This is a genomic window from Kitasatospora sp. NPDC029367, assembly GCF_055569135.1.
On record NZ_JBVHYH010000067.1, the window covers coordinates 1 to 51,765 of the forward strand.

At 72.3% G+C, this 51,765-nt stretch carries 42 protein-coding genes and 4 tRNA genes; 26 read left to right on the forward strand and 20 right to left on the reverse strand.

Annotation, left to right across the window (positions count from 1 at the left end; all coding sequences use genetic code 11):
- Positions 1 to 103 precede the first annotated feature (103 nt).
- From ACZ4W5_RS29030 to rpmH, 9 genes are all read right to left on the reverse strand, one after another.
- Complete coding sequence (locus tag ACZ4W5_RS29030) at positions 104 to 721, reverse strand: GNAT family N-acetyltransferase (RefSeq protein ID WP_360242915.1); 618 nt, start codon at positions 719 to 721, stop codon at positions 104 to 106.
- A gap of 133 nt (positions 722 to 854) precedes the next feature.
- Positions 855 to 1,931: a ParB/RepB/Spo0J family partition protein gene (locus ACZ4W5_RS29035; protein ID WP_360242810.1), complete on the reverse strand. Its 1,077-nt coding sequence runs from the start codon at positions 1,929 to 1,931 to the stop codon at positions 855 to 857.
- Positions 1,928 to 2,905 carry a ParA family protein gene (locus ACZ4W5_RS29040; protein ID WP_360242813.1) on the reverse strand — a complete coding sequence of 326 codons (978 nt, stop codon included), beginning with the start codon at positions 2,903 to 2,905 and terminating at the stop codon, positions 1,928 to 1,930. Before ACZ4W5_RS29040 ends, ACZ4W5_RS29035 begins: the two co-directional genes overlap by 4 nt.
- 262 nt (positions 2,906 to 3,167) lie before the next feature.
- Complete coding sequence (rsmG, locus tag ACZ4W5_RS29045) at positions 3,168 to 3,995, reverse strand: 16S rRNA (guanine(527)-N(7))-methyltransferase RsmG (RefSeq protein WP_360242817.1); 828 nt, start codon at positions 3,993 to 3,995, stop codon at positions 3,168 to 3,170.
- 159 nt (positions 3,996 to 4,154) lie between these two features.
- Positions 4,155 to 4,685, reverse strand: a complete 531-nt coding sequence (locus ACZ4W5_RS29050; RefSeq protein WP_465657844.1) for a Jag family protein — start codon at positions 4,683 to 4,685, stop codon at positions 4,155 to 4,157.
- A 67-nt stretch (positions 4,686 to 4,752) separates the two neighbouring features.
- Positions 4,753 to 5,907 (reverse strand): membrane protein insertase YidC, encoded by a 1,155-nt coding sequence (gene yidC / locus ACZ4W5_RS29055; RefSeq protein ID WP_360242821.1) that lies wholly within the window; start codon positions 5,905 to 5,907, stop codon positions 4,753 to 4,755.
- Positions 5,908 to 5,910: 3 nt separating this feature from the next.
- Complete coding sequence (yidD, locus tag ACZ4W5_RS29060; protein ID WP_316522234.1) at positions 5,911 to 6,225, reverse strand: membrane protein insertion efficiency factor YidD; 315 nt, start codon at positions 6,223 to 6,225, stop codon at positions 5,911 to 5,913.
- Complete coding sequence (gene rnpA, locus ACZ4W5_RS29065; protein WP_360242825.1) at positions 6,222 to 6,650, reverse strand: ribonuclease P protein component; 429 nt, start codon at positions 6,648 to 6,650, stop codon at positions 6,222 to 6,224. The genes yidD and rnpA overlap by 4 nt, the downstream gene beginning before the upstream one ends.
- A gap of 18 nt (positions 6,651 to 6,668) precedes the next feature.
- The gene (gene rpmH, locus ACZ4W5_RS29070) at positions 6,669 to 6,806 is read right to left on the reverse strand and encodes a 50S ribosomal protein L34 (RefSeq protein ID WP_030059672.1); all 138 of its coding nucleotides are present in this window, start codon (positions 6,804 to 6,806) and stop codon (positions 6,669 to 6,671) included.
- A 355-nt stretch (positions 6,807 to 7,161) separates the two neighbouring features.
- Here rpmH and dnaA point away from each other — a divergent pair, with 355 nt between their 5' ends.
- The 13 genes from dnaA to ACZ4W5_RS29135 all read left to right on the forward strand — a co-directional run bounded on the left by dnaA (position 7,162) and on the right by ACZ4W5_RS29135 (position 22,439).
- On the forward strand, positions 7,162 to 8,961 hold the full coding sequence (gene dnaA / locus ACZ4W5_RS29075; protein WP_360242828.1) for a chromosomal replication initiator protein DnaA: 1,800 nt from the start codon (positions 7,162 to 7,164) through the stop codon (positions 8,959 to 8,961).
- A gap of 953 nt (positions 8,962 to 9,914) precedes the next feature.
- Positions 9,915 to 11,045, forward strand: coding sequence for a DNA polymerase III subunit beta (gene dnaN / locus ACZ4W5_RS29080; protein WP_360242831.1), 1,131 nt, complete (start codon positions 9,915 to 9,917; stop codon positions 11,043 to 11,045).
- A 212-nt stretch (positions 11,046 to 11,257) separates the two neighbouring features.
- The gene (gene gnd, locus ACZ4W5_RS29085) at positions 11,258 to 12,133 is read left to right on the forward strand and encodes a phosphogluconate dehydrogenase (NAD(+)-dependent, decarboxylating) (protein ID WP_360242834.1); all 876 of its coding nucleotides are present in this window, start codon (positions 11,258 to 11,260) and stop codon (positions 12,131 to 12,133) included.
- 89 nt (positions 12,134 to 12,222) lie between these two features.
- The gene (gene recF / locus ACZ4W5_RS29090; protein WP_465657846.1) at positions 12,223 to 13,356 is read left to right on the forward strand and encodes a DNA replication/repair protein RecF; all 1,134 of its coding nucleotides are present in this window, start codon (positions 12,223 to 12,225) and stop codon (positions 13,354 to 13,356) included.
- A gap of 164 nt (positions 13,357 to 13,520) precedes the next feature.
- The gene (locus ACZ4W5_RS29095; RefSeq protein ID WP_465657847.1) at positions 13,521 to 14,060 is read left to right on the forward strand and encodes a DciA family protein; all 540 of its coding nucleotides are present in this window, start codon (positions 13,521 to 13,523) and stop codon (positions 14,058 to 14,060) included.
- A gap of 259 nt (positions 14,061 to 14,319) precedes the next feature.
- The gene (gene gyrB / locus ACZ4W5_RS29100) at positions 14,320 to 16,344 is read left to right on the forward strand and encodes a DNA topoisomerase (ATP-hydrolyzing) subunit B (protein WP_402485201.1); all 2,025 of its coding nucleotides are present in this window, start codon (positions 14,320 to 14,322) and stop codon (positions 16,342 to 16,344) included.
- A 137-nt stretch (positions 16,345 to 16,481) separates the two neighbouring features.
- On the forward strand, positions 16,482 to 19,019 hold the full coding sequence (gyrA, locus tag ACZ4W5_RS29105; protein WP_465657872.1) for a DNA gyrase subunit A: 2,538 nt from the start codon (positions 16,482 to 16,484) through the stop codon (positions 19,017 to 19,019).
- 147 nt (positions 19,020 to 19,166) lie between these two features.
- Positions 19,167 to 19,862, forward strand: coding sequence for a DUF3566 domain-containing protein (locus tag ACZ4W5_RS29110; RefSeq protein ID WP_402485202.1), 696 nt, complete (start codon positions 19,167 to 19,169; stop codon positions 19,860 to 19,862).
- Between the two features lie 257 nt (positions 19,863 to 20,119).
- The gene (locus tag ACZ4W5_RS29115; protein ID WP_360242852.1) at positions 20,120 to 21,493 is read left to right on the forward strand and encodes a cyclopropane-fatty-acyl-phospholipid synthase family protein; all 1,374 of its coding nucleotides are present in this window, start codon (positions 20,120 to 20,122) and stop codon (positions 21,491 to 21,493) included.
- 16 nt (positions 21,494 to 21,509) lie between these two features.
- Positions 21,510 to 21,586 (forward strand) — tRNA-Ile (locus tag ACZ4W5_RS29120).
- An 84-nt stretch (positions 21,587 to 21,670) separates the two neighbouring features.
- A tRNA-Ile gene (locus tag ACZ4W5_RS29125) sits at positions 21,671 to 21,744 on the forward strand.
- A gap of 324 nt (positions 21,745 to 22,068) precedes the next feature.
- The gene (locus tag ACZ4W5_RS29130; protein ID WP_014137031.1) at positions 22,069 to 22,197 is read left to right on the forward strand and encodes a DLW-39 family protein; all 129 of its coding nucleotides are present in this window, start codon (positions 22,069 to 22,071) and stop codon (positions 22,195 to 22,197) included.
- A gap of 169 nt (positions 22,198 to 22,366) precedes the next feature.
- Positions 22,367 to 22,439, forward strand: a tRNA-Ala gene (locus tag ACZ4W5_RS29135).
- A 59-nt stretch (positions 22,440 to 22,498) separates the two neighbouring features.
- On the opposite strand, the gene ACZ4W5_RS29140 is transcribed toward ACZ4W5_RS29135, so the two are convergent.
- Complete coding sequence (locus ACZ4W5_RS29140) at positions 22,499 to 23,206, reverse strand: DUF5324 family protein (RefSeq protein ID WP_465657849.1); 708 nt, start codon at positions 23,204 to 23,206, stop codon at positions 22,499 to 22,501.
- Positions 23,207 to 23,398: 192 nt separating this feature from the next.
- Between ACZ4W5_RS29140 and ACZ4W5_RS29145 the strand changes: the two genes are divergently transcribed.
- A complete protein-coding gene (locus ACZ4W5_RS29145) occupies positions 23,399 to 24,292 on the forward strand; it encodes a rhomboid family intramembrane serine protease (protein WP_465657850.1) in 894 nt (297 codons plus the stop codon).
- A gap of 349 nt (positions 24,293 to 24,641) precedes the next feature.
- On the opposite strand, the gene crgA is transcribed toward ACZ4W5_RS29145, so the two are convergent.
- Positions 24,642 to 24,890, reverse strand: coding sequence for a cell division protein CrgA (gene crgA / locus ACZ4W5_RS29150; protein ID WP_360242861.1), 249 nt, complete (start codon positions 24,888 to 24,890; stop codon positions 24,642 to 24,644).
- Between the two features lie 173 nt (positions 24,891 to 25,063).
- Here crgA and ACZ4W5_RS29155 point away from each other — a divergent pair, with 173 nt between their 5' ends.
- From ACZ4W5_RS29155 to ACZ4W5_RS29175, 5 genes are all read left to right on the forward strand, one after another.
- Positions 25,064 to 25,822, forward strand: a complete 759-nt coding sequence (locus tag ACZ4W5_RS29155) for a DUF881 domain-containing protein (RefSeq protein WP_465657874.1) — start codon at positions 25,064 to 25,066, stop codon at positions 25,820 to 25,822.
- Between the two features lie 88 nt (positions 25,823 to 25,910).
- Positions 25,911 to 26,090 (forward strand): hypothetical protein, encoded by a 180-nt coding sequence (locus ACZ4W5_RS29160; protein ID WP_360242867.1) that lies wholly within the window; start codon positions 25,911 to 25,913, stop codon positions 26,088 to 26,090.
- Positions 26,091 to 26,145: 55 nt separating this feature from the next.
- Complete coding sequence (locus tag ACZ4W5_RS29165) at positions 26,146 to 26,808, forward strand: aminodeoxychorismate/anthranilate synthase component II (protein ID WP_360242870.1); 663 nt, start codon at positions 26,146 to 26,148, stop codon at positions 26,806 to 26,808.
- Between the two features lie 5 nt (positions 26,809 to 26,813).
- A complete protein-coding gene (locus ACZ4W5_RS29170) occupies positions 26,814 to 27,941 on the forward strand; it encodes a class E sortase (protein WP_465657853.1) in 1,128 nt (375 codons plus the stop codon).
- A 37-nt stretch (positions 27,942 to 27,978) separates the two neighbouring features.
- Positions 27,979 to 28,779: a class E sortase gene (locus ACZ4W5_RS29175; RefSeq protein ID WP_465657855.1), complete on the forward strand. Its 801-nt coding sequence runs from the start codon at positions 27,979 to 27,981 to the stop codon at positions 28,777 to 28,779.
- A 144-nt stretch (positions 28,780 to 28,923) separates the two neighbouring features.
- Here ACZ4W5_RS29175 and pknB read toward each other — a convergent pair whose 3' ends face one another.
- From pknB to ACZ4W5_RS29205, 6 genes are all read right to left on the reverse strand, one after another.
- Positions 28,924 to 31,023, reverse strand: a complete 2,100-nt coding sequence (pknB, locus tag ACZ4W5_RS29180; RefSeq protein ID WP_360242879.1) for a Stk1 family PASTA domain-containing Ser/Thr kinase — start codon at positions 31,021 to 31,023, stop codon at positions 28,924 to 28,926.
- A gap of 252 nt (positions 31,024 to 31,275) precedes the next feature.
- Positions 31,276 to 32,733 carry a peptidoglycan D,D-transpeptidase FtsI family protein gene (locus tag ACZ4W5_RS29185; RefSeq protein ID WP_360242882.1) on the reverse strand — a complete coding sequence of 486 codons (1,458 nt, stop codon included), beginning with the start codon at positions 32,731 to 32,733 and terminating at the stop codon, positions 31,276 to 31,278.
- Positions 32,730 to 34,133 carry an FtsW/RodA/SpoVE family cell cycle protein gene (locus ACZ4W5_RS29190; RefSeq protein WP_360242921.1) on the reverse strand — a complete coding sequence of 468 codons (1,404 nt, stop codon included), beginning with the start codon at positions 34,131 to 34,133 and terminating at the stop codon, positions 32,730 to 32,732. The genes ACZ4W5_RS29185 and ACZ4W5_RS29190 overlap by 4 nt, the downstream gene beginning before the upstream one ends.
- A 136-nt stretch (positions 34,134 to 34,269) precedes the next feature.
- The gene (locus tag ACZ4W5_RS29195; RefSeq protein WP_465657857.1) at positions 34,270 to 35,910 is read right to left on the reverse strand and encodes a PP2C family protein-serine/threonine phosphatase; all 1,641 of its coding nucleotides are present in this window, start codon (positions 35,908 to 35,910) and stop codon (positions 34,270 to 34,272) included.
- Between the two features lie 53 nt (positions 35,911 to 35,963).
- A complete protein-coding gene (locus ACZ4W5_RS29200; RefSeq protein ID WP_465657859.1) occupies positions 35,964 to 36,521 on the reverse strand; it encodes an FHA domain-containing protein FhaB/FipA in 558 nt (185 codons plus the stop codon).
- 46 nt (positions 36,522 to 36,567) lie between these two features.
- On the reverse strand, positions 36,568 to 37,419 hold the full coding sequence (locus ACZ4W5_RS29205) for a DUF3662 and FHA domain-containing protein (RefSeq protein ID WP_360242891.1): 852 nt from the start codon (positions 37,417 to 37,419) through the stop codon (positions 36,568 to 36,570).
- A 433-nt stretch (positions 37,420 to 37,852) separates the two neighbouring features.
- Here ACZ4W5_RS29205 and ACZ4W5_RS29210 point away from each other — a divergent pair.
- Positions 37,853 to 37,936: transfer RNA gene (locus ACZ4W5_RS29210), tRNA-Leu, on the forward strand.
- 111 nt (positions 37,937 to 38,047) lie between these two features.
- Here ACZ4W5_RS29210 and ACZ4W5_RS29215 read toward each other — a convergent pair.
- Positions 38,048 to 39,196 (reverse strand): sensor histidine kinase, encoded by a 1,149-nt coding sequence (locus ACZ4W5_RS29215; RefSeq protein ID WP_465657860.1) that lies wholly within the window; start codon positions 39,194 to 39,196, stop codon positions 38,048 to 38,050.
- Positions 39,193 to 39,843, reverse strand: coding sequence for a response regulator (locus tag ACZ4W5_RS29220; protein ID WP_229928260.1), 651 nt, complete (start codon positions 39,841 to 39,843; stop codon positions 39,193 to 39,195). The genes ACZ4W5_RS29215 and ACZ4W5_RS29220 overlap by 4 nt, the downstream gene beginning before the upstream one ends.
- A gap of 343 nt (positions 39,844 to 40,186) precedes the next feature.
- On the opposite strand from ACZ4W5_RS29220, the gene ACZ4W5_RS29225 reads away from it, so the two are divergent.
- Both ACZ4W5_RS29225 and ACZ4W5_RS29230 read left to right on the forward strand, forming a co-directional pair.
- Positions 40,187 to 42,016 (forward strand): phosphatidylglycerol lysyltransferase domain-containing protein, encoded by a 1,830-nt coding sequence (locus ACZ4W5_RS29225; protein WP_465657862.1) that lies wholly within the window; start codon positions 40,187 to 40,189, stop codon positions 42,014 to 42,016.
- 268 nt (positions 42,017 to 42,284) lie between these two features.
- Positions 42,285 to 43,001, forward strand: a complete 717-nt coding sequence (locus ACZ4W5_RS29230) for a hypothetical protein (protein WP_360242900.1) — start codon at positions 42,285 to 42,287, stop codon at positions 42,999 to 43,001.
- Between the two features lie 55 nt (positions 43,002 to 43,056).
- Here the strand turns inward: ACZ4W5_RS29230 and ACZ4W5_RS29235 are convergent, their stop codons facing one another.
- The gene (locus ACZ4W5_RS29235; RefSeq protein WP_465657864.1) at positions 43,057 to 45,858 is read right to left on the reverse strand and encodes a SpoIIE family protein phosphatase; all 2,802 of its coding nucleotides are present in this window, start codon (positions 45,856 to 45,858) and stop codon (positions 43,057 to 43,059) included.
- A 279-nt stretch (positions 45,859 to 46,137) separates the two neighbouring features.
- Here ACZ4W5_RS29235 and ACZ4W5_RS29240 point away from each other — a divergent pair, with 279 nt between their 5' ends.
- The 4 genes from ACZ4W5_RS29240 to ACZ4W5_RS29255 all read left to right on the forward strand — a co-directional run bounded on the left by ACZ4W5_RS29240 (position 46,138) and on the right by ACZ4W5_RS29255 (position 51,666).
- Positions 46,138 to 47,367 carry a rhodanese-like domain-containing protein gene (locus tag ACZ4W5_RS29240; RefSeq protein WP_465657866.1) on the forward strand — a complete coding sequence of 410 codons (1,230 nt, stop codon included), beginning with the start codon at positions 46,138 to 46,140 and terminating at the stop codon, positions 47,365 to 47,367.
- Positions 47,368 to 47,523: 156 nt separating this feature from the next.
- Positions 47,524 to 48,183: a DUF5819 family protein gene (locus ACZ4W5_RS29245; protein ID WP_360242909.1), complete on the forward strand. Its 660-nt coding sequence runs from the start codon at positions 47,524 to 47,526 to the stop codon at positions 48,181 to 48,183.
- 20 nt (positions 48,184 to 48,203) lie between these two features.
- The gene (locus ACZ4W5_RS29250; RefSeq protein ID WP_465657868.1) at positions 48,204 to 49,475 is read left to right on the forward strand and encodes an HTTM domain-containing protein; all 1,272 of its coding nucleotides are present in this window, start codon (positions 48,204 to 48,206) and stop codon (positions 49,473 to 49,475) included.
- 31 nt (positions 49,476 to 49,506) lie between these two features.
- Entirely contained in the window at positions 49,507 to 51,666 is a 2,160-nt protein-coding gene (locus ACZ4W5_RS29255) for an FUSC family protein (RefSeq protein ID WP_465657870.1), read from the forward strand.
- Positions 51,667 to 51,765: the final 99 nt, after the last annotated feature.

Genomic DNA, 51,765 nt, shown 5'->3' on the forward strand with positions numbered 1-51,765 from the left:
CCCCCCCCCCCCCCCCCCCCCCCCCCCCCCCCCCCCCCCCCCCCCCCCCCCCCCCCCCCCCCCCCCCCCCCCCCCCCCCCCCCCCCCCCCGCCGTCGTACCGCTCAGAACGGCCGCAGCGCCGGCTCCTTCCGCGCACCGCCGAGCAGCCGCTCCAGCGCCCCCTCCACGTCGCCGCGCCAGGAGAGCGTGGTGCGCGCCTCCAGCCGCAGCCTCGGGTAGCGCGGGTGCGGCCGTACGGTCTTGAAGCCGACCGCGAGCAGGTGGTCGGCCGGCAGCACGCAGCTGGTGGGCACCCGGCCCGCCCAGCCGAAGGCCTCGATCGCCCGTACCCCGCGCCCCAGCAGGTCCTTGGCGACGGTCTGCACCAGCACCCGGCCCAGCCCCTGGCGCTGGTAGCCCGGCAGCACCCGGCTGACCATCAGCTGAACGGCGTCCGGCGCGACCGGGCTGGTCGGGAAGGACTGCGAGCGGGGGACGTACGCGGGCGGCGCGTAGAGCACGAAGCCGGCCGGCCGGTCGTCCACGTAGACGATCCGACCGCAGGACCCCCACTCCAGCAGCACCGCGGAGATCCACCCCTCCTTCTCCAGCTCCGGCTTCCCCGACTCCACCGCCTCCTTCGCGCTGACCGGGTCCAGCTCCCAGAACACGCAGGAACGGCAGCCCGTCGGCAGGTCCGCGAGGTTGTCCAGCGTCAGCGGAGCGATCCGGCGTCCCATGGCCCGCACCTCCTCCTCCCTTTCACGGTCGAGCATGCCCCCACCAACGCCGATGGGTGCATGTTTCACGTGAAACAGCGCTCACGTGGCACATGCACCCATCGGGTCGTCGCCCCCGGTCCGGCCGACCGGCTCAGCCCTGCGACAGCCGCAGACCGTCCTCGCCCGGGGCCATGCTGTCCAGGATCCGGTTCAGGTCCTCGACCGAACCGAACTCCAGCACCACCTTGCCCTTGCCCAGCTTCCCGCCACGCTGCGACACCTCGACCTTGACCCGGGTGTCGAAGCGGTCCGACAGCCGGCTCGCCAGGTCGTTGAACGCCGGGGAGATGATCCTGCCCGCCTTCGGCGCCTGGCGCTTCTCCCCCTTCGGCTCCTCCGAGCGCAGCAGGACGACGAGCTCCTCGACGTTGCGCACCGTGAGGCCCTCGGCGATGATCCGCGCGGCCAGCTTCTCCTGCGCCTCGGGATCCGTCAGCGGCAGCAGCGCCCGGGCGTGCCCGGCCGTCAGCGTGCCGGCCGCCAGCCGGCGCTGGACGGACGCCGGGAGCCTCAGCAGCCGCAGGGTGTTGGAGACGTGCGGACGCGAGCGGCCGATCCGGTCGGCCAGCTCCTCGTGGGTGCAGGAGAAGTCCCGCATCAGCTGGTCGTAGGCGGCCGCCTCCTCCAGCGGGTTCAGCTCGGCCCGGTGGAGGTTCTCCAGGAGGGCGTCCAGCAGCAGCTTGTCGTCCTCGGTGGCCCGGACGATCGCCGGGATCCGCTCCAGCCCCGCCTCGCGGGAAGCGCGCCAGCGGCGCTCGCCCATGATCAGCTCGTAGCGCTCGGCCGCGACCTGGCGCACCACGATCGGCTGGAGCAGGCCGACCTCCTTGATGGAGGCCACCAGCTCGGCCAGCTTGTCCTCGTCGAACACTTCGCGCGGCTGGCGCGGGTTGGGGGTGATCGCGTCCAGCGGAAGCTCGGCGAAGGAGGCACCGGGCACCGGCGCCGGCACCGGCTGCTCCGCCTGCCGTCCGACGGCCGCGCGGGCCGCCACCGTGGCGCGGCCGCCCGACAGCACCGGCACCGAGGCCGGTGACGTCGTGCCGGTCGCCACCACCGAGGTCGGCGCGGACGTGGCGGCGGCGGGCTGCGCCGCCCCGCCGTCGGCCGGTACTGCGGGGCCGATCAGCGCCCCGAGCCCTCGTCCCAGACCCCTGCGACCACTCACTGATGACCCTCCGTCGTACCGTGCTGTGCCATCGGGGCGCCGTGCCCCGTACCGCTGCCGTCCCGCTGCTGACCGACCGACGAGCCGCCGCCCTGGCCCACCGCGCGCAGCGCGAGCTCGCGGGCGGCCTCCAGGTACGAGAGCGCCCCGGTGGAGCCCGGGTCGTAGGTCAGCACCGTCTGCCCGTAGCTGGGCGCCTCCGAGATGCGGACCGAGCGCGGGATCGCCGTGCTCAGCACCTCGGCCTGGAAGTGGGTCCGGACCTCCTCGGCCACCTGGGCGGCCAGCCTGGTCCGGGCGTCGTACATGGTGAGCAGGATGGTCGAGACGTGCAGCGTGGGGTTGAGGTGGGCGCGCACCAGCTCGACGTTGCGCAGCAGCTGGCCGAGGCCCTCCAGCGCGTAGTACTCGCACTGGATCGGGATCAGCACCTCCTGACCGGCCACCAGGGCGTTGACGGTCAGCAGGCCCAGCGAGGGCGGACAGTCGATCAGGATGTAGTCCAGCGGCTGCTCGTAGGCGGCGATGGCGCGCTGCAGCCGGCTCTCCCGGGCCACCAGCGAGACCAGCTCGATCTCGGCGCCGGCCAGGTCGATGGTGGCGGGGACGCAGAAGAGCCCCTCGACGTCCACGACCGGCTGGACCACGTCGGCCAGGGGCTTGCCCTCGACCAGGACGTCGTAGATGGACGGCACCTCGGCGTGGTGGTCGATGCCGAGGGCGGTGGAGGCGTTGCCCTGGGGGTCGAGGTCGACCACCAGGACGCGCAGTCCGTGCATGGCCAGCGAGGCGGCCATGTTCACGGTGGTGGTGGTCTTGCCCACCCCGCCCTTCTGGTTGGCGACCACGATCACCCGGGTGGCGGCGGGCCGCGGCAGCCCCTCCCCCGCCCGGCCGATCGCCTGAACCGCAGCCTGGGCAGCCCGTGCGATGGGCGTGTCATCGATCTGGTCGATGGTCTCCGAGTCCTGCATGGGGCTCAGTGTTTCACGTGAAACCGGAGCGGCAACAGTCGCGGCCCGAAAGCGGCTGAGCCCGAGGCGGAGCCGGAAATCGAGACCGTCGGAGAGCAGAGAGCGACGTTTCACGTGAAACACCATGCCCGCTATGCCGGAAATCTGACGTTGCGACACTCCGATGTCCCACCGAAGGCCCACCGGTCACCTGAACGACGACGGGCGGACGGTTCCCCCCTTCCGAGGGGAGCCGTCCGCCCGTCGTTCCGAACCGAGGACCTCAGCGGGTGCCGCGGCGGCGCCCGCCCCGGGCGCGGTCACCGGTCTTGGCACCGGCGTTGCGCCCGGCCCGGGCCGCCTTGGCCCGCTTGGTCGCGGCCTTCACCCCGCCGGGGCTCTCCCCCGCCTTGACCTGCACCACCCGGGTGGAGGTCTCCAGGGTGCCCTCGCCGACCGAGATGACGGTCCACTCGACGGCGCCCAGCTTGGCCAGCCCGGCGCGCGAGTCGGCCAGCTCCTGCTCGGCGCTGTCGCCCTTGAGCGCCAGCATCTGCCCGTGCGGGCGCAGCAGCGGCATGCCCCAGCCGGCCAGCCGGTCCAGCGGTGCCACGGCCCGGGCGGTCACCACGTCCACCGCGAGCTTGCCGATCATCTCCTCGGCGCGGCCGCGCAGCACCGTGACGTTCTCCAGCCCCAGCTCCCGGACGACCTCCTCCAGGAAGGTGGTCCGGCGCAGCAGCGGCTCCAGCAGGGTCACCGAGACGTCCGGGCGGGCCAGCGCCACCGGGATGCCGGGCAGGCCGGCGCCGGAGCCGACGTCGCACAGGGTGGAGCCGGTGGGCAGCAGCTCGGCCAGCACCGCGCAGTTCAGGACGTGCCGGTCCCACAGCCGGGGCACCTCGCGGGGCCCGATCAGCCCGCGCCGGACGCCCGCCGTGGCCAGCAGCTCGGTGTAGCGGACGGCGGCGTCGAAGCGGTCGCCGAAGACCTCCCGGGCAGCCGCCGGCGCCTCGGCCAACACGTCCAGCTCGGGCAGCTCGGCCCGCTCCTCCGCGTCAGGGTTCACGTCCGCCCCCGGACGGCCGGTGGCCGCGTTCTCCGTGTCCATCTCGACCTCTCCGATCTCCGGATCCACCGACCCGCTCAACGCACTGTTTCACGTGAAACATCCCAGAAGGAACAACGACCCCGCCCGCACGAGGCGGACGGGGTCGCGTTCGACAAGACTCACCGGTCACCGAGGCGACCGGTCATCGTCCCGACGGCCTCAGGCCGGCAGCACGACCACGCACCGCTGGGGCTCCTCGCCCTCCGACTCACTGCGCAGACCGGCGGCCGCGACCGCGTCGTGGACGACCTTGCGCTCAAAGGGCGTCATCGGCCGCAGCTTGACCTGCTCGCCGCTGCTCTTCGCCTGCTCGGCGGCCTTGGCGCCGAGGGCGGCCAGCTCCTCGCGCTTGCGGGCCCGGAAGCCGGCGATGTCCAGCATGAGACGGCTGCGCTCGCCGGTCTCCCGGTGGACGGCCAGCCGGGTCAGCTCCTGCAGGGCTTCCAGCACCTCGCCGTCCTGGCCGACCAGGCGCTGCAGCGCGCGGTCGTTGCCGTCGCTGACGATGGACACCAGGGCGCGGTCACCCTCGACGTCCATGTCGATGTCACCGTCGAGGTCCGCGATGTCGAGCAGACCCTCCAGGTAGTCCGCCGCGATGTCGCCCTCCTGCTCCAGGCGGGTGATGACGCTCTCGTCGGTGCTGGCGACGTCCTCGGCCTCGACGGCGGAGGTGGTGCCTTCCGTCACTGATGGACTCCTTCGGAGATGGGGCCCGGCTGGCGGGCGGGGAACGAAGCTCTTCGCAGAAGCCGGGTCAGGACTTCTTCTTCGGCCGCTGGCCGCCGCGCTTGGGCTGCTGCCGGGTGCCCTGCTTGGTGCCGCCGGGCTTGGCCGCGGTCTGCTTGGCAGCCGTCGTCTTGGCGCCGGAGTCCGCCGGGACGGCGTCCTCGGCGGCCTGCTCGACCTGGGTGGCCTCGCTCGCCTCGGTCGCCTGGCCGGCACCGGCCTGCTGGCGCTGGGCCTTGCTCTGGCGGCGGGGCTGCTGGCGGCTCGCCCGGACCGACTCCTCCACCACGGCGGCGGCGGAGGCCGCCTCGGCGATGGCCGTCTTGGACGGGGGCAGCATGCCCCAGAGCGCGCCCTTGATCTCCGTACCGTCCGAACGCAGTCGGCCGGCCTTCTTGAGCCGCGCCTGGCGCTCCTCGAAGGCCTTGCTGCCCGGGGTCGGGTTGTTGTGGATCACGACCAGCTGCTGGCCCATCGACCAGACGTTGGTGGTCAGCCAGTAGACCAGGACACCGACCGGGAAGTTGATGCCCATCACGGCGAACATGACCGGGAAGACGTACATCAGCATCTTCTGCTGCTGCATGAACGGCGTCTTGACCGTGAGGTCGACGTTCTTGGTCATCAGCTGGCGCTGGGTGACGAACTGCGACAGCGACATCATGACGATCATCACCGCGGTGACGATCTTGACGCTGGTCTCCGGGCTGCCGAGGAAGGTCGCGGACAGCGGGGCGCCGAAGATGTGCGCCTTGCCGGCGCTCACCAGCAGGCCGCCGTGGATCACGCCGATGTCGTGGCCCTTGGCGACGTTGGACAGCACGCCGTAGAGGGCGGTGAAGAAGGGCGCCTGAACGATGATGGGAAGGCAGCTGGAGAACGGGTTGGTACCCGCATCCTTGTACAGCTTCATCATCTCTTCGGACTGGCGCTGCCGGTCGTTCTTGTAGCGCTCCTGGATGGCCTTCATCTTCGGCTGGATCGCCTGCATGGCCCGGGTCGCCTTGATCTGCTTCACGAAGAGCGGGATCAGGCAGATCCGGATGACGACCACCATCGACGCGATGGCCAGACCCCAGGCCCAGCCACCGTCCGGGTCGAAGACGTTGCTGTACAGCGCGTGGAACTGGACGATGATCCAGGACACCGCTGTGTAGAGGGGACTCAGAAAACCGAAGGTCACCGGTCAGACTCCTTGGGCATCGGGCTTCGCCACCGGCTCCGGCTCGGCGGTCCCGCTCTTGGGGCTCAGCAGATCACGCAGCCGGCGGTGCCACACCGGGTGCTTGCGGGGCGGTACGTGGTCCACCCCGCCAGGTGACCAGGGGTTGCAACGGAGGATGCGCCACACGGTCAGTCCGCCGCCCTTGACCGCCCCGTGCACCTTCACGGCTTCGTAGCCGTAGTGCGAGCACGAGGGGTAGTAACGGCAGACCGGACCGAGCAGTGGGCTGATCGTCCACTGGTAGACCCTGATCAGACCCATCAGCAGGTACTTCATCGCCCTGCTCCCGTCGGCGCCGTGGCGGCGGGCTCGGCCCTCAGCAGCCGCTTGAGCGCCGCGTCCAGGTCGCGTTCCAGCTCCTGGTACGAGGCGGTCGCGGCCTGGGGCAGCGCACGCACCACTATCAGGCTACCGGCGGGCAGCCTGGACAGACGATCACGAACGAGATGGCGCAACCGGCGCTTCACCAGGTTGCGGACGACCGCCGGGCCAACGGCCTTGCTCACGACGAAACCCGCACGCGCCGAAGGAGTCCCCTCGGCGACGTGCGGGCGGGAGTCGCTGGTCCGGTCGGTCTGCCCCTGCGGGTCACCATCTCTGCTGAGATGGACGACCAGAAGGGGCCGGCCGGCCCGACGACCGCGTTTCACCGCGGTCGCGAAGTCCTGGCGCCGCCGCAGCCGATTCTCGGAGGGCAGCACAACAGACTCTGGTGCGGATCAGGCGGACAGGCTGGCGCGGCCCTTGCCACGGCGGGCAGCCAGGATGGCGCGGCCGGCGCGGGTACGCATCCGCAGCCGGAAGCCGTGGGTCTTCGCGCGACGACGGTTGTTCGGCTGGAAGGTGCGCTTGCTCACTCGGGGGCTCCTGAGGTGAATCGTAGGATGACGGGGTGTCGCTTGGCCGTCACCGTGCGTCCGCGTGATCTCCCTGGAATTCGGAAATCCGGCCCATCGCCCCAGTTCGGCTGGGGTCTGAGGCAATCCACGGCGCCCGTGCTGCGCGCCTTATGGAGCGGGTGGACCCGCGGACATGCGGCAGCGGCCATCGACAACTCGACCTGGTTACGGTACGCGGGACGGGCGCCGAGGGTCAAACCAGCTGCTTCGGGACGCCGTTTACCCACAGCCTGTGGACAACGACTTGATCCGTCTCTGTTCGCTGACTACCGTTGCAGGACTTGTCTGGTTTGTTCTTCGAAAGCGTGCACCAGTGGCTGATGGCAACAGCGACCTCGTCCCGGTCTGGGCGAGGGTCGTCGAGCGGCTGGTCAACGACCCCGATGTCGGGGAGATGGACAAGCAGTGGGTGCAACGCACCCAGCCCATGTGGATGATGCACGACACCGCCCTGCTGGCGACCCCGAACGAGCGGGCCAAGCAGGTGCTGGAGGGTCGGCTGCTGCCCCAGCTGACCGACGCGCTCAGCCGCGAGCTCAGCCGACCCGTCCGGATCGCCGTGATGGTCGACGCCAACGCGGTGCCCACCACCCCCGCGCCGGCCCCCCAGGCCCCCGTCGAGCCCTACCCGGGCCCGGCCGAGGAGGACTCCGGCTACGGCGACCAGGGCTACCAGCAGCCGTACGAGCAGGACTACGAGCGCCCCCGCTACGACACCGGCGGCTACGAGCAGCGCCCCGCGCCCTACGGCGGCGGCCAGCCCGCCCAGCCCTGGCCCGGCTACCAGGAGCCGCAGGCGCCGTACCACGAGCCCGAGGAGCCCTCGCCCCGCCCGGCGCCGCGGCACCTCCCCAGCCCGCCCGCCACGACCCAGGGCGACCTCTTCGGCGGCGCGTACGGCCCCGGCCCCGGCGAGCAGCCCCGCACCGGCGCCGGGCGCCGCGGACACGGCTCCCGGCCCTCCGGCGGACGCCCGGCCGAGAAGTCGGCCGCGGAGCCGCCGACCGAGCGCCCCGCCGTCCCCGGGGTGCCCGCCCCGCCCGGTGCTCCCCCGGCCGGCGGCTCCCGCAAGGACGAGCCGGCCGCCCGGCTGAACCCCAAGTACCTGTTCGACACCTTCGTCATCGGCGCCAGCAACCGCTTCGCCCACGCGGCGGCGGTGGCCGTCGCCGAGGCCCCGGCCAAGGCGTACAACCCGCTCTTCATCTACGGCGAGTCCGGGCTGGGCAAGACCCACCTGCTGCACGCCATCGGGCACTACTCGCGCAGCCTCTTCCCGGGCACCCGGGTGCGCTACGTGTCCTCGGAGGAGTTCACCAACGAGTTCATCAACTCGATCCGGGACGGCAAGGCGGACACCTTCCGCCGCCGCTACCGGGACATGGACATCCTGCTGGTGGACGACATCCAGTTCCTGGCGAGCAAGGAGTCCACCCAGGAGGAGTTCTTCCACACCTTCAACACCCTCCACAACGCGAACAAGCAGATCGTGCTGTCCTCGGACCGGCCGCCCAAGTTGCTGACCACGCTGGAGGACCGGCTGCGCAACCGCTTCGAGTGGGGCCTGATCACCGACGTCACCCCGCCGGAGCTGGAGACCCGGATCGCGATCCTGCGCAAGAAGGCGATCCAGGAACAACTCAACGCCCCCGCCGACGTGTTGGAGTTCATCGCCTCCCGGATCACCCGCAACATCCGGGAGTTGGAGGGCGCGCTGATCCGGGTGACCGCCTTCGCCAACCTCAACCGGGCGCCGGTGGACCTGGAGTTGGCGGGGATCGTCCTCAAGGACCTGATCCCCGGCGGGGACGAGGACGCCGGCCCGGAGATCACCGCGCAGGTCATCATGCAGCAGACCGCCGCCTACTTCGGCCTCGGTGTGGACGACCTCTGCGGCTCCTCGCGCAGCCGGGTGCTGGTGACGGCCCGGCAGATCGCCATGTACCTGTGCCGGGAGCTCACCGACCTCTCGCTGCCGAAGATCGGCGCCCAGTTCGGCGGCCGCGACCACACCACGGTGATGCACGCGGACCGGAAGATCCGCTCGCTGATGGCCGAGCGGCGCTCGATCTACAACCAGGTCACCGAACTGACCAACCGCATCAAGAGCTAGCCGTCCCCCGCGAGTTGGGGCGCGGACCGGAGCACCCCCGGAAGGGCGTCAGGAGCGATCCTGACGCCCTTTTGCCATATCCACAGGTGTGCACCGGGCCGCCGCCGGGCAGGTATCCGCGCGACGGACGTCCCACCGGTCCACAGCCCGCGCCGAACAACTGCCCGGTGATTCGAAAACCGGGGGCGCGCACGGCAGTTGTCCACAGGCCGGGCCCCTTCCGCGCCGTCCACAGGCCGGGGAGTCCGGAGTTATCCAGAATTCGTCCACAGGCCCGGCGCCGCTACGCTCTTCCGCGCAGGTCAGGTGCCTGTGGACTTGTGCACAACCGTTGTCCACAGGGTGTGGACAATTGACGGGCCACCAGTGGGCCGTCCGGGTTATCCACCGGTTGTCCCCAGGGCCGGGGCGGTTATCCCCAGGTTGTCCACAGCGGGGTCCACAGTTCGACAACCTTGGGCAGCCGTTCATACCCTGGTGTGAAAGGCGTCACGTAAAGTTGACCGGGGCCCGTGGATAACCGGTCCCGGATCTGGGGACAGTCCTGGGGATAACCTGTGGATACGCAGCGTGCCCTGTGGGTAACGCTCGGCTGTCCACAGCGCGGCCTGCCCGTCCACAGCCGCCGTCCACACCCACTGTGGACAAAATCCGGGCGCTGGCCTGCGGAAACAGGGTTATCCACGGTTTCCACAGGCCCTACTACTACCGCTACACAGTTAGACCGTGAACCTGCTTTCAAAGTGGGTGGTCCCGAAATCTGTGGACAACCGCGCCCCGACATCTGTTCGGCCTCGCTTCCGCCCGTCTGCCCCGTCTGTCGGCGGAGTACGTCAGACTGTCCTTTGCGACTGGAAGCGGAGTGGTAGAGCTCGGCGGACAGGCGGACCCACGATCAAGATCAGACGAACCAGAGTGCGAGCGGGAGCGCTCGATCCAGGAGGCGGTTACCGGTGAAGTTCCGGGTGGAGCGTGACGTCCTCGCGGAGGCGGTGGCCTGGGCTGCCCGCAGCCTCCCGGCACGGCCGCCGGTGCCGGTGCTGGCCGGCCTGCTGCTGACCGCGCAGGAGGGCAGCCTGGCGCTGTCCGGCTTCGACTACGAGGTCTCGGCCCGGGTCGAGCTGGAGGCGGACGTCGAGGAGGCCGGCACCGTGCTGGTCTCCGGTCGCCTGCTCAACGACATCTCGCGCAACCTCCCCAACAGGCCGGTTGAGATCTCCACCGACGGCCAGCGGGTCAGCGTGGTCTGCGGCAGCTCCCGCTTCACCCTCCCCACCCTCCCGGTGGACGAGTACCCGGCGCTGCCCCAGATGCCGACCGCCACCGGCACCGTCTCCGGGGACGTCTTCGCCTCCGCGGTCAGCCAGGCCGCCGTCGCGGCCGGCCGGGACGACACCCTGCCGGTGCTCACCGGCGTCCGGGTCGAGATCGAGGGCGACCGGATCACCCTGGCCGCCACCGACCGCTACCGCTTCGCCGTCCGCGACCTGCTGTGGAAGCCCGAGCAGTCGGACATCTCCGCGGTCGCCCTGGTGCCCGCCAAGACCCTCCAGGACATCGCCAAGTCCCTGGGCAGCGGCGACACCGTCTCCATCGCGCTCTCCTCGGGCGGCGCGGGCGAGGGCCTGATCGGCTTCGAGGGCGCCGGCCGCCGCACCACCACCCGGCTGCTGGAGGGCGAGTTCCCCAAGTTCCGCAGCCTCTTCCCGACCGAGTTCAGCGCGGTCGCCGCGATCCAGACCCAGCCCTTCCTGGAGGCGCTCAAGCGCGTCTCGCTGGTCGCCGAGCGCAACACCCCGGTCCGGCTCAACTTCGAGCAGGGCGTGCTGACCCTGGAGGCCGGCTCGGGCGACGACGCCCAGGCCACCGAGCGGATCGAGGCCGACCTGGAGGGCGACGACATCTCGATCGCCTTCAACCCGGGCTACCTGGAGGAGGGCCTCAAGGCCATCGACTCCCCGTTCGCCCAGCTCAGCTTCACCACCCCGACCAAGCCGGCCCTGCTCAGCGGCAAGGTCTCGGTGGACGCCGAGGAGGACAAGGCCTACCAGTACCTGATCATGCCGGTCCGCCTCTCCGGCTGACGGCCGGCCTCGGCCGGCGATCTGCTCCGGCCGACCCCGGCCGGTCCGGTCACCCACAGGCTGTGCACACCCGTTGTGCACAGCCTGTGGACGTCCCGACCCCGTCGACCCGGTCGGCCCGACCGCGCGGAGTCCGGATGCCCCGGAAGCGTAGGCTCGGGGATGCGGCAACGGCGCCGCCGCCAGCACGTCCCCACAGTAAGGATTTGGTCATGGAGCTCGGCCTCATCGGTCTCGGCAAGATGGGCGGCAACATGCGCGAGCGGATCCGCCGCGCCGGCCACACCGTCATCGGATACGACCGCAACCCGGAGATCTCCGACGTCGAGACCCTGCAGGAGCTCGTCTCCAAGCTCCAGGGCCCGCGCGTGGTCTGGGTGATGGTCCCGGCCGGTGCCGCGACCCAGGCGACCGTGGACGAGCTCGCCGAGCTGCTCTCCCCCGGCGACGTCGTGGTGGACGGCGGCAACTCCCGCTGGACCGACGACATCAAGCACGCCGAGGCGCTGGCGGCCAAGGGCATCGGCTTCGTCGACTGCGGCGTCTCCGGCGGCGTCTGGGGCCTGGAGAACGGCTACGCGCTGATGTACGGCGGCGACGCCGAGCATGTCGCCCTGGTCCAGCCGGTCTTCGACGCGCTCAAGCCCGAGGGCGACTTCGGCTCGGTGCACGCGGGCGCGGTCGGCGCCGGCCACTTCGCCAAGATGGTCCACAACGGCATCGAGTACGCGATGATGCAGGCCTTCGCCGAGGGCTGGGAGCTGCTGGAGGCCGCCCCCGAGGTCACCGACGTGCGCGAGGTCTTCCGCAGCTGGCAGGAGGGCACCGTCATCCGCTCCTGGCTGCTGGACCTGGCCGTCCGCGCCCTGGACGACGACGAGCACCTGGACAAGCTGCGCGGCTGGGCCGCCGACTCCGGCGAGGGCCGCTGGACCGTCGAGGCCGCGATCGACCACGCCGTGCCGCTGCCGGCGATCACCGCCTCGCTGTTCGCCCGCTTCGCCTCCCGTCAGGACGACTCGCCGCAGATGAAGATGATCGCCGCGCTGCGCAACCAGTTCGGCGGCCACGCGGTCGAGTCCAAGTAACCGAGAACCGGCCGGGGCCCCGGGGGCCGTTCCCCGGGTAGCCCCGGCCGGGTAGCCCCAGACACAGAAGGCGGGCGCAGTCCACAGCCATGCACGTCGCGCACCTGTCGCTCGCCGACTTCCGGTCGTACGCCCGGGCCGAGGTTCCCCTCGACCCGGGCGTGACGGCCTTCGTCGGGCCCAACGGCCAGGGCAAGACCAACCTGGTCGAGGCGATCGGCTACGTCGCCACCCTGGGCAGCCACCGGGTCGCCACCGACGCCCCGCTGATCCGGCTGGGCGCCGAGCGGGCGGTCATCCGCACCTCGGTGGTGGACCGCGGCCGCTCCACCCTGATCGAGCTGGAGCTCACGGCGGGCAAGGCCAACCGGGCCCGGATCAACCGCTCCGACAACGTCCGCCCGCGCGACGTGCTGGGCCTGCTGCGCACCGTGCTGTTCGCCCCCGAGGACCTCAGCCTGGTCAAGGGCGATCCGGGTGAGCGCCGGCGCTTCCTGGACGAGCTGCTGACCGCCCGGGCACCCCGGCTGGCCGGGGTCCGACAGGACTACGAGCGGGTGCTCAAGCAGCGCAACGCCCTGCTCAAGACCGCCGCGATGGCCCGCCGGGCCGGCGGCGGCAAGGGGGCCGACCTGTCCACCCTGGAGGTCTGGGACGGCCACCTGGCCCGCGCCGGGGCCGAGCTGACGGCCTTCCGGATCCAGCTGGTGGCCGCCCTGCAACCGCTGGTGACGGCGGCGTACGGCCGGGTGGCCCCGGGCGGCGGGGAGACCGTCCTGGAGTACCGCAGCTCCTTCGAGGGCGAGCTGCCGAGCAGCCGGGAGCAGGCCGAGGAACAGCTGCTGGCGGCGTTGCAGGCGGTCCGCAAGCAGGAGGTCGAGCGGGGGATCACCCTGGTCGGCCCGCACCGCGACGAGCTGGTGCTCAAGCTGGGCCCGCTGCCGGCCAAGGGCTACGCCAGCCACGGCGAGTCCTGGTCGTTCGCGCTGGCGCTGCGGCTGGCCTCGTACGAGCTGTTGCGCGCCGACGGCGGTGAGCCGGTGCTGGTGCTGGACGACGTGTTCGCCGAGCTGGACGCCGCCCGCCGGGACCGGCTGGCCGAGCTGGTGGCCGACGGCGAGCAGGTGCTGGTGACCGCGGCGGTGGCCGAGGACGTGCCGAAGGCGCTGGCCGGCGCCCGCTTCGCGGTCTCCGACGGCGCCGTGCGCCGGATCGACGCCTGAGCCCCCACTCGTACCGGCCCGACCCGTACCGGCCCGACCCTTACCGAACCGAAGCCTTGCCGTCGGCACCCGCACCGCGGCGGGTGCCGACGTCCGGCGTGCGCGCGCTCCCGTAGGCTGGACGGCTCATCGGGTTGTCCACAGGCTGGGGAAAGGAGATCGCCGTGAGCGATTCGGCGGAGACCTCCCCCGGCCCCGGCACCGCCGAGCCCACCGGTGCCGACCTCGCCCGATCCGCGCTGCGGGCGGCCCGGGCCCAGGCCCGTCAGCGCGGTGAGCAGGTCCAGCAGAAGCGCGAGGCGAAGCGGCACGGGCTGCGCAGCGGCGCCCGCTCGGACGGCCGCGACCCGGTGCCGCTGGGGGCGGCGCTGAACCGGCTGCTGACCGAGCGCGGCTGGGAGTCCTCGGCCGCGGTCGGCGGGGTGATGGGCCGTTGGCCGCAGATCGTCGGCCCGGACATCGCCGCGCACTGCCACCCCTCCTCCTACGACGAGGCCGCCGCGGTGCTCACCGTGCAGTGCGACTCCACTGCGTGGGCCACCCAACTGCGCTGGCTGGCACGGCAGTTGGTGGCCCGTCTGAACCACGAGCTGGGCCACGGCACGGTCCGCACCATTAAGGTGCTCGGCCCGGCCGCGCCGGCCCGCGGCTACGGCCGGCTGCGCGCGCCGGGGAGCAAGGGCCCGGGCGACACCTGGGGCTGAGCCCGGCCGGCGGCGATCGGCCCCGGCCGGGATCGGACCGCGATCTTCCGGAACCCCTGACGGCCCTTCCAGGCGCCTCCGGCCCCCGGGTCGAGTATCGGGACACGTCCCGAGGGGATTCAGGGCGGCATATCTGCCTTCAAGGGCTGCCAAACGCCCATCTCTGTCAGTCGTACCGGTAGACTGAGAGCCAAACACTGTTGCTAGTGGCAACCGAGTCGAAACGCCGTGGTCGCACGCCCGCCCGCACGGGGCTGGAATGCGGCCCGCGCTGTGCCAGAGAGGGCGCTTCGTGGCCGATTCCGGCAACCCCAGCCAGACCCCAGACCAGACCGACCAGGCTTCCTACACCGGTAGCAACATCCAGGTGCTGGAAGGCCTCGACGCCGTCCGCAAGCGCCCCGGCATGTACATCGGTTCCACCGGTGAGCGCGGCCTGCACCACCTGGTGCAGGAGGTCGTGGACAACTCCGTCGACGAGGCGATGGCGGGGTACGCCGACACCATCGACGTGACGATCATGGCCGACGGCGCCATCCGCTGCGTCGACAACGGCCGCGGCATCCCGGTGGACATCGTCCCCGGCCAGGACAAGCCGGCCGTCGAGGTCGTGCTCACCGTCCTGCACGCGGGCGGCAAGTTCGGCGGCGGCGGCTACGCCGTCTCCGGCGGTCTGCACGGCGTCGGCGTCTCGGTGGTGAACGCGCTGTCCACCCGGCTCTCGGTGGAGATCCACAAGGACGGCCACATCTGGACCCAGGACTACAAGATGGGCGCGCCGACCGCCCCCCTGGTCAAGGGCGCCGAGACCGACCGCACCGGCACCACGGTGACCTTCTGGGCCGACCCCGACATCTTCGAGACCACCGTCTACTCCTTCGAGACGCTCTCCCGGCGCTTCCAGGAGATGGCCTTCCTCAACAAGGGCCTGTCGATCTCGCTGACCGACGAGCGCCCCGAGCACGTGGACGAGGAGGGCAAGCCGCTCACCGTCACGTACAAGTACGACGGCGGCATCGCCGACTTCGTCGCCCACCTCAACTCCCGCAAGGGCGAGGTCATCCACCCCTCGGTGATCGACTTCGAGGCGGAGGACAAGGACAAGGCGATCTCGGTGGAGATCGCGATGCAGTGGAACTCCTCCTACACCGAGGGGGTCTACAGCTTCGCCAACACCATCCACACCCACGGCGGCGGCACCCACGAGGAGGGCTTCCGCGCCGCGCTGACCGGCCTGGTCAACCGCTACGCGCGGGACAAGAAGCTGCTCCGCGAGAAGGACGACAACCTCTCCGGCGAGGACATCCGCGAGGGCCTGACCGCGATCATCTCGGTCAAGCTCGGCGAGCCGCAGTTCGAGGGCCAGACCAAGGACAAGCTCGGCAACACCGAGGCGAAGACCTTCGTCCAGAAGGTCGTCCACGAGCAGCTCAACGACTGGCTGGACCGCAACCCCAACGAGGCCTCGGACATCATCCGCAAGTCCATCCAGGCCGCCACCGCGCGCGTCGCCGCCCGCAAGGCCCGCGACCTGACCCGCCGCAAGGGCCTGCTGGAGTCCGCCTCGCTGCCGGGCAAGCTCTCGGACTGCCAGTCCAAGGACCCGTCCGAGTGCGAGATCTTCATCGTCGAGGGTGACTCCGCCGGCGGCTCGGCCAAGCAGGGCCGCGACCCGCGCACCCAGGCCATCCTGCCGATCCGCGGCAAGATCCTGAACGTCGAGAAGGCCCGGATCGACAAGGTGCTGCAGAACACCGAGGTCCAGGCGCTGATCTCGGCCTTCGGCTGCGGCATCCAGGAGGACTACGACGAGTCCAAGCTGCGCTACCACAAGATCGTCCTGATGGCCGACGCCGACGTCGACGGACAGCACATCCGCACCCTGCTGCTCACCCTGCTGTTCCGCTTCATGCGGCCGCTGGTCGAGTCCGGGTACGTCTACCTCGCCATGCCGCCGCTGTACAAGATCAAGTGGGGCAAGGACGACTTCGAGTACGCCTACTCCGACCGCGAGCGCGACGCGCTGATCGCGGCCGGCGTGGAGGCCGGGCGCCGGCTGCCCAAGGACGACGCGATCCAGCGCTTCAAGGGTCTCGGCGAGATGAACGCCGAGGAGCTCCGGGTCACCACCATGGACGCCGAGCACCGCCTGCTGCTCCAGGTCACCCTGGAGGACGCCGCCCGCGCCGACGAGCTGTTCTCCGTGCTGATGGGCGAGGACGTCGAGGCCCGCCGCTCCTTCATCCAGCGCAACGCCAAGGACGTCCGCTTCCTGGACGTGTGACGCCTGCGAACCAGGCCCCGCACGTACCAGTCCGCGTGAAAGGAAACTGACCACCAGTGGTCGACGACAACCGTCCCGAAGGCGACCAGCCCGAGACCCCCGAGTCCCCCGCCGCCGAGGCCACCACCCAGGTGACCATGCGGATCGAGCCGGTCGAGCTCGAGACCGAGATGCAGCGCTCGTACCTCGACTACGCGATGAGCGTGATCGTCAGCCGGGCGCTCCCCGAGGTCCGCGACGGCCTCAAGCCGGTGCACCGCCGCGTGCTCTACGCGATGTACGACGGCGGGTACCGGCCCGAGAAGGGCTACTACAAGTGCGCCCGCGTCGTCGGCGACGTGATGGGCAACTACCACCCGCACGGTGACACCTCGATCTACGACACCGTGGTCCGCCTGGCCCAGCCGTGGTCGATGCGGATGCCGCTGGTGGACGGCAACGGCAACTTCGGCTCCCCGGGCAACGACCCGGCGGCGGCCATGCGCTACACCGAGTGCAAGATGATGCCGCTGGCCATGGAGATGATGCGCGACATCGACGAGGAGACCGTCGACTTCGCGCCCAACTACGACGGCCGCTCCCAGGAGCCGACCGTCCTGCCCGCGCGCATCCCCAACCTGCTGGTCAACGGTGCCACCGGCATCGCGGTCGGCATGGCCACCAACATCCCGCCGCACAACCTGCGCGAGGTCGCCTCCGGCGCGCTCTGGTACCTGGAGAACCCCGAGGCCTCCGCCGAGGAGCTGCTCGAGGCCCTGATCGAGCGGATCAAGGGCCCCGACTTCCCCACCGGCGCGCTGATCGTCGGCCGCCGCGGGATCGACGACTACTACCGCACCGGCCGCGGCTCGGTCACCATGCGGGCCGTGGTCGAGGTCGAGGAGATCCAGGGCCGCCAGTGCCTGGTGATCACCGAGCTGCCGTACCAGGTCAACCCGGACAACCTCGCGCTCAAGATCGCCGACCTGGTCAAGGACGGCAAGATCGCCGGCATCGCCGACGTCCGGGACGAGTCCTCGTCCCGCACCGGCCAGCGCCTGGTGGTCGTGCTCAAGCGCGACGCGGTCGCCAAGGTCGTGCTCAACAACCTGTACAAGCACACCGAGCTGCAGACCAACTTCGGCGCCAACATGCTGGCCCTGGTCGACGGCGTGCCGCGCACGCTGTCGCTCGACGCCTTCATCCGGCACTGGGTCAACCACCAGGTCGAGGTCATCGTCCGGCGCACCAGGTTCCGCCTGCGCAAGGCCGAGGAGCGCGCCCACATCCTGCGCGCGCTGCTCAAGGCCCTGGACCTGATCGACGAGGTCATCGCGCTGATCCGGGCCTCGGCCAGCGCCGACGCCGCCCGCACCGGTCTGATGGGCCTGCTGGACATCGACGAGCTCCAGGCCAACGCGATCCTGGAGATGCAGCTGCGCCGGCTGGCCGCCCTGGAGCGCCAGCGGATCACGGACGAGCACGACGAGCTGCAGCGCAAGATCGACGAGTACAACGCCATCCTGGCCTCGCCGACCCGCCAGCGCGAGATCATCTCCGAGGAGCTCGCCGCGATCGTCGAAAAGTACGGCGACGAGCGCCGCTCGACCCTGATCCCCTCCGACGGCGACCTCTCCATCGAGGACCTCATCGCCGAGGAGGACATCGTCGTCACGATCACCCGTGGCGGCTACGTCAAGCGGACCCGCTCCGACCTCTACCGCTCGCAGAAGCGCGGCGGCAAGGGCGTGCGCGGTGCCCAGCTCAAGCAGGACGACATCGTCGACCACTTCTTCGTGACGACGACCCACAACTGGATCCTGTTCTTCACCAACAAGGGCCGGGTGTACCGCGCCAAGGGCTACGAGCTGCCGGACGCCGGCCGCGACGCCCGCGGCCAGCACGTGGCCAACCTGCTGGCCTTCCAGCCGGGGGAGCACATCGCCCAGGTGATGGCCGTCCGCACCTACGAGGACAAGCCGTACCTGGTCCTCGCCACCCGGGCCGGCCTGGTGAAGAAGTCCCCGCTCAAGGACTACGACTCCCCGCGCTCCGGCGGCCTGATCGCGATCAACCTGCGCCAGGACGAGGAGGGCCGGGACGACGAGCTGATCGGCGCCGAGCTGGTCTCCTCCGAGGATGACCTGCTGCTGGTCTCCAAGAAGGCCCAGTCGATCCGCTTCACCGCGACCGACGACGCCCTGCGGCCCACCGGCCGCGCCACCTCCGGCGTCAAGGGCATGGCCTTCCGCGAGGACGACGAGCTGCTCTCGATGAACGTCGTCCGTCCCGGGACGTACGTCTTCACCGCCACGGACGGCGGCTACGCCAAGCGGACCGGGGTGGACGAGTACCGTGTCCAGGGACGCGGCGGCTACGGCACCAAGGCGGCGAAGATCGTCGAGGGCCGGGGCTCGTTGGTCGGCGCACTGGTGGTGGACGACACCGACGAGATCATGGCGATCACCCTGTCGGGCGGGGTGATCCGCACGAGGGTTTCCGAGGTTCGTGAAACCGGACGTGACACCATGGGCGTCCAACTGATCAACCTCGGAAAGCGCGACGCGGTGGTGGGCATGGCCCGCAACGCGGAGGCCGAGGACGAGGAGACGGCGGAGGACGAGGTCACCGACACCGAGTCCACCGAGACGACCGAAGGTACGGGGACGGCGGTCGGCGGCGACGCCGAGGTCTGAACCGAACCGCAGACCGGTGCCGCCGCGTCCAGAGAGTGGGCACGGCGGCACCGGACGCCGACCAGTACCGGGCAATCCCGCCGGGCGCTGGATGACGAGTGACGGATCAGGGCGGCGCCGCCCTGGTGGGAAGTGCGGGAGGACCAGGTGAGTGGAGCCACGGGTGCTGCGGGAGGACCCTCCGGCGGCCGTCCGGGCGCGCAGGGCGGGGGGTCGTACGGCGTGCCGGGGCAGCCGCCGACCGAGCACTCGGCCGCGTCCACCTCGCTGATGCCGCCGGTCGGCGGAGCGGGCCAGGCCGGACAGAGCGGCTTCTCGCAGCCGACGACGTACACCAAGGGGCAGCCGACCCCGGCCCGGGGCACCCGGACCGGCGGCAACACCCCGGCCGGCGGCACCCCGGTGCCCGGCGCGCCGCGCCGCCCCGCCGCGGGCCCGGCGACCGTCGGGGGCGGCCTCGGCCGGACCCGCAAGGCCCGGCTGAGGGTGACCAAGGTCGACCCGTGGTCGGTGATGAAGGTCAGCTTCCTGCTGTCGCTGGCCGTCGGCATCATCATCATCGTGGCCTCGGCCGTGCTGTGGATGACCCTGGACTCGCTCGGCGTCTTCGACTCGCTGACCAAGACCCTCAAGGACGTCACCGGCGGCGGCGCTGACAACGCCAGCAGCCAGCTGAACCTGATGGACTACATCGGCTTCGGCAAGGTCATGATGTTCACCACGCTGATCGCGGTGGTCGACGTGGTGCTGCTGACCGCGCTCTCCACGCTGTCGGCCTTCATCTACAACGCGGCGGCCGGCTTCACCGGCGGCGTCGAGCTCACCCTGGCCGAAGAGGACTGATCCGGCCGGATCCTGACCCCTGGTCAGTTCACCGTCCGCGGACGGAATGTACGGGCCCCGCAGGCTGTTGCAGCCTGCGGGGCCCGTCGGCATTTCGGGTGACTGCCGGCTCCCGCGGCGTGCCGCCCGGAAACGGGTCGGCCGCGGTGGGATTAGCTGGACGCCGCCCGTTCCCACCCGTGGGAGTGCCGCAGGCCGCCCCGGTCGGTCGACCGGGTCAGGAAGGTTTCCGCAGGAAGGCTGGACGGAGGCGCGCGGTGGCGAAGCTCGCAGGTCAACTGGTCGAGGCCCTGGACGGGCTGTTGGGCATCCCGATCCCCTTGCGGGTGCAGGCCTGGGACGGCAGTGTCGCCGGGCCGCCCGGGGCGCCCACGGTGGTCCTGCGCAACCGCCGGGCGCTGCGCCGGCTGCTGTGGCAGCCGGGCGAGCTGGGCCTGGCCCGGGCCTACGTCTCGGGGGACCTCGACCTCGCCCCCGGCACCGACCTCTACGAGACGCTCTCCGCGGTCGCCCAGTTCGCCGAACTCCCCGAGATCCGCACCATGGCCCTCGGGCCGCGCGACGTCCTCGGCGCCGCGGGCCGCCGGGTGGTCGCCGCCGCCCTCCGGGCCGGGGCGATCGGACCGGAGCCCACCCCGCCCCCGGAGGAGGTCCGCCGGGCCCAGGGGCGGCTGCACAGCCGCGGCCGGGACCGCGCCGCCATCAGCCACCACTACGACGTCGGGAACGACTTCTACGGCCTCGTGCTGGGCTCCTCCATGGTCTATTCGTGCGCCTACTGGACGCCCGAGGCGAAGAGCCTGGAGGCCGCCCAGGAGGCCAAACTCGACCTGATCTGCCGGAAGCTCGGCCTGCGGCCCGGGATGCGGCTGCTGGACGTCGGCTGCGGCTGGGGCTCGCTGCTGCTGCACGCGGCCGAGCACTACGGGGTCACCGCGGTCGGCGTCTCGATCTCCACCGAGCAGGTCGCGCTGGCCCGCACCCGGATCGAGGAGGCCGGCCTGGCCGACCGGGTGGAGGTCCGGCTCCAGGACTACCGGGAGATCACCGACGGCCCCTTCGACGCGATCTCCAGCGTCGGGATGGCCGAGCACGTCGGTGCCGAGCAGTACCGGGTGTACGCCGACGGCCTGTTCCGGCTGCTGGCGCCCGGCGGCCGGCTGCTCAACCACCAGATCGCCCGGCGCCCCGACCACCCCGGCGAACCGCACCGCACCAGCCCCTTCATCGACCGCTACGTCTTCCCGGACGGCGAGCTCTCCCCGGTCGGTTCCACGGTGGCCCGGCTGGAGGAGGCCGGCTTCGAGGTCCGGGACGTCGAGGCGCTGCGCGAGCACTACGGGCTGACCCTGCGCGAGTGGGTGGCCAACCTGGAGGCGCACTGGACGGAGGCGGTCCGGCTGGTCGGCCTCGGCCGCGCCCGGGTCTGGCGGCTGTACATGGCCGCCTCCGCGCTGGCCTTCGAGCAGAACCGGATCGGGGTGAACCAGATCCTCGCGGTCCGCAGCACCGAGCAGGGCGGCTCGGGCCTGCCGCCGACCCGTGAGGAGTGGCTGGTGCGCCCGGCCGCCGAGGTCACTGCCGCGACCCCGGCCGGAACGGATTTGGGAGATCGGCGGTCGGTCCGCTAATCTTTCAGTGCGGCAAGGGCCTATAGCTCAGACGGTTAGAGCGCTTCCCTGATAAGGAAGAGGCCACAGGTTCAAGTCCTGTTAGGCCCACCACCGCGAAGGGCCCGGAGTGATCACTCCGGGCCCTTCGGCGTTTTCGCAGATCGGGCGGCTTCCGGTACGCTCTATGTGCAGCGAGGGCCTATAGCTCAGACGGTTAGAGCGCTTCCCTGATAAGGAAGAGGCCACAGGTTCAAGTCCTGTTAGGCCCACCGCCCCGAAGGGCCCGGAGTGATCACTCCGGGCCCTTCGGCGTTCCCCGGCGGACCGCCCCTGACGAGGGCTTCCCGGTCGGACCGGGTGCGGACGATCCGTACGGCATGAGGTGCGGCGTCAATCCTCGGACCGGACCGCCGGGTTGACGGTGCCGGTGGCTGGTCACGATTGGGACACCGGTGTGTATCATCGGCCGCAAGGGCAGTCCGGCACCCGACCGCCCGTTCGCGCTCGAAACACATCTGGACTCGTCGGCCCGGTCGGTCCGGCCGGAGCAACGGCTCCTGAGTCCACCAACGCTAGAAGGACGAGGTCCCGCGGTGAAGAAGCTTCTCCTGGTCGCCCTGGTCGCCCTCGGCGGCTTCTTTGTCTACCGTCAGGTCCAGGCGGACCGCGCCGAGCAGGACCTGTGGACCGAGGCCACCGACCCGGTTCCGGCCGGTCGCTGAGCCCCGGACGATCTGACGATCGACGGTCTTCGGAGGCGCTCACCGGCGCCTCCCGAACCGGTCGGCCCGCTCATACGATCGGACCGGCCGGTTCCCCCAGGGGGACGGCTCTCGGAAACACGCCGGAACCCGGTACGCTAGTGCCCGTTGGCACGAGCCGTGCCGTCGAGGGGCATTAGCTCAGTTGGTAGAGCGCTGCCTTTGCAAGGCAGATGTCAGGAGTTCGAGTCTCCTATGCTCCACAGCGCCTGAACGGCGGTCGACCCTTACGGGTCGGCCGCCGTTCGGCGTTTCCGTGGCTCTAGGGGGTGTCGTCCTCGGTGGGCTCGGCGGCCTCGGCCGCGACCTCGGGGGTGAGGCCGTTCACCGGGGAGGTGGCGGCGGTCGCGCCGGCCGGCCGGTGGGACTCCGGCGCCGGGGGCTCGACCAGCCACTCCGGGTTGCTGTGCCGGCGCCACCACTGCCAGGCGACCAGCCCGCCGCCCACCGCCAGCACCCCGGCGAGCAGCAGCCCGGCGGCCGTCCGGCCGCCGCACCGCTGCTGCCGCTTCGCGTTCCGGGCGGCGAGCTCGTTGATCTCGGCCGAGCTGACGTGGCCCTGGAGGGCGGTCAGCGCGGCGGCGCCGCGGGACTGGGCCTCGTGCGCGACCGGGGAGACCGCGGCCCGGGCCTCCTCGACGGCCTGGGCGACCCTGGGGCCGACCGTGCTGCGGGCCTGGTCGGCGGCGCGGGCGGCGGACAGCCGGGCCGCCAGGGCGGCCTCCTGGGCCCGGTGGAGGGCCCGCAGGGCGTTCTGCTGGGCCTCGGGCGGCAGGTTGGCGAAGGCCTGGCCGAACTGCGGGGCGAGGTGCCGGTCGTACTGGACGCGGAGGTGGTGGGCGGCCTGGGTGGCCTTGGGGCCGAGGGCGTCCAGGGCGGGCCCGAGGCGCTGCCTGGCGCCGTCCGCGAACTGTGCGGCGGAGTCCCGGGTCCTGGTGGCGGTGTCACGGGCCGAGTCCGAAAAGCTCACGAGTCTCTCCTCCTGGTGGCGTCCTTATATGCACATATCCACCTGAATGCTGATCATGCATCCGGATTCGCCCACCGGCACGCCGGGGTGGGCCGTACGCGGGCCCGGCGGGGCCGTTCGGGGGCCGTGCGGGGCAGGGGCCGCAGTAGGCTGGCGGTTTCGGTGGTCGGTCAGGGGAAGGGGTAGCCGCTGATGCTCCCGGACGAGCCGCGAGGGTCCACGGACCGGTCCCCCGGGGCCGGGCAGCCCGACTGCTACCGGCACCCGGGGACGGCCACCGGGATCTCCTGCACCCGCTGCGAACGGCCGATCTGTCCGCAGTGCATGGTGGCCGCCGCGGTGGGCTTCCAGTGCCCCGAGTGCGCCGGTCAGGGGCACGCCGGGGCGCGACGGGCCACCACCCGCTTCGGCGGGGTGCCGGCCCTGGACGGCGGGCTGGTGACCCGGACGCTGGTCGGGATCAACCTGGTGGTCTGGGTGCTGGCCGCGTACGTCCTCAACCCGCGCCTGGGCGAGGTCTGGTCGCTTGCCAGCGCCGGCCGGTCGTACCCCGGGGGGCCGTACGGCGTCGCCGACGGCCCGGACCAGTGGTACCGGCTGCTGACCGCCACCTTCCTGCACCTGGAGTGGTGGCACATCGGGCTGAACATGCTGGTGCTGCTGTGGCTCGGCCCGCCGCTGGAGGAGGCGCTCGGGCGGCTGCGCTTCCTGGCCCTCTACCTGCTAGCCGGGCTGGGCGGCAGCACCTTCGCCTTCCTGGTGGCGGGGGACCGGATGAACTCGGTGGGGGCCTCCGGGGCGATCTTCGGCCTGATCTCCGCCACGATCCTGATGCAGCTGCGGGACCGGGGCCCGGTCGCCCCGGCGGTGGCCTTCCTGGTCTTCAACCTGGTGGTGACCTTCGCCCGCCCGAACATCGACTGGCGGGCGCACATCGGCGGCCTGGTGTTCGGCGGCCTGGTCGCCTTCGGCCTGATGTACGCCCCGCGTGAGCGGCGCGCCCTGGTCCAGTGGCTGACGCTGGGCGGCGCGGTGGCGCTGGAGGCGGCGCTGCTGTTGACCGGGATGGCCTGGTACGGGGCGTGACTCCCCGTACGTTTGTCCACAGCGGGTGCGGAGTTCTGCACAGGCTGTGCGGCGGGCGGGCTGTGGACTGCTGTTCTACGCGTGTCCTGCTGTGCGGTTCGCACGCGCCCCGGGAGTTGTGCACAGCTGTGGACGGTGTCGCGGCACGGAGTTATCCACAGGCGGTGGGGACTTTTCCCCAGTGTGGATAACCATGTGGATAAGCCTGACGGTCCGATGGTGGGACCGTCGGATGATGGGCGGGCGGACGGCACCGCGACCGGTCGCGGGCACACCGAACCGCCGCTCCGGGACCGTGGTCCGAAGCGGCGGGGAGGACTCGGGACCGAGCCTCAGGACGCGCGGAGCGTCACTTCCACTGGGTGGAGACGCCGAAGCCGGCCGCGATGAACCCGAAGCCGACCAGGATGTTCCAGTTCCGCCAGCTCTCCACCGGGTAGCTGCCGCTGGTCACGTAGTAGGTGACGATCCACACCAGGCCGATCAGGAACAGTGCCAGCATCAGCGGTGCGACCCAACTACGGCCCGAACTGATCTTCACCGCGGTCGTCGCCGGCGGGGTGTAGTCGGACTTCTTGCGGAGTCGAGACTTCGGCACGAGGAGCTCTCCTGTCGATGCGCTGTGAGACCGCGCAGGGGTGCAGCGGGCGAGACGCCGACGGACGGTCGAGGAGAGCGCTCTGGGACCACTCCCACGCCTGCCACCGGCGTCCGTTAGCGTAGTGGTTCGGCGGGTCTCAAGGAGATAAGGGTACGGTGACTAATTTGTCGATTCCCCCCGGGAAGGCCGTCACCCCCCGTTCCGGTATCCGAATTGTCGGACGTGCCCTGACCTGCACCGTGTTCGCGCTCGCCGGTCTGCTCTTCTACATCAGCGCGCAGACCGCCCGCGGCACCGACCTGCGGACCGACAACTCGCTGCTGAGCCTCGGCGACGTGATCCGCCAGCGCAGCGCGCAGAACCAGCAGGCGCAGTCCCAGCTGGCCGACCTCCAGTCCCGGGCGCAGGAGCTCACCGAGCAGCAGGGCCACGACCCCGCCGACTCGGCCCGGCTGGACGGCCTGCGGCTCGGCGCCGCCCTGGAGCCGCTCCAGGGCGGCGGGTTGACCGTCACCCTCAACGACGCCCCGCCGAACGCCACCGCGCGCATCCCCGGGGTCCCGGAGCCCGGCGTCAACGACCTGGTCATCCACCAGCAGGACATCCAGGCCGTGGTCAACGCGCTGTGGCGGGGCGGCGCGGCCGGCGTCCAGGTGATGGACCAGCGGCTGATCTCCACCAGTGCCGTCCGCTGCGTCGGCAACACCCTGCTGCTCCAGGGCCGGGTCTACTCCCCGCCGTACGTGGTCAAGGCGGTGGGCAGGACCGACGCCCTGCGCTCGGCCGTCGAGGGGGACCCGACGATCCGCAACTACCTGCAGTACGTCCAGGCGTACGGCCTGGGCTGGAAGGTCCAGGACAGCGGGGACCTCACGCTGCCCGGGTACTCCGGCACGACCGAGCTCCGGTCGGCGGGCGGCCAGCCGTAGCCCGGCGGCGGGGCAGTGCCGGACCGGCCTCACGGCCGTGGATCCCGGGTCTACTCTTGATCCCAGTCCGCTACCTAGAGGGAGCACCATGTACGGCTGGATCTGGCGCCATCTGCCGGGGAACACCCTGGTCCGGGCCGTCATCTCGCTGCTCCTGATCCTGGGGATCGTCTACCTCCTCTTCACCTACGTCTTCCCGTGGGCGGAACCGCTGCTCCCCTTCGGCGACGTCACAGTGGACGGCGGCGACGGCGCCCCGGCCGGCTGACCCGTCGGGCCCGGAACTTCCCCCCAGCACCGCACCCCACGGAGACCACGCGCGCATGACCACCCAGTCGACCCCGCCCCGCATCCTGGTCGTGGACAACTACGACAGCTTCGTGTTCAACCTGGTCCAGTACCTGTACCAGCTCGGCGCCACCTGCGAGGTGGTGCGCAACGACGAGGTGACCGTCGAGCACGCCGTCCGCCGGGCGGGGGAGGAGGGCTTCGACGGGGTGCTGCTCTCCCCCGGCCCCGGGGCGCCCGAGGAGGCCGGGGTCTGCATCGCGATGGTGCACCACTGCGCGGCGATCGGGCTGCCGGTGTTCGGCGTGTGCCTGGGCCTCCAGTCGATCGCGGTGGCGTACGGCGCGGTGGTCGGCCGGGCGCCCGAACTGCTGCACGGCAAGACCTCGCCGGTCGAGCACGAGGACGGCGGGGTGTTCGAAGGCCTGCCCTCGCCGCTGACCGCGACCCGCTACCACTCGCTGGCTGTCGACCCGGCCACCGTGCCGGACGAGCTGGTGGTCACCGCCCGGACCGGCAGCGGCGTGATCATGGGCCTGCGCCACCGCGAACTGCCGGTCGAGGGCGTGCAGTTCCACCCCGAGTCGGTGCTGACCGAGGGCGGGCACCGGATGCTCGCCAACTGGCTGGCGGAGTGCGGCTTCCCGCAGGCCGTGGACCGGTCGGCCGGGCTCGCCCCGGTGATCGGCCGGGGCTGAGCGGCGTGACCGCGGTACGCCCGGAGGGGCGTTACCAGCCGGAGCCGGGCCCGTACGGCGGCCCGCCGCAGTACGCCGGCGGCCCGTACCAGGGCGCGGAGCCCGGTGCCCCCCAGTACGGCGCCCCGCAGTACGGCGAGGCGGCGCAGGCCCGGCCGTACCCCGGGGAGCAGGCCGCCCAGGCCGCGCCCGAGGACGGCTGGGGCGTCTACGAGCAGGCCGAGCGGCCGGTGGAGGGCGGGCCCGAGTACCCGTGGCTGCCCGACCAGACCCTCCAACTGCGACTGCCCGTCGAGGACGGGGAGCCGGCGGCCGAGCCCGTCGCGCCCACCGGCGGCCGGGCCGAGCGTCGTCGGGCCGCCCAGGGCCGGACCGCCGTCCGTACCGGCGGTGGCCGGCGCCGGGCCAAGGGCCGGGCGGCCGGGGGGCCCCGCCCCAAGGAGTCCGCGGTCGTGGTGGCCGCCCGCCTGGTCGGCGAACTGTGCATCACCCTCGGCGTGGTGATGCTGCTGTTCGTCGCCTACCAGCTCTGGTGGACCAACGTGCAGGCCGACGCGGCCGCCAGCAGCGCCCGGGACCAGCTGGAGCAGCAGTTCGACGCCCAGCCGTCCGGTCCGGGGCAGCCCGCCGCCGACCCGAACAAGCCCGAGGCGTTCGCGCCCGGCAAGGGCTTCGCCATCATCTACCTGCCCAAGCTGGGGTTGAAGTTCCCGATCGCCGAGGGCACCGACAAGGCGGCGGTGCTCGACAAGGGCCTGGTCGGCCACTACCCCGGCACCGCGATGCCGGGCGACCAGGCGGGCAACTTCGCGCTGGCCGCGCACCGCAACACCCACGGCGAGCCGTTCCGGTACATCAACGAGCTGGGCAAGGGCGACAAGGTCGTGGTGGAGACCGCCACCGGGTACTACACCTACGAGATCACCGGGGGGATCCCGCAGACCTCCCCCAGCAACGTGAGCGTGATCAAGCCGGTGCCGAACGGCTCCGGGTACGCCGGGCCCGGCCGCTACATCACGCTGACCACCTGCACTCCGGAGTTCACCTCCAAGTTCCGGCTCATCGTCTTTGGCAAGATGATCGAGGAGCGGCCGCGCAGCCAGGGCAAGCCGGCCGCGATCACGGGTGGGTAGTCGCCCGCCGACCGGCTCCGGAGGGGGAACACCACAGATGCAGGACGACGGGACCGCGGGGTCGGCCGGTACGACCGGTGCGGCCGAGGAGGCCTTCCCCCCGCCCGGACGGGAGGGCCGGCGGGGCCGCGGCCGGGCACTGGCCGCGCTCGGGGTGTTCGGCGAACTGCTGATCACCGTGGGCCTGGTGCTCGGCCTGTTCGTGGCCTACTCGCTCTGGTGGACCAACGTGCAGGCGGACGCCTCCGCCGCGCACGCCGCGGACCGGCTGCGCGGCTCCTGGTCGGCCGGTCCGACCGCCGGCCCCCCGGGCGGGAGCGGCGCGGCGCCCGCGCCCGCCGCGGTCCCCGCGTTCGGGGACGACGTGGGCTTCCTGCACGTCCCGGCGATGGGCCGGGGCTTCCAGGTGCTGATCCGGATGGGCACCTCCACCGCCGTGCTGGACGAGGGCGTGGCGGGCGTCTACGAGCAGCCCTACCGGTCCGCGATGCCCTGGGACCAGACGGGCAACTTCGCGCTGGCCGCCCACCGGGACGGGCACGGCGCCAAGTTCCACGAACTGGACGCCGTCCACCGGGGGGACGCGGTCGTGGTGGAGACCAGGGACAAGTGGTACGTCTACAAGGTCGACAACACCCTGCCGGAGACCTCCAAGTACGACACCGGCATCGTCGCGCCCGTCCCGGTGAGCTCCGGGTACACCGGCCCCGGCCGGTACATCACCCTGACCACCTGCACGCCGGTGTACACCTCGCGCTACCGGATGGCCGTCTGGGGGAGCCTGGTGCGGGTGGACGCCATGGACGCCAACCGCACCCCGCCGCCGGAGCTGCGCTGATCATCCCGACGGCCCGGCCGAACGGAACGCCGAACGGGACGCCGGAACAGAACGCCCGAGGGCCCGTCGCGATCTCCGCGACGGGCCCTCGGGCGTTTCACCGGTCCCGCTCCCCGGCGTCAGAACCAGGGGAAGAAGGGCGGCTTAGTTGGTGCCCCCTTTGCCGGGGGGTGTGGTGTTGGGGTCCCCCCCTTTGGTCGGATCGGCCGGCCGGGTGATCAGCTGGACCTGGGTGTTCGGGTCCACCTGGGTGCCGGCGCCCGGGTTGCTCTGCACCACGACCGCGTTCGGGTCCTGCGGACCGGCGATCACGGTGTAGGTCAGGCCGAGCTTCGCCAGCTTGTCGCCGGCGTCCGACAGCTTGACGTTCTGCAGCGGCGGGATCTGGGGCTTGTCCGGCGCCTTGTAGATCGTCAGGGTGATCTTCGTGCCGGCCGGGACCTTGGTGTTGGGCGCGACCGACTGCTGGGCCACGAGGTTGGCCTTGGTCGGGTCGTTGGTCGTCGTGGTCTTCGAGGCGTCGACCTGGAAGCCGGCGGCCTGCAGCGTGTTCTGCGCGTCGTCCTTCTGCGCGCCGACCACGTTCGGGACGGTCTGCTTGGTCTTGCCCTGGGAGATCGTCAGCTTGACCGGGGCGCTCGGGTCGGCGGAGGCGCCGGCCGCCGGGTCCTGGGAGAGCACGGTGTCCTGCGGCGCGGTGTCGTCGTCCTTGTAGTCCGGCGCGGCGACGTTGGTGAAGCCGGCCGCCGTCAGGGCCTGCATCGCCTGGTCCTTGGTCTTGCCGGTCACGGTCGGCATCTGGGCCTTGGCCGGACCGGAGGAGACCTGGACGGTGATGTGGGCATCCTCGGAGACCGAGGTACCCGCCGTCGGGGTCTGGGTGCAGACCTGGTCCTTCTTGACGTTGGTGTCCGGGCAGGCGATCTTGTCGCCCTCGGTCACCACCAGCTTGGAGCCGGCTGCGGCTGCGGCGGTCCTGGCCTCCGCCAGGCTCTTGCCGACCAGGTTCGGCGCCGTGACCTTCGGGGTGTCCTTGGTGCCCTTGTCGCTGAACATGGCCTGGGCCACGAAGAAGGTGCCGACCAGGACCAGCACGGCGGCCACCGCCAGGACGATCCAGGAGGTGTTGCTCTTCTTCTGCCGGTCGTCGCCGCGCCGGCCGCCGCCCTGGCCGTAGCCGTCGTCGTAGCCGTCGCGGCCGCCCGCGCCACCGGCGGAGGTCTGGCCGTAGCCGTCGTCCTGGTAGCCGGAGGCCTGCGGCAGCATGGTGGTCGGGCCGCCGGGCTGCTGCGGCAGCACGTTGGTCTGGCCGTACGGGTCGTGCTGCTGCGGGTAGCCGTTCTGGTCGTAGCCGTACCCGGCGGCGCCCATGCCGTAGGCGGCCTGCTGGGCGGCGGCGACCGGGAGGCCGTCGAGGAAGCGCTCGATGTCGTCGCGCATCTCGTCGGCGCTCTGGTACCGGTAGTCGCGGTCCTTGGCGAGCGCCTTGAGCACGATCGCGTCGATCTCCGGGCGGACCTCGGGGTCGAAGGCCGACGGCGGCTGCGGCTCCTCCCGCACGTGCTGGTAGGCCACCGCGACCGGGGAGTCGCCGACGAACGGCGGCCGGACGGTCAGCAGCTCGTAGAGCAGGCAGCCGGTGGAGTAGAGGTCGGAGCGGGCGTCGACCTGCTCGCCCTTGGCCTGCTCGGGGGAGAGGTACTGGGCGGTGCCGATCACGGCCGAGGTCTGGGTCATGGTCATCCCGGCGTCGCCCATCGCGCGGGCGATGCCGAAGTCCATGACCTTGACGTTGCCCTGCCGGGTCAGCATCACGTTGGCCGGCTTGATGTCGCGGTGCACGATCCCGGCCCGGTGCGAGTACTCCAGGGCCTGGAGGATGCCGATGGTCATCTCCAGCGCCCGCTCGGGCAGCAGCCGGCGGCCGGAGTGCAGCAGCTCGCGCAGCGTGGACCCCTCGACGTACTCCATCACGATGTACGGGATGGAGATGCCGTCGATGTAGTCCTCGCCGGTGTCGTACACGGCGACGATCGCGGGGTGGTTCAGGGACGCCGCCGACTGTGCCTCGCGGCGGAAGCGGGCCTGGAACGACGGATCCCGCGCCATGTCGGCCCGGAGCGTCTTCACTGCGACGGAACGGCCGAGCCGGGTGTCATGGCCGAGGTACACCTCGGCCATGCCGCCGCGTCCGAGGACGCCGCCGAGCTCGTACCTGCCGCCGAGGCGACGAGGCTCTTCCATAGTTCCGACCCTCTCCCTCACCCGCCGGTGAGGTTGTGACGTAGGTGTCCCCGCACGCTCTGGGTGACGCCGCGCGGGCCGAGACCGGTTCTCCGGCCGGGCCGTGCACCGCCTCGCGGGCGGCAACGGGCACACCCGCTGCTGGCGGATACGCTACCGGTCGCACCGCACCGGACCGGAGTCAGCCGTCGGCCGATATCAGACCGGTATCCGGACGGGGGTGCCGATCGTGACTTTCGCCTCACCGCCGCTCTACTTGCCGAGCGCGGCCTGCATCACCGCCTTGGCGATCGGGGCCGCGAGGCGGCCACCGCTGATGCCGTCGCGGTTCTGGGAGCCGTCCTCGACCACCACCGCGACCGCGACCGACTGGCCGTCCGAGGTCTTGGCCCAGGAGGTGAACCAGGCGAACGGCAGGCCGGCGTTGTCCTCGCCGTGCTGGGCGGTGCCGGTCTTGCCGCCGACCTGGAGGCCGGGGATCTTGGCGTTGGTGCCGGTGCCGTTCTCGACCACCGAGACCATCAGGTCCTGCATCTTCTGCGCGGTGGCCGGGCTCATCGCCTGGGAGAACTGCTTCTCGGTGTGCTTGGAGATGGTGGTCAGCGAGGCCGAGCGCTCCTGGTCGACCAGGTACGGCTGCATCAGGCTGCCGTTGTTGGCGATCGCCGCGGAGACCATGGCCATCTGCAGCGGGGTGGCGCGGGTGTCGTGCTGGCCGATCGAGTCCTGGGCGGTGCCGTCCAGGCTGGGGCTGTCCGGGAAGATGCTCTTCTCGGAGCGGACCGGGGTGTCCACCGTGCTGTTGAAGCCGAACTTCTCGGCCTGCGCCCGCATCTTGTCCTTGCCGAGGTCGGCGCCCATCTTGGCGAAGACCGTGTTGCAGGACTGGTCCATCCCGGACTCGACGGTGGCGTTCTCGCAGCGCTCGTTGGGGCTCTCGTTCTTGAGCACCGTCTGGGTGCCGGGCAGGGTGTACGGGTCCGGCGTCCTGGTGGCGTCGTTGACGCCCTGGTAGAGGCCGTTCTCGAACGCGGCGGTGGCGGTGACCAGCTTGAAGGTCGAGCCGGGCGGGTAGGTCTCGCGCAGCGCCCGGTTGAGCATCGGCTTGTTCGGGTCCGCGTTGAGGTCCTGCCAGGCCTTGGTGTCGCCGCTCTCGCCACCGGCGAAGGTGCTCGGGTCGTAGGACGGGGTGGAGACCAGGGCCAGGATCGCACCGGTCTTCGGGTCGAGCGCGACCACCGCGCCCTTCTTGTCGCCCAGGCCGTCGAAGGCGGCCTTCTGCACCTTGGCGTTGATCGTCGTGACGACGTCGCCGCCGCGCTTCTGCTCGCCGGTCAGCATGTCCAGGGTGTTGCGGAAGAACAGCCGGTCGTCGGTGCCCGAGAGGATGCCGTCCTCCAGGTTCTCCAGCCCGCTGGAGCCGTAGGCCTGCGAGGAGTAGCCGGTGACCGGCGCGTACATCGCGCCGTCCTTCCAGGAGCGCTTGTACTTGTAGCGCAGGCCGTTGACGAAGTCGGAGTTGGTGACCGGCTGGCCGCTGACGATGATGTTGCCGCGCGGGTGGGCGTAGCGGTCGTACAGCTGGCGCTTGTTGTTCTTGTCGGAGGCCAGTGCGTCGGCCTGGACGCCCTGCACCCAGTTGGTGCGCACCATCAGTGCCAGGATCAGCACCAGGCAGAAGATCGAGACCCGTCGGATCGGCTTGTTCATCGGGCGGGTCCTCCCTGGCCCTCGGGGACCGGGGCCGGTTCGACCCCGGGACGGCGGGCGCTGTCGCTGATCTTGAGCAGGATCGCGACCAGCGCCCAGTTGGCGACCACGGACGAACCGCCCTGCGCGAGGAACGGCATGGTCATACCGGTCAGCGGGATCAGTCCGGTGACCCCGCCGGCCACCACGAACACCTGCAGCGCCATCGCCGAGGCCAGCCCGACGGCGAACAGCTTGCCGAAGGGGTCGCGGGCGGCGAGGGCGGTGCGCAGGCCGCGCTGCACCAGCAGGGCGTACAGCAGGAAGATCGCCATCAGGCCGGTCAGTCCGAGCTCCTCGCCGAAGGAGCCCAGGATGAAGTCGCTCTTGGCGGCGAAGTTGATCAGCCAGGAGCGGCCCTGGCCGAGGCCGGAGCCGGTCACCCCGCCGGAGCCGAGCGCCATCAGCGACTGCCCGATCTGCTCGGTGGCGCCCTTGGGCGGGGTCGGCGAGAAGGCGGCCATCGGGTCGAGCCAGGCGTCGATGCGGACCTTGACGTGGCTGGTGGTCATGGCCACCGCGACCGCGCCGCCGACCGACATCAGCAGGCCGAACAGGATCCAGCTGGTCCGCTCGGTGGCGACGTAGAGCATCACCACGAACAGGCCGAAGAACAGGAAGGACGTGCCGAGGTCGTTCTCGAAGACCAGGATCAGCAGGCTGAGCAGCCAGATCACGACGATCGGGCCGAGGTCGCGGCCGCGCGGCAGGTACAGGCCCATGAAGCGGCGGCTGGCCAGCGCCAGGGCGTCCCGCTTGACCATCAGGTAGCCGGCGAAGAACACGGTCAGGACGATCTTGGCGAACTCGCCGGGCTGGATGGAGAAGCTGCCCATCCGGATCCAGATCTTCGCGCCGAAGTCCTCCGCCCGGGCCGGGAAGAAGGCCGGCGCGGCCAGCAGCACCAGCGCCACCACCATCGAGATGTAGGTGTAGCGCTGCAGCACCCGGTGGTCCTTCAGGAAGACCATCACGCCGATGAACAGGGTGACCCCGAGGGCCGACCACATCAGCTGGTTGCGGGCCGCCGGGAAGTTGCCGCTGAGCAGGTGGCCCGCCTTGTCCAGGCGCCAGATCATCACCACGCCCAGCCCGTTCAGCAGGGTGGCGATCGGCAGCATCAGCGGGTCCGCGTACGGCGCGAAGCGGCGCACCAGCAGGTGCGCGACCAGGGCCAGCGAACCCATCCCGAGGCCGTAGCCGAGCATCCCGGCCGGGAGCCGGGAGTCCATCGCCAGGCCCACGTTGGCGTACGCCAGGATCGGCAGCAGCACGGCGAAGACCAGCAGGGCCAGTTCGGTGTTGCGGCGGTTCGGTGCGCCCTGGAGCGAGATGGTGGTGTTGCCGCGGCGTCGCGGCACGACACGCCCGCCCGCCGCCCGGCGTCGGGAGCCGGTGCGGCCGGTTTCGCCGCTCAGGTCGTAGCTGCTCACGTGGTGACCGCTCCCTGACGGCCGGCGGGCCCGTTCCGGGCGGACCTATGTCGGATCACGGACGTCACTGCTTCGGGCAGGCTTCGGCCCGGCTGCGCTCGTCGTCGGACAGGGCGGGTTGCTGGGGCGGCTGGGCCTGCTCGCTCGGGGCGGCCGCCGGGGGGGTGGCGTTCGGCGTCGGGGCGGCGGTGCCGGGGGCGGACGGGGTCGTCGTGGCGGACGGCGCGGCCGCGCCCGGGGAGCGGGGCTTCTCCCGCTCGCCCGGGGTGGTCGGGGTGGCGGCCACGAACGCGGTTTTGGTGGCCGTGGTGCCCTGGGCGCTCTGGGTGCCCTGCGGGGCCGCGGCGTTCGCGGTGGCGGCCTTCTGGCACAGCTTGGCCCAGTCCACGAGGGTGCCCATGGTCTTCTGGGCGTCCGACAGGCTGCCGACCGAGATGGTCCGGCTCACCTGGGCGCGCTGGTCCTGCGGCAGCCACCTCAACGGCGCGTCGCTGCGCGACTCGTGCACCGAGGACAGGCTCAGCCCGGCCAGGTTCTGGTTGACGCCCTGGTAGATGGCGACGTGGTCGCCGTCCTCGCCGATGTAGTACTGGTCCTGGGTCCACTGGTAGCCGAAGTACCCGGCGCCGCCGAGCAGGCCGAGCGTGACCAGGACGGCCAGCGAGACGGTCAGGCCCCGGCGCTTGCGCTTGGGGGGCTGCTCCTCGTCGAACTCCTCGGTGCCGTACACCGAGGGCTCGGCCGGGTAGCCGTAGCCGCCCTCGCCCTCGTAGCCCTCGGCGGGGCCGAAGCCGTTCCCGGCCGCGTCGTAGCCCTCGGCCGGGCCGAAGGCGCCCTGCGGGCCGCGGCCCAGGCCGGCGGCGCGGCCGGCCGGGGTGTCCGCGATCGAGCGGTCGGCGGCGGCCGAGGACGGCGGGGTCTCGGCGACCGCGCCGACGACCACCGGGATGTCGTTGAACTGGCCGCTCATGGTGTCCGTGGCGCCGACGTCGATGACGTCCGCCACGATGCAGGTGATGTTGTCCGGACCGCCGCCGCGCAGCGCGAGCTGGATCAGCTCCTGCACGGTCTGCTCGGGCGAGTAGTAGCTGCCCAGGGTGTCCTGGAGGGTCTGGTGGCTGACCGGGCCGGAGAGCCCGTCCGAGCAGATCAGGTAGCGGTCGCCGGCCCGGACCTCGCGGATCGAGAGGTCCGGCTCGACCTGGCCGCGGCCGTCCAGGGCCCTCATCAGCAGCGAGCGCTGCGGGTGGGTCTCGGCCTCCTCGGGCGTGATCCGGCCCTCGTCGACCAGGCGCTGCACCCAGGTGTGGTCCTGGGTGATCTGCACCAGCGAGCCGTCGCGCAGCAGGTAGGCGCGGGAGTCTCCGACGTGCACCAGGCCCATCCGCTGGCCGGTCCAGAGCATGGCCGTCAGGGTGCAGCCCATGCCCTCCAGCTGCGGGTCCTCCTCGACCATCTGCCGGAGCCGGTCGTTGGCGCCCTGGACGGCGTCGCCCAGCAGGGTCAGCAGGTCCGCGCCCGGCACGTCCTCGTCCAGCCGGACGATCGAGCCGAGCACCTCGGAGGAAGCGACCTCGCCGGCCGCGGCGCCGCCCATGCCGTCGGCCACGGCCAGCAGCCGCGGCCCGGCGTAGCCGGAGTCCTCGTTCCCCTCCCGGATCAGTCCCTTGTGGGAGCCGGCGGCGAAGCGCAGCACCAGGGTCATGCGACCTGTGCCCCCCTCTGGGTCTTGGACGGGATGCTGTCCCTCATGCGCTACTACTTCCGCAGTTCGATGACGGTCCTGCCGATACGGATCGGCGTGCCCGGCTGGAGCGGAGTGGGCGCGGTCAGGCGCTGCCGGTCCAGATAGGTGCCGTTGGTGGAGCCTAGATCCTCGACCGTCCACTGCCCAGTCTGATCCGGATAGATCCTGGCATGCCGGGAGGACGCGTAGTCGTCGTCCAGCACGATGGTCGAGTCGTGCGCGCGGCCCAGCGTGATGGTCTGGCCCTGCAGCGCGACCGTCGTCCCGGCGAGTGAGCCCTGGACGACCACCAGCTGGGTCGGGGCGCCTCGGCGGCGGCCGCCGCCGCCCTGGGTCGGTGCCGCCGGGGCGCTGTTGCCGGGGGCGGGGGCCGCGGGACGTCCGGGTGCCGAGGCGGTCGCCGCGGCGCCGCCGGACGCGGTGGCGGCACCGCCGCCGCGACGGGAGCTGCGGGGGTTCACCTTGGTACCGAACAGGTCGCTGCGGATCACCTGGATCGCGACGATGACGAACAGCCACAGCACGGCCAGGAAGCCCAGCCGCATGACCGTGAGGGTCAGTTCTGACATGGCCGTCCCGCCAGTCGGTGAGCGAGGCGCGCGAACAACTCGGACACTACCCTTCGACCTGCCGGTAGACGATGGTGGTGGAGCCCACGACGATTCGGGAGCCGTCGCGGAGCGTAGCGCGCTGGGTGTGCTGCCCGTCCACCACGATGCCGTTGGTGGAGCCCAGGTCGAGGACCATCGAAGGGGTGCCCGGGCGGATCTCGGCGTGCTTGCGGGAGACCCCGGGGTCGTCGATCCGCACGTCCGCCTCGGTCGAGCGGCCGAGCACGCAGGCCGCGCCGGTGATCTGGTGGCGGGCGCCGTTCACCTCGATCCAGCGGCGGACCGAGGTGCCGTGGCCGGCTCCGGGGAAGGCGCGGACGTTGCCGCCGGCCGGAGGGCCCGGGGGCATCGCGGGGGGCGCGGCCGGTGGCGGGGGCGCGTTGTACTGCCCGGCGCCGCCCTGCTGCCACGGTGCGCCGGGGGCCGGTGCGGCCGGCTGGCGGTCGTAGCCGGGCTGCTGCGGGGCGAACTGCTGGGGCTCCTCGGAGGCCAGGGTGCGGCTGCGCACCCGGTAGAGGCCGGTGTCCAGGTCGTCGGCCTTCTCCAGGTTCACCTGGAGCGGGCCCATGAAGGAGTACCGCTGGGCCTCGGCGTACTCGCGGACCATGCCGGCCAGCTCGGTGCCGAGCTGCCCCGAGTAGGGGCTGAGCCGCTCGTGGTCGTGCGGGCTGAGCTCGACGATGAAGTCGTTCGGCACGACGGTGCGGTCGCGGTTCCAGATGCTCGCGTTGTTGTCGCACTCGCGCTGCAGAGCGCCGGCGATCTCCACGGGCTGGACCTCGGACTTGAACACCTTGGCGAAGGTGCCGTTGACGAGACCCTCCAGCCGCTGCTCGAACTTCTTCATCATCCCCATGGGGCACCCCCTTCCAGGGTTCGTTCGCCTGCCTGCCGACCGGGGCCCGCCGGGGAGGTGTCCTCGGGGGAGTCGGTCGTGCCTACTTGCGGTACTTCCGTACTGATCGTATCCACGCCGGGCCCTTCCGTACGGTTCCCGGACCGCGTGGTGCCGGGGGGTGGGCTCGGACACACAGGGTGACGCATTCCGGGTACGGCACGCCAGGTCTGCCCGTCGGAGCGGTGCACCGCGCTTCGCCCGCCCGTTCGTCGCGCGGCCGTTCGGACGTGGTCGGTCTCCCCGGGAAACGGATTCGGAGCAGCCCCCCAGGTCGTGCTACTGTTTTCCACGTCGGAAGGGCCGCCCGGAAGGGAGCCGGACCGGGGAAACGCGAAGACCACATGGTACCGAGCGGCTCCGCGGAACGGACGGCAGTGAAGACAGCACCCATGCGCGGGTGGCGGAATAGGCAGACGCGCTGGATTCAGGTTCCAGTGCCCGAAAGGGCGTGGGGGTTCAACTCCCCCCTCGCGCACAGCGAAGCCCCGCAGATCTTCGGATCTGCGGGGCTTTTTTGTTGCCCCGGCCCGGCCCGGCCCCGCCCAGGCCGGCCCGCGTTGCCCCGGAGGGCCGGGCCGGCGGACCGTCAGGACTGGCCGGCCGGGAGGTCGGCGCGGACCTCGAAGCCGCCGTCCTGGGTCGGACCGGCGGTGAGGGTGCCGCCCAGCAGCTGGGCCCGCTCGCGCAGCCCGACCAGGCCGTGGCCGCCGCCCGGCAGGGTCTCGGCCGGGCGGACCGGCGGCGCCTCGTTGCGGACCTCGACCCGCAGCCGGCGGCCCTTCGCCCGCACCCGCACGTGCACCACCGCCTCCGGGGCGTACTTGGTGATGTTGGTGAGCGCCTCCTGGACGGTGCGGTAGGCGGCCCGTTCGACCGCCTCCGGCCACGGGCGGTCGCCGGGGTTCAGCTCGGAGTCGGCGGTCAGGCCGCTCTCCGCGATCAGCCGGGGCAGGTCGGCCAGCCGGGGCTGCGGGGCGAGCGGGGCGTCCGGGCGGGGGCCGCCGGTGCTGCGCAGCACCCCGACCATCTGGCGCAGCTCGTCCAGGGTCCGGACGGACAGTTCGCGGATGGTGCGGGCGGTCGTCGCGGCGGCCGGGTCGGTGGTGCTCACCTGGAGCGCGCCGGCCTGGATGCTGATCAGGCTGACCTGGTGCGAGACCACGTCGTGCATCTCCCGGGCCAGCCGGCCGCGCTCGCTGATCAGCACCCGCTCGGCGAGCAGCCGGCTCTCCCGCTCCTGGCCGCGGGTCAGTTCGTCCAGGCGGGCGGCCAGCTCCCGCCGGGTGCGGGAGAGCAGTCCGGTGGCGGCCGGGCCGGCCGAGAGCATCACGGCCTGGATGGCGTCCAGGGCGGAGTTCCGGCTGAGCTCGATCACCGGGTTCGGCAGCGGCCAGTGGAAGAAGTCGACCAGGGTGAACAGGGCCGCGCAGGGAAACAGCACCTCGGCCCTGGGGCGTTCGGTGGCGACCGTGTAGACGGCCGTGATCGGGGCCAGCCAGATCGCCTCCACCCAGGTGCCGGGCATGGTGAGCAGCAGCACCGTCACCGGGAAGCGGCGCCGCCAGAACAGCGCCACGGCGGCCAGCACGGAGAGCGTCACCTGCCACCAGGTGGAGTCCCGGGACACCAGGGCGGCGTCCATCAGGGAGTAGAGGACGGGCAGCAGCACCATCAGCCAGGGGGCGGTGCACCAGGCCGGCAGCCGTCGGGGCGGCAGCTGGTCGGCGGCCGTCATGCCCCGTCGCCGGGCTTGGGCCGCACCAGGCCGGCCCGGTGGGCGAGCACGGCGGCCTGCACCCGGTTGGCGGCGCCGAGCTTGCCGAGGATCGCGCTGATGTGGTCCTTGACCGTGCCGGTGCCGAGGAAGAGCCGGTCGGCGATCTCGGCGTTGGACAGGCCCTCGCCGAGCAGGGCGAGCACGTCCAGCTCGCGGCCGGTCAGGGTGCGGGCCAGCGCGGTGGCCTCGGCGTCCGGGCCGCCGCCGTCCACGTAGCCGCCGATCACGGTGCGGGTGACGGTCGGGGAGAGGATGTTGCCGCCCGCGGCGAGCACCCGGACGGCGTGCACCAGCTGCTCGGGGGCGGTGTCCTTGAGCAGGAAGCCGGTCGCGCCGGCCCGCAGCGCGGTGCCGATGTACTCGTCGGTGTCGAAGGTGGTGAGCATCGCGACGGCCGGCGGGTCGGGCAGGGCGCGCAGCCGGCGCAGTACGGAGATGCCGTCGAGGTCGGGCATCCGGATGTCGAGCAGCACCACGTGCGGGCGCAGGCGCTGGACGTGCTCCTCGGCCTGTCCGCCGGAGCAGTCGCCGACCACCTCCAGGTCGGGGGCGGAACCGACGATCAGGCCGAGGCCGGAGCGGACCAGGATCTCGTCGTCGACGATCAGCACGCGGGTGGTGGTGATGGGGGCCTCCTCGGTTCGGGCGGCCGGGTTCGGTCGGTCCGCGGGGGTCGCTTTTGAGAGTAGGGGTAGCCGGGGCGGGGCGCCGAACCCATGGGGGGTAAGAACCCCCGCCGTTCGGCGGGGGTGTGAATCCGCTACCCGGTTCACGCAATTTTCAGGAATGGTGCGGAACCATGGAGTTGGCTGCCCTTTCTCCGGTCGGCCGCTCGACGCGGGCGGCCGGTGGGCGGGGGTGGCCGGTCAGCCCGTCGGGCCTGTGCCGGCGCTCGGCGCCGGGCCGCGTGCGGATGCGCCCCACCATCTGATCGTTTGGAATTGAGCTGTGTCGTCCACTGTGAAGTCGGAGCCGTCCGCCACCTCTGCCGGGCCCCGGCCCGACGGACCGCTCGACCGCTGGCGCCCGCGGGCCGCGGCAGCCTCGGTCTGGTACCTCAGGCTGCTGGCGCTGCTGAACCTGGCGACCGTGCTGCTGGTGCCCTGGGGGAACCAGGTCAGCGAGCACAACGAGGGCGAGTACTTCACCCCGTACCTGATGACCTCCGGCCTGGCGGCCGCGGTGCTGTCGGTCTTCCTGGCGGTCGCGATGCGGCGGCGCAAGCGGGCCGCGTGGATCTTCAACGCGGCGCTCAGCAGCGTCTTCGCGCTGCTGTACCTGGCGGCCATGGTGCTGCCCGGCGAGCGCTTCAACAAGCACCCGCTCAACTACGTCTCCACGGTGCTGACCTGCCTGTTCGTGCTGGCGCTGCTGATCGGGCGCAAGGAGTTCACCTCCAAGGGCGACCGCTCCAACCCGAAGACCGCGGCGGCCACCTTCGTCGGCGGGCTGTTCTTCGGCGGTGCCGTCGGCGCGCTGCTGGTCTGGATCACCAACCAGCTGAACGGGGCCGGCTGGTGGGACCTCTTCCGCTACTCGGTCGGCCGGATGATCACCATCAACCCGTCCGAGCACCTGCGCTCCGTGATCATGGCCCCGACCTGGGTGAACGCGGCGATCAACGCGATGGGCGCGGTGCTGTTCCTGCTGGTGCTGTACGTGGCCTTCCGCAGCCCGCGCGGCAAGGAGCTGCTCAACCCCGAGGACGAGGCGAAGCTGCGCGGCCTGCTGGACAAGCAGGGCGAGCGGGACTCGCTCGGCTACTTCGCGCTGCGCCGGGACAAGGCGGTGATCTTCTCCCCCAGCGGCAAGGCGGCGGTGACCTACCGGGTGATCGGCGGGGTCTCGCTGGCCTCGGGCGACCCGATCGGCGACCCGGAGGCCTGGCCGGGCGCGATCGAGGCCTGGCTGTCCGAGGCCCGTGAGCACGCCTGGGCGCCCGCCGTGATGGGCGCCTCCGAGGAGGCCGGGGTGATCTACGCCCGGCACGGGCTGGACGCGCTGGAGCTGGGCGACGAGGCGATCGTCGAGCTGGACGAGTTCTCGCTGGACGGCCGGGCGATGCGGGTGGTCCGGCAGGCGTACAACCGGGTCAAGCGGGCCGGGTACACCGTGCGGATCCGCCGGCACGAGGACATCTCCGAGCAGGAGATGGCGCAGCTGGTGTCCAAGGCCGACGAGTGGCGCGACGGGGCGACCGAGCGCGGCTTCTCGATGGCGCTGGGCCGGCTCGGCGACCCCGGCGACGGCCGCTGCGTGATGCTGGAGTGCAGTGACGGGGACGGCGAGCTCAAGGCGTTGCTGAGCTTCGTCCCGTGGGGCCCGGACGGGCTCTCGCTGGATTTGATGCGCCGGGCCCGGGACACCGAGAACGGCCTGATGGAGTTCATGGTCATCGAGCTGCTGCAGCGCGCCGAGGAGGTCGGGCTCAAGCGGGTCTCGCTGAACTTCGCGATGTTCCGCTCGGTCTTCGAGCGCGGTTCCCGGCTCGGTGCCGGTCCGGTGCTGCGGCTGTGGCGCTCCGTCCTCGGCTTCTTCTCGCGCTGGTGGCAGATCGAGTCGCTGTACCGCGCGAATGCCAAGTACCGGCCGATCTGGGAGCCGCGCTACCTGCTGTTCGAGAAGAGCAGCGAGATTCCGCGGATCGGCATCGCGAGCGCGCGCGCCGAGGGCTTCATCGTCGCGCCGAGCCTGCCCGCCCTGTTCCGGCGCCGGCACGCCGGGCCCACCGTGGTGGCGCCCCGGCTGCCGGTGGCGGCCCGGGACGGGAAGGGGTAGCCCTCCGTCGGGGGGCGGAGGGGGGCCGGGGCGGAGAACGCCATCGGTCGTACGGGGGGTCCGGAGGGGGGATCCGTCTCCCTCCTGAGGATGACGTCGATCCCCATCCATGCCGATGTGGATTTGTTAACAGGCTTCTAATGTGGGAGTAGCTGACAAGTCCGGGGATTCGGGAGAAACGGTTGTGATTCACAGAACCCACGCGGGGGGCGTGCGAAAGGGGCCGCTGGCGCTAGCCAGAAAGGCCGCTGTCGCCGAGTGGGGAGCGTTGTACCTGACGGTCCGCGGCGCGGTGGTGCGCAAGAAGTTCGCCGCCTTTCCGCTGGCCACGGCGGCGACGTTTCTGATCCTGCTGTTCAGCATCGTCCAGCACCTGCCGGGCGGTGAGCGGTTCGTCAACCACATCGGGGTGGTGCGGGCCTCGCTGCCGCTGGAGGTCTCGCTGCTGCGGACCCCGCTGTCGCTGTACGTGCCGGCCCTCGACCTGCCGGTGTGGGGAGCACTGGCCCAGGTCTTCGTGGTCTTCGCGATCGCCGAGGTCGTGCTCGGCCGGCGGATGACGCTGGTGGTCGCCTACGCGTGCACCCTGACGGGCACGCTGTTCGCCCGGGTCGGCGTCGCGATGGGGCCGAGCCACCTGTTCGGCTTCCCGAAGTGGGTCGCCTACGTGCGGGACACCGGGCCCTCGGCCGCGGTGGTGGCGCTGGCGATCTGCATCGCGTTCCGCACCCGGGCCTGGTTCACCGCCGCCACGGTGGTGGTGCTGATGGTCGGCGAGGCGGTCGTGCTGCCGAACCTGGCGGGCCTGGAGCACGTGGTCGCGGTGATCACCGCGCTGCTGATCGCCGTCTCGGTCGAGGTCTTCGGGGACTTCTGGCCGCGGGTGCTGGCCGGGGTCGGCGCCGCCACCTCGGTGGCCACCTCGGCCTCCCGGGAGGTCGCGGTGGAGGCCCGGCGCCGTTCGGCGGGGGCGCTCATCCCCTGAGGGACGCTTCACCTTTCCTGTCGGCCGCGTACGGGGCGTTGCCCGTACGCGGCCGTCATGCGTGCGGGAGGGGCAGCTCGAACCAGACGACCTTGCCCACCGCCTTGCGGGCGGTGCCCCAGTGTTCGGCGAGTTTGGTGACCAGGGTGAGGCCGCGGCCGGTCTCGCCGAGCTGCTCGGCCGGTTCCAGCGAGGGCAGGTTGTGGTTGTCGTCGCTGACCTCGACCAGCAGCTTGTCCACCCGGATCAGCTGGAGCTGCACCCGGTCCCGGGCGACCCGTACGGCGTTCGTGACCAGTTCGCTGACCAGCAGCTCGGTGGTGTCGCTGAGCGCCTCCAGGTGCCAGGCGGCCAGCTGCTCGCGGACCAGCGAACGGGCCCGGCGGACCTCGCGCTGGTCCACGGTGAGGTCCCAGGTGGCCACCTCGGACGGGGCGACCCCGTCGAAACGGGCCACCAGCAGGGCGACGTCGTCCTTGCGGTCGTCCGAGTGCAGCCGGCGCAGCACCTCGTCGCAGGCCTGCTCGGGGCTCTGCTGCGGGTCGATCAGGTTGCCGCACAGCGCGGCCAGGCCCGCCCCTATGTCCCCGCCCCGGACCTCGACCAGTCCGTCGGTGCACAGCACCAGCATCGAGCCGTCCGAGACGTCGATGGTCTTGGCGACGAACGGCACCCCGCCGACGCCGATCGGCGCGCCGGCCGGGATCTCCAGCAGTTCCCCGCTGCCGTCCGGGTGCACCAGGACGGGTGGGACGTGGCCCGCGCTGGCCAGCTCGCAGGTCCGGTTGATCGGGTCGTAGACCGCGTACAGGCAGGTGGCGAGGTGGTCGTCGCCGAGCTTCTGGGCCAGGTTGTCCAGGTGCCGCAGCAGCTGGCCGGGCGGCAGGTCCAGGGCGGCGAGGGTCTGCATCGCGGTGCGGAAGCGGCCCATCGCGGCGGCCGAGTGGATGCCGTGGCCCATCACGTCGCCGACCACCAGGGCGACCCGGCTGCCGGGCAGCTGGATCGCGTCGAACCAGTCGCCGCCGACCTCGGCCTTCGGATCGCCGGGCAGGTAGCGGTGGGCGATCTGCACACCGGGGATCTGCGGCGGGCGGGTCGGGATCATCGAGCGCTGGAGGGTGGTGGCGACCCTCGCCTCGGCGCGGTGCAGCCGGGCGTTGTCCAGCGACAGCGCGGCCCGTACCGCCAGCTCCTTGAGGGTGGCGGCGTCGCTCTCGTCGAAGGGGGCGCGGTCCGGCAGCCGGAGCAGCTTGAGGATGCCCAGCACGGTGCCCCGGGCGGACAGCGGGACCACCAGCATCGAGCGGCCGGAGACCACCGGGGCCAGCTGGGCGCCGCCGAGCGCGATCGCGTAGTCCACCGCGACGTCCGCGCTGACCACCGGGACCAGCACCGGCTGGTTCAGTTGCAGGGCCATCCCGGGCGGGGTCCGGCGCGGCATGCTGACCAGCGAGCCCTCGGAGAGCACGTGGTCCCAGGCGCCGCCGGTCTGGTTGAAGACCAGGGCCACCCGGCGCAGCATGGTGTCGTCGTCGGGGCGGGAGACCGGCAGCTCGGAGTCCGAGATCAGGCCGTCCACGAGGTCCACGCAGGCGAAGTCGGCGACCCGGGGGACCAGCACCTGGCACAGCTCGTGGGCGGTGAAGCCGAGGTCCAGGGTGGTGCCGACCTTGCCGCCGACCTCGTTCAGCAGGGCCAGCTGTTCGCCGGCCTGGCCGTTGGTGAGGAACGGGCCCAGCCGGCCGCTCGATGGTCCCTCGCCGCCGGCGGGGGCGGGGACGGCGCCGGGCGGGGCCTGGTCGGGGCGGCGCGGCGGGAGGCCGTGGGCGGACGACTCGACGGCGGCCTGCGGCTCGATGGTGGCTCCTCCTCCGGTACGTGGGGGTGCTGCCTCCCGGCCGGGGGCCGGGAGCGGGGCGGGCGGGGCACCGACGGCCGCGGTGGGCCGCTCGCCGGGGGCGTGCGGGGCGGGGTCGCGCCGGGCCGGGCCGTGGGACGCCGGTTCGCGGTGGACCGGTTCGCGCTGGACCGGTTCGCGCTGGGCAGGCAGCGGGCCCTGGGGACGGCGGCCGGGCGCGGACTGGTCGCCCTGCGGCGGCGCACCGAGCCGGGCCGCGCGCTGCTGGGGCGTCGGGTAGCGGCGGCCCAGGCCGGCGGCCACGTGGGCGGTGCCGGTCTGCGGATCGGAGGGCAGCACCGGCAGCACGGTGGTCGCGTCCAGCCGCAGCGCGGGCAGCCCGGCCAGGGCGGCGGCCTCGCGCAGCGGGGCCCGGAGGGCGACGGGCAGCAGCCGGGCCAGCGGCTCGGGCAGCTCGGCGGCGGGCGGGGTGAGGGCGGCGGTCAGCCCGTGGAAGCCGCCCCGGGCGCCGGGCGTCGCGGTGAAGGGCAGCAGGCGCTCGCCGAGGGCGAGCCGCGGCCCGGTGGTGCGCAGCGGGCGGGCGTCGGCGGCGAGCGCGAGCAGTCCGCCGGCCGGGCCGGGCAGCGGGTAGGCCCACCAGAGCACGTCGCGCTGGTGCTCCTCCCGGTCGGTCACGGTGAGCCGCCCGGCCCAGGGGCGGCCGGCCGCGGTCAGCTCGGCCAGGGTGTCGAGGGCGTCGCAGCGGCGGCGCACCGCGCAGCGGCCGAGCACCCGGGACTCCAGGGCCGGCAGCAGGCCCGAGGCCGGGCGGTCGGTGGCGGCCTCGGCGCGGTGCCCGAACAGTTCCTCGGCGGCCCGGCTCCACTGGGCGATCCGGCCGGCCCGGTCGACCACGACGAGGGCGAGCCGGACCAGGGCGGCCACGCCCGGAGGGTGGTCGCCCGGCGCGGTCTCGGCGCCCGCCGGAAGCGGTGTGGAGTTGGACTCGGCCACCATGGATTCGGTCTGCTCCCGCCTGGCCGCCGCGCCTGGGGCGGCCGTTTCTCCGGAGGAAGGCACGCTGTGCGGATACCAGCGAAGCACGGACCGGGCCGGGCCCGACACCGAAACGGGGAGATTCATCAGGATCGGTTGCGTGTCACGCGCCGCGCGCCGGTTCGTACGCCCGCTTCACCCGGACGGCGGCGCGGACCGCGACGGTAGGGTGGCAGGCCGGGCCGCCCGCGCGGTGGCTCCGAAGGAAGCCGGCCGGACGGACGAGACAGAGGTGAGATCGTGACCGCGCAGAGCCCCGCCCGCTGGACGGACCCGGAGCAGCAGGAGTTGGAGGAGCGGGTCGCCGCCGCCGAGCTGGCCTGGCTCAGCATGGACGTGGACGTCCAGACGCTGCGGGTCGAGATCGACAACTTCGCGCTGATCCACCACCAGCTGCTCGGCCCGCTCTACGCCAGGCTGGACGAGCTCGACGCGCTGGTCGCCGAGGCCGTCGCGGCCCGCACCGGCCACCCCGACGACCTGCGCCGGGCCGCCGAGGCGCGGCAGCAGGTCGAGGACCTGCCCGACCTGGACGCGCTGTTCGACTCGGTGCGCTCGGAGCGGGAGAGGACCGGCGAGGGCGCGGACGAGGCCGTCCCGCCGCCGCCCGCAGCGCCGGCCCGGGTGCGGCCCGGGAAGGAGGCCCAGCGGATCTACCGCGAGCTGGTCCGCCGCGCCCATCCGGACCTCACCACCGACCCCGGCGAGCAGCAGCGCCGGGCGGACTTCCTGGTCCGGGTCAACGAGGCCTACGCGTACGGGGACACCGTCGCGCTGGAGGGCCTCGCCGCCGAGTGGTCCACCGCGCCGGAGGCCGCGCCCGCCGTCGACTCCCCCGACCGGCTGGGCTGGCTGCGCCGCCGGCTGGACTGGCTGACCGCCAAGATCACCGAGACCGCCACCGAGCAGGTCCGGCTGGAGCAGACCCCGATGGGCCAGCTGCTCGCCCTCGCCCCGCAGGACCCGGACCGGCTGCTGGAACAGCTCGCCGAGGAGCTGCTCGCCAAGGCCGCCGCGCAGCAGGCCGAGCTGGAGCGGCTGCTCGGCACCCCGGATCCGGCCCGCCGGCCGCCGGCGGTGGGCGACAATGGCACCCGCCCCACCGACTCCACCGACCCGCACCGAGCTCAGGAGAGCCCCACGATGTTCGCGCAGATCCCCTCCACCGACGCCGCCTCCGTGCCTGCCGACGCCGCCCTGCTGGACGTGCGCGAGCAGGACGAGTTCGACGCCGGCCACGTGGACGGCGCGCTGCACATCCCGATCGGCGAGGTGATCGCCCGGATCGACGAGCTGCCGGAGGACAAGCTGTACGTGCTCTGCCGGGTCGGCGGCCGCTCCGCCCAGGTCGTCCAGTACCTGGTGCAGCAGGGGCGGGACGCGGTGAACGTGGACGGTGGGATGTACGCCTGGGAGGGGGCCGGCCGCCCGATGGTCAGCAGCACCGGCCAGGCCGCCTTCGTCCTGTAGGACCTGTAGTCCCTGTAGGACCTGTAGGACCTGTAGGGCCTCTGCGACCTCCAGGACCTCCGGAACCTCCCGGTGCCCGCCCGGTGACGGGTAGGGCAGGATGGGCGCGCGACGCGCCGGTACCGGCCGGCGGCGCGCCGACCGGGCGGGGAGGCCATGACGGGGACCACGGACCGGGCCGCCCCGGGGAGGGTCTGGTCGACGCCCGCGCAGCTCGTCCTCGGCCTGGCCGCAGTGGTGCTGGTCAGCGGCACCGGGCTGTTCCTCGCCGCGGTGTTCCTGCACGTCGCCCCCGCCAACACGCTGTCCCGGCAGTACCGGGACGAGGTCGACGGGATCGTCTACCCGGAGTTCGAGCAGAACTGGAAGCTGTTCGCCCCCAACCCGCTGCAGCAGAACGTCAGTGTGGACGCCCGGGTGCGTACTGTCGCGGACGGCGGCGCCACCCGCACCCGGGACTGGACCGGGCTGACCGCGCAGGACATCGCGGCGATCCGGGGCAACCCGGCGCCCAGCCACGTCGACCAGAACCTGCTGCGCCGCGCCTGGGACTTCTACGACGGCTCGCACGACGCCCAGGACGGGAAGCCGACCGGCTCGCGCGGCAGGCTGGCCGAGCAGTACCTCAAGCGGATCGCGTTGCAGCGGATCGGCCGGGAGGTGGACGGCGAGCGGGTGCTGGAGATCCAGTTCAGGGCGACCACGGCGACGGTGCCGCCGCCGTCCTGGAGCGGTGAGGCCGCGCCGCCCGCGCCCAGGGTGCGGGAGCTGCCGTGGTGGCCGGTCGGGGACGAGGACTACCGGGGGCTGGGGTGAACGAGGGAGCAGTGGAGCCCGTGGCGTCGGCCGGGGAGGCCGGGCCGGTGGAGCCGCAGCTGCTGGACGGCGTGCCGCGGCAGGGCGGACCGCCCGTCGCTCCGGCGGGCCCCGGGCCGGTCGTGGCGGCACGCGGGCCGGTCGCGGCCCTCGGGCGGGCGATGGAGGCTTTCAGCGGGCGGACGCTCGGACGGCACCAGGCCGCGGTGGTGCGGATCGGCTTCGGGCTGGTCTGGCTCGCCTACCTGCTGCGCGAGTGGCCCAACCGGCGGGTGCTGTACGGCGACCGCTCGCCCTGGTCGATGGAGCTGGCCCAGCGGCTGCTGGCCGACGACGGGGCGTTCACCGTGCTGCCCTGGTTCGGCGGGCGGCTCTGGTTCGAGCTGGTCTACCACCTGGCCCTGCTGGCCGCCCTGGCGGTGCTGCTGGGCTGGCGGACCAGGGCGAGCACCGTGCTGTTCCTGGTCACCGTGCTGTCACTGCAGAACCGCGACGTCCTCCTCGGCGACGGCGGCGACAACATCGTCCACCTGATGGCCGTCTACCTGGTCTTCACCCGGTGCGCCGAGGTCTGGTCGCTGGACGCGCGCCGGGCCCGGCCCGGGCGGGGCGGGGTGGTGCTCTGGGCCCTGCTCGGCGCGGTGCTGGCGGTCTGTCAGGCCGGCGACTTCTCCGGGGACAGCCTCACCTGGACCGGGCCGGCCTTCCCGTACCTCGGCTGGGCGCCGCTGTTCTGGGGGCTCTGGGCGGTCGCCGGGATCTGGTGGACGCTCGGCCGGCTGCGGCCGGCGGGCGAGCCGCGGGCCGTGCTCGACGCGCTGGCGAACATGGTGCACAACTGCGCGATGCTGGTGATCGCCACCGAGGTGGCGCTGGTCTACGCCACGGCCGGCTGGTACAAGGTGCAGGGCTCGCGCTGGCAGGACGGTACGGCGCTGTACTACCCGCTGCACCTGGACTACTTCGCGCCCTGGCCGGGGCTGTCCGCGCTGGTCGGCTCGGCGCTGCTGCCGGTTTTCCTGATCTCGTACGGCACGGTGATCCTCCAGGTTGCGTTCCCGTTCACGCTGCTCAACCGGCGGGTCAAGAACGTGCTGCTGGCGGTGCTGATGGTGGAGCACCTGGGGATCGCGGTGGTGCTCGGGCTGCCGGTGTTCTCGCTCGCGATGGTCGCGGCGGACGCGGTGTTCCTGCCGACGGGTGCCCTGCTGTGGGTGGCGGCGCGGCTGGGGCGGCTCGGGCTGCGGTGGCGCAGGGCCACGGTGGCGCAGGGCAGCGGTGGCGCAGGCTGATGGCGGCGTAGGGCGTGTCTAGGATGGCGGTATGTCCTGGTTCGCCGCCCTTCGTGACACCGCGCGGACCGGACTCACCCTCGACCGGGCGCTCACCGACCCCAAGCGCGCGCTGCGCGGGGCGGTCGCCGTGGCGCTGGTGCTCTTCCCCACGCTCGCCCTCGGCGGGGTCGGGCTCGCCACCTCGGCCGCGATGGGCGCGTTCATCGCCGGCTCGGCCACCTTCCAGCGCAGCTTCCGGCCCCGCGCCAGCCTGGCCGTCGCGGCCGGGGTCGGGCTCGGGGTCAGCACCTTCCTCGGCTACCTCGCCGCCGGGGTGTACGGGCTGTTCCCGGTGCTGCTCGCGGTGTGGGCCTTCGGTGCGGGACTCGCCTGGGCGATCGGCCCCACCGCCGGAGTGGTCACCGCGAACACCCTCTCGGTGATGCTGATCGTGGTCCAACTCCCGGTCAGCGCGGCCGCCGCGCTCGGCCACGGGCTGGTCGCCGCGCTCGGCGGCGTCGTCCAGGCCGTCGTCATCACCCTGTGGCCGATCGGCAGTTGGAGCGCCCAACGGGCCGCGCTCGCCGACACCTACGCCGAACTCGCCGACTACGCACGCCGGTTGCGTCAGGACCCGACCGCGCACGTGGACCCGGAACCGTTCATGACCGCCCGGCGCGCCTCCGCCGTCACCCCCTGGCAGGACCGCCACCGGCCGCCCGAACTGCGCGGCCTGCGCGGCATCGCCGAACGCATCCGCCCCACCCTCGCCGCGCTCGCCGACCCCAAGGTCGGCGCACCCGAGGAGGGGCCGGAACGCGACCGGGCCCGGGAGGTGCTGGCGGCCGCCGCCGAGGTGATGGACGCCCTCGCCCGGGCCGTCCGCACCGGCGACCCCGTCCGGCTCCCCCGGTCGGCGCCCGCGCTGACCCTGGTGCGGCCGGACCAGGGGGTGCAGCTGCGAGGAGCGGCCCGGCGGTCCGCCCGGCGGCTCGGCGGGCTGCTGCGCAAGGCGGCGGACACCCTGGACCGCAACGACGAGGACACCATCACCACGCCCGTGGTCGGTGCGGGCGGGGCGCTGCACAAGCCGTCGATCTCGCGGATGCTGCCGGTCGCGCTGCGGGCCGTACGGCGGCAGCTGCGGCCGCGGTCGGCGATCTTCCAGCACGCCGTCCGGCTCGCCGGGGTGGTCACCGCCGCCTACCTGCTGGCCCGGCTGGCCGGGTTCCACCACGGGTACTGGGCGCCGATGACCGCGGCCATGGTGATGCGGCCCGACTTCGCCCAGACCTACAGCCGGGGGGTCGCCCGGCTGGCCGGGACGGTGGTCGGGGTGGCCGTCTCGACGCTGGTGGTGCAGTTGGCCCATCCGGGGGAGTGGGTGCTGGCTTCGCTGGCGGTGCTGTGCATCGGTGGGGCCTATCTGGCGTTCCGGACGGGGTACGCGCTGACCACCGTCGGGATCTCCTCGTACGTGGTGTTCCTGCTCGGGCTGCAGGCCGGGGATCCGCTGGTCACGGCCTTCGAGCGGGTCGGGCTGACGCTGCTCGGGGGGTCGCTGGCGCTGCTGACGTACGCGCTGTTCCCGACCTGGCAGACCGCGCGGCTCGGGGAGCGGCTCGCCGAATGGCTGGCGGCGGCCGGGCGGTACGCGGCGGAGGTGGTCGCCTGCTACGAGGATCCGGCGGCGCCGAGGCGGCGGGCGGTGCGGGCGGCGCTGCTGGACTCGCGGGAGGCGCGGTCGGAGCTGTTGCAGGCGATGCAGCGGGCCGATGCGGAGCCGGGGCGGCATGAGTCGGGGCTTGATGGGGTGAGTCGGCGTCAGATCGAGCGGGCGCGGGCGGCGGTGGGGCACTTGGGGAGGGCGGCGGTGTTGTTGGAGGCGCATTTGCCGGGGGCCGATGCGGAGCCCGTGCCGGGGGCGGCGGAGTACGCGGAGGAGTTGCGGTTGGCGACGGCGTTGGCGGCGGGGGCGTTGTTGACGGGGCGGGCGGTGGAGTTCTCGGGGGTGCGGGAGGCGCAGGTGCGGTTGGAGGAGGGGTTGGGCGGGGGGTCGGCGGGGGGTGCGGTGGGGGGTGCGGAGAGGGGTTCGGTGGGGGGTGCGGTGGGGGCGGGGGTGCAGGGGGATGTGGTGCGGGCGGGGACTCGGTTGGTGGGGGTGGCTTTGCGGGATCTGGAGAGGGCTTTGCGGGGGGCGGGGGGCTAATGCGGTGGGGGCCGCTGCGCGGGGCTGGGGTGTGGGGGTGGGCTTTCGGGAGGGTGGGTTGGTCCGGGGGCGGTTCCGGGGGTGGGCGCTCCGGGGGCT

Coding starts and splice junctions, on each gene's coding strand:
- recF (WP_465657846.1), top strand. CDS start 12,223: ATGCACGTCGCGCACCTGTCGCTCGCCGACTTCCGGTCGTACGCCCGG.
- rsmG (WP_360242817.1), bottom strand. CDS start 3,995: ATGGACACGGAGAACGCGGCCACCGGCCGTCCGGGGGCGGACGTGAAC.
- yidD (WP_316522234.1), bottom strand. CDS start 6,225: ATGAAGTACCTGCTGATGGGTCTGATCAGGGTCTACCAGTGGACGATC.
- ACZ4W5_RS29145 (WP_465657850.1), top strand. CDS start 23,399: ATGCTCCCGGACGAGCCGCGAGGGTCCACGGACCGGTCCCCCGGGGCC.
- pknB (WP_360242879.1), bottom strand. CDS start 31,023: ATGGAAGAGCCTCGTCGCCTCGGCGGCAGGTACGAGCTCGGCGGCGTC.
- ACZ4W5_RS29185 (WP_360242882.1), bottom strand. CDS start 32,733: ATGAACAAGCCGATCCGACGGGTCTCGATCTTCTGCCTGGTGCTGATC.
- ACZ4W5_RS29205 (WP_360242891.1), bottom strand. CDS start 37,419: ATGGGGATGATGAAGAAGTTCGAGCAGCGGCTGGAGGGTCTCGTCAAC.
- gyrB (WP_402485201.1), top strand. CDS start 14,320: ATGCGGCCCGCGCTGTGCCAGAGAGGGCGCTTCGTGGCCGATTCCGGC.
- gyrA (WP_465657872.1), top strand. CDS start 16,482: ATGCGGATCGAGCCGGTCGAGCTCGAGACCGAGATGCAGCGCTCGTAC.
- ACZ4W5_RS29235 (WP_465657864.1), bottom strand. CDS start 45,858: ATGGTGGCCGAGTCCAACTCCACACCGCTTCCGGCGGGCGCCGAGACC.
- ACZ4W5_RS29040 (WP_360242813.1), bottom strand. CDS start 2,905: ATGCAGGACTCGGAGACCATCGACCAGATCGATGACACGCCCATCGCA.
- ACZ4W5_RS29160 (WP_360242867.1), top strand. CDS start 25,911: ATGTACGGCTGGATCTGGCGCCATCTGCCGGGGAACACCCTGGTCCGG.
- ACZ4W5_RS29030 (WP_360242915.1), bottom strand. CDS start 721: ATGGGACGCCGGATCGCTCCGCTGACGCTGGACAACCTCGCGGACCTG.
- ACZ4W5_RS29245 (WP_360242909.1), top strand. CDS start 47,524: ATGACGGGGACCACGGACCGGGCCGCCCCGGGGAGGGTCTGGTCGACG.
- ACZ4W5_RS29200 (WP_465657859.1), bottom strand. CDS start 36,521: ATGTCAGAACTGACCCTCACGGTCATGCGGCTGGGCTTCCTGGCCGTG.
- ACZ4W5_RS29165 (WP_360242870.1), top strand. CDS start 26,146: ATGACCACCCAGTCGACCCCGCCCCGCATCCTGGTCGTGGACAACTAC.
- gnd (WP_360242834.1), top strand. CDS start 11,258: ATGGAGCTCGGCCTCATCGGTCTCGGCAAGATGGGCGGCAACATGCGC.
- ACZ4W5_RS29215 (WP_465657860.1), bottom strand. CDS start 39,196: ATGACGGCCGCCGACCAGCTGCCGCCCCGACGGCTGCCGGCCTGGTGC.
- ACZ4W5_RS29195 (WP_465657857.1), bottom strand. CDS start 35,910: ATGACCCTGGTGCTGCGCTTCGCCGCCGGCTCCCACAAGGGACTGATC.
- ACZ4W5_RS29255 (WP_465657870.1), top strand. CDS start 49,507: ATGTCCTGGTTCGCCGCCCTTCGTGACACCGCGCGGACCGGACTCACC.
- ACZ4W5_RS29175 (WP_465657855.1), top strand. CDS start 27,979: ATGCAGGACGACGGGACCGCGGGGTCGGCCGGTACGACCGGTGCGGCC.